General features: G+C 60.2%; 49 protein-coding genes (2 of these 49 cut by a window edge). 21 read left to right on the forward strand and 28 right to left on the reverse strand.

What is annotated here, in order from left to right; all coding sequences use genetic code 11:
• Together CAF63_RS13840 and CAF63_RS13845 are read left to right on the forward strand one after the other, a co-directional pair.
• Window positions 1–581: the final stretch of a PTS fructose-like transporter subunit IIB gene (locus tag CAF63_RS13840; RefSeq protein WP_085685638.1), read on the forward strand. Its footprint begins 1,153 nt before the window's first position; 581 of the gene's 1,734 nt are visible here — the last part of the coding sequence; the start codon falls outside the window, past its left edge; its stop codon occupies window positions 579–581.
• Window positions 582–748: 167 nt separating this feature from the next.
• Window positions 749–2,290 (forward strand): alkaline phosphatase, encoded by a 1,542-nt coding sequence (locus CAF63_RS13845; RefSeq protein WP_085685640.1) that lies wholly within the window; start codon window positions 749–751, stop codon window positions 2,288–2,290.
• Window positions 2,291–2,411: 121 nt separating this feature from the next.
• On the opposite strand, the gene CAF63_RS13850 is transcribed toward CAF63_RS13845, so the two are convergent.
• Entirely contained in the window at window positions 2,412–4,940 is a 2,529-nt protein-coding gene (locus CAF63_RS13850) for a sulfite reductase flavoprotein subunit alpha (RefSeq protein ID WP_085685642.1), read from the reverse strand.
• Between the two features lie 238 nt (window positions 4,941–5,178).
• Window positions 5,179–7,500, reverse strand: a complete 2,322-nt coding sequence (locus CAF63_RS13855) for a TonB-dependent siderophore receptor (RefSeq protein WP_085685644.1) — start codon at window positions 7,498–7,500, stop codon at window positions 5,179–5,181.
• Window positions 7,501–7,707: 207 nt separating this feature from the next.
• Between CAF63_RS13855 and CAF63_RS13860 the strand changes: the two genes are divergently transcribed.
• Window positions 7,708–8,388, forward strand: a complete 681-nt coding sequence (locus tag CAF63_RS13860; protein WP_039769208.1) for a Fe2+-dependent dioxygenase — start codon at window positions 7,708–7,710, stop codon at window positions 8,386–8,388.
• A 57-nt stretch (window positions 8,389–8,445) separates the two neighbouring features.
• On the forward strand, window positions 8,446–9,147 hold the full coding sequence (locus CAF63_RS13865; RefSeq protein WP_085685843.1) for a tetratricopeptide repeat protein: 702 nt from the start codon (window positions 8,446–8,448) through the stop codon (window positions 9,145–9,147).
• Between the two features lie 58 nt (window positions 9,148–9,205).
• Here CAF63_RS13865 and CAF63_RS13870 read toward each other — a convergent pair whose 3' ends face one another.
• The 5 genes from CAF63_RS13870 to CAF63_RS13890 all read right to left on the reverse strand — a co-directional run bounded on the left by CAF63_RS13870 (window position 9,206) and on the right by CAF63_RS13890 (window position 14,374).
• A complete protein-coding gene (locus CAF63_RS13870) occupies window positions 9,206–10,369 on the reverse strand; it encodes a type III PLP-dependent enzyme (protein ID WP_007953693.1) in 1,164 nt (387 codons plus the stop codon).
• A 582-nt stretch (window positions 10,370–10,951) separates the two neighbouring features.
• Window positions 10,952–12,106 (reverse strand): betaine/proline/choline family ABC transporter ATP-binding protein, encoded by a 1,155-nt coding sequence (locus CAF63_RS13875; RefSeq protein ID WP_085685646.1) that lies wholly within the window; start codon window positions 12,104–12,106, stop codon window positions 10,952–10,954.
• Window positions 12,103–12,756, reverse strand: coding sequence for an ABC transporter permease (locus CAF63_RS13880; protein ID WP_007953690.1), 654 nt, complete (start codon window positions 12,754–12,756; stop codon window positions 12,103–12,105). Before CAF63_RS13880 ends, CAF63_RS13875 begins: the two co-directional genes overlap by 4 nt.
• Before the next feature lie 13 nt (window positions 12,757–12,769).
• Window positions 12,770–13,663 (reverse strand): glycine betaine ABC transporter substrate-binding protein, encoded by an 894-nt coding sequence (locus CAF63_RS13885; RefSeq protein ID WP_085685648.1) that lies wholly within the window; start codon window positions 13,661–13,663, stop codon window positions 12,770–12,772.
• Window positions 13,664–13,684: 21 nt separating this feature from the next.
• On the reverse strand, window positions 13,685–14,374 hold the full coding sequence (locus CAF63_RS13890) for an ABC transporter permease (RefSeq protein ID WP_178081289.1): 690 nt from the start codon (window positions 14,372–14,374) through the stop codon (window positions 13,685–13,687).
• A gap of 356 nt (window positions 14,375–14,730) precedes the next feature.
• Between CAF63_RS13890 and CAF63_RS13895 the strand changes: the two genes are divergently transcribed.
• On the forward strand, window positions 14,731–16,314 hold the full coding sequence (locus CAF63_RS13895; RefSeq protein WP_085685653.1) for a peptide chain release factor 3: 1,584 nt from the start codon (window positions 14,731–14,733) through the stop codon (window positions 16,312–16,314).
• 115 nt (window positions 16,315–16,429) lie between these two features.
• Here CAF63_RS13895 and CAF63_RS13900 read toward each other — a convergent pair whose 3' ends face one another.
• Together CAF63_RS13900 and CAF63_RS13905 are read right to left on the reverse strand one after the other, a co-directional pair.
• The gene (locus CAF63_RS13900) at window positions 16,430–17,755 is read right to left on the reverse strand and encodes a type II toxin-antitoxin system HipA family toxin (RefSeq protein WP_085685655.1); all 1,326 of its coding nucleotides are present in this window, start codon (window positions 17,753–17,755) and stop codon (window positions 16,430–16,432) included.
• A gap of 1 nt (window position 17,756) precedes the next feature.
• Window positions 17,757–18,164 (reverse strand): helix-turn-helix transcriptional regulator, encoded by a 408-nt coding sequence (locus CAF63_RS13905; RefSeq protein WP_085685656.1) that lies wholly within the window; start codon window positions 18,162–18,164, stop codon window positions 17,757–17,759.
• A gap of 469 nt (window positions 18,165–18,633) precedes the next feature.
• Between CAF63_RS13905 and CAF63_RS13910 the strand changes: the two genes are divergently transcribed.
• Both CAF63_RS13910 and CAF63_RS13915 read left to right on the forward strand, forming a co-directional pair.
• Complete coding sequence (locus tag CAF63_RS13910) at window positions 18,634–19,842, forward strand: MFS transporter (RefSeq protein WP_085685658.1); 1,209 nt, start codon at window positions 18,634–18,636, stop codon at window positions 19,840–19,842.
• 160 nt (window positions 19,843–20,002) lie between these two features.
• Window positions 20,003–20,263 (forward strand): hypothetical protein, encoded by a 261-nt coding sequence (locus tag CAF63_RS13915; protein WP_085685660.1) that lies wholly within the window; start codon window positions 20,003–20,005, stop codon window positions 20,261–20,263.
• Window positions 20,264–20,479: 216 nt separating this feature from the next.
• Here CAF63_RS13915 and CAF63_RS13920 read toward each other — a convergent pair whose 3' ends face one another.
• The 9 genes from CAF63_RS13920 to CAF63_RS13960 all read right to left on the reverse strand — a co-directional run bounded on the left by CAF63_RS13920 (window position 20,480) and on the right by CAF63_RS13960 (window position 33,114).
• Window positions 20,480–21,460, reverse strand: a complete 981-nt coding sequence (locus CAF63_RS13920) for a peptide ABC transporter ATP-binding protein (protein WP_085685662.1) — start codon at window positions 21,458–21,460, stop codon at window positions 20,480–20,482.
• Window positions 21,460–22,428 (reverse strand): ABC transporter ATP-binding protein, encoded by a 969-nt coding sequence (locus CAF63_RS13925; RefSeq protein ID WP_085685664.1) that lies wholly within the window; start codon window positions 22,426–22,428, stop codon window positions 21,460–21,462. The genes CAF63_RS13920 and CAF63_RS13925 overlap by 1 nt, the downstream gene beginning before the upstream one ends.
• Before the next feature lie 10 nt (window positions 22,429–22,438).
• On the reverse strand, window positions 22,439–23,365 hold the full coding sequence (locus CAF63_RS13930) for an ABC transporter permease subunit (RefSeq protein WP_039769224.1): 927 nt from the start codon (window positions 23,363–23,365) through the stop codon (window positions 22,439–22,441).
• Window positions 23,366–23,376: 11 nt separating this feature from the next.
• Entirely contained in the window at window positions 23,377–24,387 is a 1,011-nt protein-coding gene (locus CAF63_RS13935; RefSeq protein ID WP_085685666.1) for an ABC transporter permease subunit, read from the reverse strand.
• A gap of 74 nt (window positions 24,388–24,461) precedes the next feature.
• The gene (locus CAF63_RS13940; protein ID WP_085685667.1) at window positions 24,462–26,057 is read right to left on the reverse strand and encodes an ABC transporter substrate-binding protein; all 1,596 of its coding nucleotides are present in this window, start codon (window positions 26,055–26,057) and stop codon (window positions 24,462–24,464) included.
• Between the two features lie 78 nt (window positions 26,058–26,135).
• The gene (locus tag CAF63_RS13945; RefSeq protein WP_085685669.1) at window positions 26,136–27,551 is read right to left on the reverse strand and encodes an OprD family porin; all 1,416 of its coding nucleotides are present in this window, start codon (window positions 27,549–27,551) and stop codon (window positions 26,136–26,138) included.
• A 176-nt stretch (window positions 27,552–27,727) separates the two neighbouring features.
• Window positions 27,728–29,326 carry an ABC transporter substrate-binding protein gene (locus CAF63_RS13950; protein ID WP_085685671.1) on the reverse strand — a complete coding sequence of 533 codons (1,599 nt, stop codon included), beginning with the start codon at window positions 29,324–29,326 and terminating at the stop codon, window positions 27,728–27,730.
• Between the two features lie 300 nt (window positions 29,327–29,626).
• Complete coding sequence (locus CAF63_RS13955; protein WP_085685673.1) at window positions 29,627–31,252, reverse strand: ABC transporter substrate-binding protein; 1,626 nt, start codon at window positions 31,250–31,252, stop codon at window positions 29,627–29,629.
• Window positions 31,253–31,512: 260 nt separating this feature from the next.
• A complete protein-coding gene (locus CAF63_RS13960) occupies window positions 31,513–33,114 on the reverse strand; it encodes an ABC transporter substrate-binding protein (RefSeq protein WP_085685675.1) in 1,602 nt (533 codons plus the stop codon).
• A gap of 932 nt (window positions 33,115–34,046) precedes the next feature.
• On the opposite strand from CAF63_RS13960, the gene CAF63_RS13965 reads away from it, so the two are divergent.
• Entirely contained in the window at window positions 34,047–34,406 is a 360-nt protein-coding gene (locus CAF63_RS13965; RefSeq protein WP_085685677.1) for a DUF6124 family protein, read from the forward strand.
• A 73-nt stretch (window positions 34,407–34,479) separates the two neighbouring features.
• On the opposite strand, the gene CAF63_RS13970 is transcribed toward CAF63_RS13965, so the two are convergent.
• A complete protein-coding gene (locus CAF63_RS13970) occupies window positions 34,480–35,196 on the reverse strand; it encodes an SIMPL domain-containing protein (protein ID WP_085608062.1) in 717 nt (238 codons plus the stop codon).
• 316 nt (window positions 35,197–35,512) lie between these two features.
• Between CAF63_RS13970 and CAF63_RS13975 the strand changes: the two genes are divergently transcribed.
• From CAF63_RS13975 to CAF63_RS13990, 4 genes are all read left to right on the forward strand, one after another.
• Complete coding sequence (locus CAF63_RS13975; protein WP_085685679.1) at window positions 35,513–36,775, forward strand: ATP-binding protein; 1,263 nt, start codon at window positions 35,513–35,515, stop codon at window positions 36,773–36,775.
• Window positions 36,768–37,328 (forward strand): response regulator transcription factor, encoded by a 561-nt coding sequence (locus CAF63_RS13980; RefSeq protein ID WP_003221630.1) that lies wholly within the window; start codon window positions 36,768–36,770, stop codon window positions 37,326–37,328. Before CAF63_RS13975 ends, CAF63_RS13980 begins: the two co-directional genes overlap by 8 nt.
• Before the next feature lie 96 nt (window positions 37,329–37,424).
• Window positions 37,425–39,152: an ABC transporter ATP-binding protein/permease gene (locus tag CAF63_RS13985; protein WP_085685681.1), complete on the forward strand. Its 1,728-nt coding sequence runs from the start codon at window positions 37,425–37,427 to the stop codon at window positions 39,150–39,152.
• 106 nt (window positions 39,153–39,258) lie between these two features.
• Entirely contained in the window at window positions 39,259–40,005 is a 747-nt protein-coding gene (locus CAF63_RS13990) for a FadR/GntR family transcriptional regulator (RefSeq protein ID WP_085685683.1), read from the forward strand.
• 4 nt (window positions 40,006–40,009) lie between these two features.
• Here CAF63_RS13990 and CAF63_RS13995 read toward each other — a convergent pair whose 3' ends face one another.
• From CAF63_RS13995 to CAF63_RS14005, 3 genes are all read right to left on the reverse strand, one after another.
• Complete coding sequence (locus CAF63_RS13995) at window positions 40,010–40,384, reverse strand: hypothetical protein (RefSeq protein WP_085685685.1); 375 nt, start codon at window positions 40,382–40,384, stop codon at window positions 40,010–40,012.
• Window positions 40,385–40,486: 102 nt separating this feature from the next.
• Window positions 40,487–40,678: a hypothetical protein gene (locus CAF63_RS14000; protein ID WP_085685687.1), complete on the reverse strand. Its 192-nt coding sequence runs from the start codon at window positions 40,676–40,678 to the stop codon at window positions 40,487–40,489.
• 11 nt (window positions 40,679–40,689) lie between these two features.
• Window positions 40,690–41,988, reverse strand: coding sequence for a phospholipase (locus CAF63_RS14005; protein WP_085685689.1), 1,299 nt, complete (start codon window positions 41,986–41,988; stop codon window positions 40,690–40,692).
• Window positions 41,989–42,222: 234 nt separating this feature from the next.
• On the opposite strand from CAF63_RS14005, the gene kdgD reads away from it, so the two are divergent.
• From kdgD to CAF63_RS14030, 5 genes are all read left to right on the forward strand, one after another.
• On the forward strand, window positions 42,223–43,134 hold the full coding sequence (kdgD, locus tag CAF63_RS14010; protein ID WP_007953624.1) for a 5-dehydro-4-deoxyglucarate dehydratase: 912 nt from the start codon (window positions 42,223–42,225) through the stop codon (window positions 43,132–43,134).
• A 61-nt stretch (window positions 43,135–43,195) separates the two neighbouring features.
• Window positions 43,196–44,635 (forward strand): aldehyde dehydrogenase family protein, encoded by a 1,440-nt coding sequence (locus tag CAF63_RS14015; RefSeq protein ID WP_085685691.1) that lies wholly within the window; start codon window positions 43,196–43,198, stop codon window positions 44,633–44,635.
• A 155-nt stretch (window positions 44,636–44,790) separates the two neighbouring features.
• Window positions 44,791–46,155, forward strand: a complete 1,365-nt coding sequence (locus tag CAF63_RS14020) for an MFS transporter (RefSeq protein WP_085685693.1) — start codon at window positions 44,791–44,793, stop codon at window positions 46,153–46,155.
• A gap of 11 nt (window positions 46,156–46,166) precedes the next feature.
• Complete coding sequence (garD, locus tag CAF63_RS14025) at window positions 46,167–47,720, forward strand: galactarate dehydratase (protein ID WP_085685695.1); 1,554 nt, start codon at window positions 46,167–46,169, stop codon at window positions 47,718–47,720.
• A 185-nt stretch (window positions 47,721–47,905) separates the two neighbouring features.
• Window positions 47,906–48,847: an AEC family transporter gene (locus tag CAF63_RS14030; RefSeq protein WP_085685697.1), complete on the forward strand. Its 942-nt coding sequence runs from the start codon at window positions 47,906–47,908 to the stop codon at window positions 48,845–48,847.
• A gap of 118 nt (window positions 48,848–48,965) precedes the next feature.
• On the opposite strand, the gene CAF63_RS14035 is transcribed toward CAF63_RS14030, so the two are convergent.
• The 6 genes from CAF63_RS14035 to gatC all read right to left on the reverse strand — a co-directional run bounded on the left by CAF63_RS14035 (window position 48,966) and on the right by gatC (window position 54,186).
• A complete protein-coding gene (locus CAF63_RS14035; protein WP_085685699.1) occupies window positions 48,966–49,346 on the reverse strand; it encodes a carboxymuconolactone decarboxylase family protein in 381 nt (126 codons plus the stop codon).
• Window positions 49,343–50,404 (reverse strand): calcium/sodium antiporter, encoded by a 1,062-nt coding sequence (locus CAF63_RS14040; protein WP_085685845.1) that lies wholly within the window; start codon window positions 50,402–50,404, stop codon window positions 49,343–49,345. The genes CAF63_RS14035 and CAF63_RS14040 overlap by 4 nt, the downstream gene beginning before the upstream one ends.
• A gap of 46 nt (window positions 50,405–50,450) precedes the next feature.
• Complete coding sequence (locus tag CAF63_RS14045; protein WP_085685701.1) at window positions 50,451–50,825, reverse strand: septal ring lytic transglycosylase RlpA family protein; 375 nt, start codon at window positions 50,823–50,825, stop codon at window positions 50,451–50,453.
• A 149-nt stretch (window positions 50,826–50,974) separates the two neighbouring features.
• A complete protein-coding gene (gene gatB / locus CAF63_RS14050; protein ID WP_085685703.1) occupies window positions 50,975–52,420 on the reverse strand; it encodes an Asp-tRNA(Asn)/Glu-tRNA(Gln) amidotransferase subunit GatB in 1,446 nt (481 codons plus the stop codon).
• A 10-nt stretch (window positions 52,421–52,430) separates the two neighbouring features.
• Entirely contained in the window at window positions 52,431–53,882 is a 1,452-nt protein-coding gene (gatA, locus tag CAF63_RS14055; RefSeq protein WP_085685705.1) for an Asp-tRNA(Asn)/Glu-tRNA(Gln) amidotransferase subunit GatA, read from the reverse strand.
• A 16-nt stretch (window positions 53,883–53,898) separates the two neighbouring features.
• Window positions 53,899–54,186, reverse strand: coding sequence for an Asp-tRNA(Asn)/Glu-tRNA(Gln) amidotransferase subunit GatC (gene gatC, locus CAF63_RS14060; protein ID WP_007953612.1), 288 nt, complete (start codon window positions 54,184–54,186; stop codon window positions 53,899–53,901).
• A 211-nt stretch (window positions 54,187–54,397) separates the two neighbouring features.
• Here gatC and mreB point away from each other — a divergent pair, with 211 nt between their 5' ends.
• The 4 genes from mreB to CAF63_RS14080 form a co-directional block, all read left to right on the forward strand.
• Window positions 54,398–55,435 carry a rod shape-determining protein MreB gene (gene mreB / locus CAF63_RS14065; RefSeq protein WP_002555108.1) on the forward strand — a complete coding sequence of 346 codons (1,038 nt, stop codon included), beginning with the start codon at window positions 54,398–54,400 and terminating at the stop codon, window positions 55,433–55,435.
• Between the two features lie 140 nt (window positions 55,436–55,575).
• Complete coding sequence (gene mreC, locus CAF63_RS14070; RefSeq protein ID WP_085685707.1) at window positions 55,576–56,700, forward strand: rod shape-determining protein MreC; 1,125 nt, start codon at window positions 55,576–55,578, stop codon at window positions 56,698–56,700.
• A complete protein-coding gene (gene mreD, locus CAF63_RS14075; RefSeq protein WP_064593386.1) occupies window positions 56,700–57,191 on the forward strand; it encodes a rod shape-determining protein MreD in 492 nt (163 codons plus the stop codon). Before mreC ends, mreD begins: the two co-directional genes overlap by 1 nt.
• Window positions 57,192–57,234: 43 nt before the next feature.
• Window positions 57,235–57,671: the 5' portion of a nucleoside triphosphate pyrophosphatase gene (locus tag CAF63_RS14080; RefSeq protein WP_085685709.1), read on the forward strand. Its footprint extends 160 nt past the window's final position; 437 of the gene's 597 nt are visible here — the first part of the coding sequence; its start codon is at window positions 57,235–57,237; its stop codon lies beyond the right edge, outside the window.

Raw genomic sequence — 57,671 nt, forward strand, 5'->3', positions numbered from 1 at the left:
GGATGCTCGCGGCGCTGACGCATTTTCTCGACAGCATGGGCACCACCAACGCGATCCTGCTCGGTGTGCTGCTGGGCGGCATGATGTGCGTCGACCTCGGCGGGCCGATCAACAAGGCTGCCTATGCGTTCTCGGTGGGGCTGCTGGCCTCGCAGAGTTATGCACCGATGGCCGCGACCATGGCCGCCGGCATGGTGCCGCCGATCGGTCTCGGTATCGCCACGTTCATCGCCCGACGCAAGTTCGCCCAGACTGAACGCGAGGCGGGCAAAGCAGCGCTGGTGCTCGGGTTGTGCTTTATCTCCGAAGGGGCGATTCCATTTGCCGCGAAAGACCCGTTGCGGGTGATCCCGGCGAGCATTGCCGGCGGTGCGCTGACCGGTGCGTTGTCGATGTACTTCGGCTGCAAACTGATGGCGCCTCACGGTGGTTTGTTCGTGCTGGCGATTCCGAACGCGATCAACCATGCGCTGCTGTACTTGCTGGCGATTGTCGCGGGCAGCCTGCTGACGGCGGTGGTGTATGCGCTGGTCAAGCGGCCGGAGGCCGTGGAACTGGCAATGGAACCCGCGAAAGCTTGACACCATTCTTTGTGGGAGCGGGCTTGCTCGCGAATGCGGTTTGACCTTCAACAGATGTGTTGACTGATCCGACGCCTTCGCGAGCAAGCCCGCTCCCACAGGAAACAGGTTGTCATCCCCAATTCATGATCCCGTGCTTAAGTTTTCCTTTTTTCAGGGAGAACACCATGAGCGATTTCAAACTCGGTCGCCGTCGGCTTATACAAACCGTCGGCGCCGGGCTGTTGATGCCGGGGCTGGCGCCGGCGGTGATCGCGTCGGTCAAGGATCGACCGCAACTCACTGACGGCGTGCAATCCGGCGACTTGCAGGGTGATCGGGCGATGATCTGGAGCCGCGCCGACCGCCCGGCGCAGATGGTGGTGGAGTGGGACACCCGCAGCCAGTTCCGCCATCCGCGCCGTGTCGTTTCCACGCTGGCCGATGCCCGCAGCGATTTCACCGCCCGCGTCGAACTCACCGGGTTGCCCGCCGATCAGGCGATTTTCTACCGCGTGTATTTCAAGGACGCCCGCACCGGAGTTGCCAGCGAACCATGGCTCGGCCACCTGCGCAGCGCACCGACGGCACGGCGCCATATTCGATTTGTCTGGAGCGGCGACACCGTTGGCCAGGGCTTCGGCATCAACCCCGATATCGGCGGCATGCGCATCTATGAAGCCATGCGCATGCGCCTGCCGGACTTCTTTATCCACAGCGGCGACACCATCTACGCCGACGGCCCGGTGCCGGCGCAACTGACCACTGAAGGTGGCCGGATCTGGCGCAACCTCACCACCGAAGCCAAGAGCAAGGTCGCCCAGACCCTCGACGATTATCGCGGCAATTACCGCTACAACCTGATGGATGAAAACGTCCGTCGCTTCAACGCCGAAGTGCCGCAGATCTGGCAATGGGACGATCATGAAGTGGTCAACAACTGGTCGCCGGGCAAGCAGCTCGACGAGCGCTATCAGGAAAAAAATATCCACACCCTGGTCGGCCGTGCGCGTCAGGCCTGGCTCGAATATTCGCCGATGCGCCGTCAGGCAGCGGATGGTGGCGGGCGGATCTATCGCAAGCTGAGCTACGGACCAATGCTCGATGTGTTCGTGCTCGACATGCGCAGTTATCGCGGCGCCAACGACGACAATCTCGGGGCGGAAAAACCGTTCCTCGGACGCGAGCAACTGAACTGGCTCAAACGCGGATTGAAGGCCTCGAAAGCCCAGTGGAAAGTCATCGCCGCCGACATGCCGATCGGTCTTGGTGTACCTGATGGCGAGGTTAGTCCCGGTGTGCCGCGTTGGGAAGCGGTGGCCAACGGCGATCCCGGTCCGGCGCAGGGACGCGAACTGGAAATCGCCGAGCTGCTGGGCTTTTTGCGTGCACAGCAAGTGCGCAATTTCGTGTTCCTGACGGCGGACGTGCATTACTGCGCGGCGCATCACTATCACCCGGATCGCGCGGCGTTCCAGGATTTCGAACCGTTCTGGGAGTTTGTCGCAGGGCCGCTGAACGCCGGCAGTTTCGGCCCCAATCCGCTGGACAAGACCTTTGGCCCGCAGGTGGTGTTCGAGAAGGCGCCGGCAGTGCAGAACGCCTCGCCGTTTGCCGGGTTTCAGTTTTTCGGAGAGGTGAATATTGACGGGCAGAGCGGGGAGATGAGCGTGGTGTTGCGGGATCTGGAGGGTGTTGCGGTGTTTGAGCAAAAACTGCAACCGACTTGAGTTCACCGCAAACAATTTGTGGGAGCGAGCTTGCTCGCGATAGCGGTGTAACAGACAACGAATGTGTTGAATGTAAAACCGTCATCGCGAGCAAGCTCGCTCCCACATTTGTCATGTGTGGTCAGTAAACGTCGCGGCGATAGCGACCCTGTTCGATCAGGCGCTCGACTTCGGCGGCGCCCAGCACTTCATTGAGCACCTGATCCACGCCCGACGCCATGCCTTGAAGGCTGCCGCAGATGTAGATCACCGCACCGTCCGCCAGCCATTTCTTCAACTCGTCGGCCGATTCGCGCAGGCGATCCTGCACGTAAATTTTCTCGGCCTGATCCCGCGAGAACGCCAGATCGAGGCGTTCCAGATCGCCATTGATCAACCACTCTTCCAGCTCCGCACGACAGAGGAAGTCGTGCTCGCGATTGCGTTCGCCAAACAGCAGCCAGTGGCGTTGTTGATTGTCGGCGATCCGCGCCTTGAGCAAGCTGCGCAGCCCGGCGAGGCCGGTGCCGTTGCCCAGCAGGATCATCGGCACCGGTGCGTTCGGCAGATGGAAACCGCTGTTGCGGCGGACCCGCAGGCTGATGCTGCCGCCGACCGGAGCATGCTCGGTCAGCCAGCCGGAGCCGATGCCGAGGTTGCCGTCGGCATGCTGTTCCTGACGCACGATCAGCTCCAGCACGCCGTCGGCGGCAATCGAGGCAATCGAGTATTCGCGCATGGCCAGCGGCACCATTGCATCGACCAGCGCCTGAGCGTGCAAGCCCACCAGATGGGCGCGGTGCTCGGGCAATTGGCGGCTGGCGAGGGCCATTTCCAGCGGCTCTTCCAGGCCGTTGACCTTGACGCTGGTTTCACCACGGATGCCGAGGCCGTCGAGGAAATGCTCGATCGCCCACGGGCAGTTGCGCGGCAGCACTTCCACCAGGTCACCGGCCAGCCAGCTGCGAGAAGTCGGCGCGGTCAGGCCGAGCAGGAAAACCGGGGCGCCGGCGCTGTCCGGGTTCATCAGCTCGCGGCGCACCAGTGTCCAGTTCTCGTAGCTCGGTGCCTGCCAGGTGTCGACCGGTGCTTGCCCGGTGAGCAGGCCGAGCTGGGTCTGCCAGTGACGCAAGGCGTAAGGATCGCCGCTGTCGACTTCGACCGGGGCGAACAGGGTCTTGCCGCCGTGTTCGCCCAGCCATTGATGCAGGCGTCGGGCGAAACCGCAGAAGTGTTGATACTGACGGTCGCCGAGGCCGAGCACCGCGTAGTTGAGGCTGTCGAGGGTCGAGGCGTTCTTCAACACCTTGCGCTCGAAACCGCGAGCGCTGTCCGGCGCTTCGCCGTCGCCGAAGGTGCTGACCACGAACAGCGCGTTGTTCGATTCGCGCAGATCCTGCTCGCTGACATTGGCCAGCGGCTGCACCTTCACCGGCAACCCGGCCGCCTGCAACTGGCCGGCGGTCTGCCACGCCAGTTGCTCGGCAAAACCGCTCTGGCTGGCAAAGCCGATCAGCCACGCCGGCGTATCGCCGGCCGGTTGGTCGAGGCCTTTGCGGGCATCCTTGATCTGCTTTTTCTTGCGGCGGCGATCCAGATACAGCAACCAGCCGGTGATGAAGAACAGCGGCATCAACACCGCCGCGACGGTGACGATGATCCGCCCGACCAGGCCGAAATAGCTGCCGACATGCAACGCGTAAATGCTGGTCAGTAATTGCGCCTTGAAGCTCTTGTCGGCGTAGCGGTCGACGCGTTTGACGACGCCGGTGGCCGGGTCGAGGGTGATCTGGTTCAGCGCGCGGTCATGGGGCGAGCTGTCGAGCAGATAGAACACGGTCGCCGGTTGGCCGGCCACCGGCGGCATGCGGATGTTGTAGGAAGCGAGGCCCGGGCCTGCGGTGCTGTAGATGCTGAGCCACATCGCGGCGTAATCGGCAGTCGGCGCCGGACCTTCGGGGGCCGGGCCACGACCGCCCCGCACGCGCTCGTTTTGCGGCGCATCGGAAAGCAATTTGGTCAGGCCCTTGTTGTACCACTCGTAGGACCAGGACAGTCCGGTCAGTGCCAGCAGCAGGTAAACCAGCATGCACCAGGTGCCGAGCACCGAGTGCAGATCCCAGTTGAAGCTGCGGCCCTTTTTCTTCCAGTCGAGCGTCAGCCACACACGCCAGCTGTTCCACTGGCGCGGCCAGCGCAGGTATAGGCCCGAGAGGCAGAAGAACAGCAGCATCAGGGTGCAGGCGCCGGTGATGTTGCGACCGGTATCGCCCATGGCGAGGAACCGGTGCAGCTGCAGCATCAGGCCGAAGAAGTCCTGGCCGGTGGCGTCGCCCTTGAACTCGGCGGTGTAGGGATCGAAGTAGCGCATCTCGCCCCGGCGTTCGCCTTTGGGCGGGGTGAACCAGACGCGTCCGGCGCTGCCGCTTTCGGTTTCGACCGAGAGCATCGAGACTTTCTTGCCCGAGGCGGCTTCGATCTGCGCCACCAGATCGGCGGGCGGCAGGACGCCGGCAACCTGTTTCTCGACCTGCAACACCGATGGGTTGAGGGCTTTGAGAATTTCGTCCTGGAACGAATAGGCAGCGCCGGTGATGCCCATCAGGGCCAGCACCAGCCCGGCAGTGATGCCAAAAAACCAGTGCAACTGGAACAGGGTTTTCTTCAACACGTCGCTTGCCTTGTCCGTTCGGTAATTGTGTTCACGGCGTGCATTATGCCGTGGCCTATCGAGAAACGTTCTTTATTACGCACAAAAGCCCCGCTCAAATGAATGAACGGGGCCGAGCCTTGTGGGCGCATACCTTGTGGGAGCGAGCTTGCTCGCGAAGGCGTCGTATCAGTCAGCATCTACGTCACTGACCCACCGCTTTCGCGAGCAAGCTCGCTCCCACAGGTTTCCACATCGATCAGAAGTGGAAGTTGGTGCTCAGCAATGCCGTACGGCCCGCCGCCTGGTTGGCGAAGTGAGTCGAGAAGGCCTTGTCGTAGTAGGTCTCGTTGGTCAGGTTCTGCACGTTCAGTTGCAGGTCGACGTTCTTGCTCAGCTTGTACGCCGCCATTGCGTCGTAGCGAACGTAGGAATCGACCATGGTGGTGTTGGCCACGTTGCCGAATACGTCATCCACGTAGAACGCACCGCCACCGATGGTCAGCTTCGGCGTGACCTGGTAAGTGGTCCACAGGCTGGCGCTGTTTTTCGGCGTGTTAGGCAGCTCGTTACCGTTGTTGGCCTTGTTGGCCGGCAGGTCACCACCGTCAACCTGTTCGCTATCCATGTAGGCGTAACCGGCGAACACTTGCCACTTGTCGGTGATCTTGCCGCTGGCGGACAGCTCGATACCTTGTACACGCGTCTTGCCGGCGTTTTCGTACGAGGTGGTATCCACCTGAACACGCGCGTTTTCTTTCTCGGTGCGGAAGATGTCGGCGGTCAGCGACAGGCGATCGTTCAGCAAATCCCACTTGGTACCGATTTCGTAGTTCTTGGTGGTTTCCGGCTCCATGTCGCTCTTGAGCAGGTTGCCGTTACGATCCGGCGTGCCGCCCAGCGGGTTGCCTTCCTGACCTTCACCCAGGGTGTTGCCCGGCGGTGTGGCGGAGGTGGCGTAGGACGCATAGATGCTGCCGTTCTCGGCCGGTTTGTAGACGATGCCGAACTGACCGGTGACGAACTCGCTGGTGTCCGAACCCTTGGAGGTGGTGCGGCCAGCGTTGTTGTAGGTGTTGTAGCCCGTTTCGAAGTGGTCGTAACGCAGACCCATGTTCACCAGCCATTGCTCGGACAGCTCCAGGGTGTCGAACACATACAGCGCGTAAGTATCGGACTGGGTATCGGTGCCGGCGTAGTTGCGCGAGATCGCGCCGTTCCACGGATCGTTCGGGTTCGGGTTCGACAGCGAGGTGCAGTTGTAGCCGCTGGCAGCGCCGATCAGGCCCGGGTTGCAGTTGGTGGTCACCGCCGAGGTGCGCGGCGTGGTGTCGGTGTTGACGTTGTACGAGGATTTGCTGCTTTCCTCACGGGTGTATTCGACACCGGTGGAGAAGCTGTTCTTGAAGCCGGCAACGTAGAAGTTGCCGAACAGGTCGGTCTGGTTGGTGGTGGTCTCGGTGTTGCTCACACGAGTGTTCGCACGACGCCAGACGCTGCCGTTGTTGACGTTGCCCTTGCTGTCGTCCGGCTGGGTCAGGATGTAATCCTGCATGCTGGTGCCGTGACGCAGGGTGTTCTTGATGGTCAGCGAGTCGCTCAGGTCATGTTCGATGGCGAAGGTCGCGGTGTCGGTGCGGCCTTTGCGGAAATCGCGATCCAGACCGTAGAAGTTGCTGTGATCGCCGCCGGCGTACGGCTTGTCCGGATTGGACTTGGTACGCGCCGCCGAGCCGCCGGCCGGAATGGTGTAGGGAATGCCCGAATCAGGGGTGTCGTTGCTTTCGAGATGGTAGTAATCGAGGTTGACGCGAGTGTCGGTGCCCAGGCCGAAGGCCAGGGACGGCGCGATGCCCCAACGGTCGTAGTCGACCTTGTCGCGCCCGGCGACGTTGCTCTCGTGGCTCATCAGGTTCAGACGGCCAGCTGCGGTGTCGCTGAACTGGTAGTTGCCATCCATCGTGTAACGCTGGGTCTGGTCGGAGCCCCAGGTGAAGCCGCCGTCGAACGAGTTGCCCAGGTGCGCTTTCTTGCTCACCAGGTTGATGCTGCCGCCCGCCGCGCCGCGACCGCCGATGGCGGAGTTCGGGCCCTTGCTGACTTCGATGTTTTCCACGGCGAAGATTTCGCGGCTCTGGGAGCCGGTGTCGCGTACGCCGTCGAGGTAGGTGTCGCCCTGGGCGTCGAAACCACGGATGAACGGACGGTCGCCCTGCGGGTTGCCGCCTTCACCGGCACCGAAAGTGATGCCCGGCACGGTGCGCAGCGCGTCCTGCATGTTCAGGGCGCCGGTGTCTTTCAGCACTTGCTGCGGGATCACGGTGACCGAGCGCGGCGTGTCGACCAGCGGCGCGGTGTACTTGGGCGAGGAGGCTTTCTCGACTTGGTAGGACGTCGAGTCCTGGGCTTCGCCGGTGATGGCGGTGGCGTCCAGGGCGATGGCATTGCCGGTGGCTTTGCTGTCGGTTTTTTCGGCGGCGAACACCATGTGGCCTGCGGAGCCGGCGGTGATTGCCACGCCGATGGCGGAAGCGAGCAGACGTGGTGAACTGACCGGTAATTGTGCGAGTTGACGTGCCATTTTTATTCCCCTCCCCAAGGATTTGAGGCGGCGGAATATAGGGTAAACAGGTATTCGTATCAATTGCGAAACATTACTATTCGCGACAAATTTACATTCTTTACAATTTAACCTTACGGTTTTTGCCAGTTCATTCGTCTAGCGGGTTTTACACAGTCAATAAGAATCAATACCATTGGCATCTTTTTGCCATTTGGTGACGTCGCCATGCTCCTGCACATCCCCGCGCTGTTCGAAAAAGACGAAGTGCAGCGTATTCGCGAGGCTCTGGAACAGGCTGACTGGGCCGATGGCAAGATCACCGCCGGCTATCAATCGGCCAAGGCCAAGCACAATCTGCAACTACCCGAAGGCCATCCGCTGGCCAAGGAAATCGGCGCTGCGATGCTTGAACGCCTGTGGAAAAACCCGCTGTTCATGTCGGCTGCACTGCCGCACAAAGTATTTCCGCCGTTACTCAACTGCTACACGGCGGGCGGCAGTTTCGATTTTCACATCGACAATGCCGTGCGCCAGCCCAAGGGCAGCATCGAACGGGTACGCACTGATCTGTCGGCCACGCTGTTTTTCAGCGAGCCCGAGGACTACGACGGCGGCGAGCTGGAAATCCAGGACACCTTCGGCACCCAACGGGTGAAACTGCCCGCCGGCGACATGGTGCTGTACCCCGGCACCAGCCTGCACAAGGTCAACGCAGTCACTCGCGGCGCGCGTTATGCCTCGTTCTTCTGGACTCAAAGTCTGGTGCGCGAAGACAGCCAGCGCGCGTTGCTGTTCGAGATGGACGGTGCGATCCAGCAACTCACCCAAGACATGCCCGATCACCCTTCGCTGATCCGCCTCACCGGCACCTACCACAACCTGCTGCGTCGTTGGGTCGAGGTGTAAGTGGCGGACTTTCGGTTACGTCGCGAAGAAGTCCTCGACGGCGAACGCCTCACGGCCATGCTCAAAGAAAGCCCGGCCCGCGCCGCTCAGGCAATTCTGCTGGCGGCGGGTGAGGGCGTGCTGGAAGCGCAGGCGCTGCTCGGGCAGATCCTGCTCGATGGTCACGGGATTGTTCAGGACCAACCGTTGGCTCTGCGCTGGTTTGCAATAGCCGCCGGACAAGGTCATTTGATGGCGCGCAACATGCTCGGGCGCTGCCATGAACACGGTTGGGGATGTCCGGTCGATGCCACCAACGCCGTAAAACATTATCGAATTGCCGCCGATGGAGGGCTGGACTGGGCGATGTACAACCTCGCCAATCTGCTGGCGACCGGGCGCGGTGTAGTTGTCGATCATCTACAGGCCATGGCGCTGTATCAGCGTGCAGCCGAGTTCGGGCATGCCAAGTCGATGAACCTGCTCGGGCGATATCTGGAAGAAGGGCAGGTTTGTCCGGCGAACCCGGCAGCGGCCCGAGACTGGTATCGACGCTCGGCCGAAGGCGGGGATTTTCGTGGGCAGTTCAGCTACGCGGCGGTGTTGGCGGCTGAGGGGCGCGTTGATGAGGCGTTGGTCTGGCTGGAGAAAGCGCTGGCCGGCGGTAATCTGAATTTCCTGCGCGTGGCGAGCCAGACGTTGACGAGCGCAACCGATCCGAGAATCCAGGCACTGGCGCAGGCATACGCGCACCGTTGCGCCGAGTTACAGAGCGCCTGAATCGCAGCTACAAAAAAGCCCATGACACGTCATGGGCTTTTGCTTACCGCAGCAATATTTACACGTAGAACGATTTCAGCGGCGGGAAGCCGTTGAACTCTACCGCGCTGTAACTGGTGGTGTACGCACCGGTCGACAGCCAGTACAGGCGATCACCGATCGCCAGGTTCAGCGGCAGGCCGTACTTGTAGTTTTCGTACATGATGTCGGCGCTGTCGCAGGTCGGGCCGGCGATGACGACTTCTTCCATCTCGCCTTTCTTCTCGGTCCAGATCGGGAACTTGATCGCTTCGTCCATGGTTTCGATCAGACCGGAGAACTTGCCCACATCGGTGTAGACCCAACGCTCGACGGCTGTACGGGATTTACGCGCAACCAGCACCACTTCGCTGACCAGGATACCGGCGTTGGCAATCAGCGAACGGCCCGGCTCCAGGATGATTTCCGGCAGGTCATCACCGAAGTCTTCCTTCAGGAAGCGGATGATTTCTTCGGCGTAGGTTTCCAGGCTGTTGGTGCGGGTGATGTAGTTGGCCGGGAAGCCACCGCCCATGTTGATCAGCTTCAGGTGGATGCCGTCTTCTTCCTTCAGGCGTTCGAAGATCACTTTGACCTTGGCGATCGCCGCGTCCCAGACGCTGATGTCACGCTGTTGCGAACCGACGTGGAACGAGATGCCGTACGGCACCAGACCCAGGTCGCGGGCGAGGATCAGCAGGTCCATGGCCATGTCGGTCTGGCAGCCGAATTTGCGCGACAGTGGCCAGTCGGCCGTGGTCGAGCCTTCGGTCAGGATGCGCACATAGACTTTGGCGCCCGGTGCGGCTTTGGCGATGTTGCGCAGGTCGGCTTCCGAGTCGGTGGCGAACAGGCGCACGCCCTTCTCATAGAAGTAGCGAATGTCCTTGGATTTCTTGATGGTGTTGCCGTAGCTGATCTGGTCCGCGCTGACGCCACGGCTCAGTACTTTGTCCAGCTCATAGATCGAGGCGATGTCGAAGCTCGAACCTTTCTCTTTGAGCAGGTCGATGATCTCGACGGCCGGGTTGGCCTTGACCGCGTAGTAGACCTTGGCGAATTCGAAACCGGCGCGCAGGTCATCGTAGGCCTGGGCGATCATCGCGGTGTCGATCACCACGAACGGGGTTTCCTGTTTGTCGGCGAACGCCTTCATTTTCTGAAAGGTTTCGCGCGCGAAATAGTCTTCGACCTGGATCGACATACTTGGGAGCTCCTATGGGCAAACTCGTGAAATCAATGGGTGCAAATGAACGCCCTCCGTATCCCCACTTTGGTTCGCCTACTTCCCAAGGCATGTCGCCGAAAGCAAAAAGGCCATGGGTCGCTGCCCTTGGCCTTGCTGTCTCGTCGTCAGTACTTGAGCCGGATGGATCGTTTCCAGCATGGACGTTCGGCGCGAACTTTAGGGCGTGAGGGGCCTGAGATCAACTAAAAATGTCGCGTTTTTGCACGCTTCTGACGTGCGTCGCGGATATCACTCTTTGTAGCCGACCGATATGACGGTCAGATGTTCCGCCATAATTTTCAGGTGTTAAAAATACCTGCACGTTCGCAGCTGATGCGCGCCAAGTCATGGATAAGTACGATCACTTCAACATCGGCGACGTTGGCGGCGAGAAGGGGGGATGAGGGGGGAATTGCCGGTTAAGGCTGACGTTCGCGGATGGGATCAGCCTTCTTGCCTGTTGATATTTCTTGCCGGCTCATCATTGGCACAAAAATCACGGCTTTCAGGTTCCGGCGGTCGAAAAAAAGGGCTGTCGAACAGCCCTTTTGCTTTTGATCAGGCCACCGCCTCGGCCGGCGACACGATATTGGTCTTCATCCCCCGCGATCGACCCGAGCTGAGGTACGCCGCAATCGACTCTTGCGTAACCTCGCCAAGGAACACTCGCTCGGCATCCATCACCGGCAACCATGCGCGATTGAACTCGTACATCCGCGACAACAGGATGCGCAAATGCTCGTCGTATGCAGCCGTGGCGTTGAACTCGCGGAGGAATTGCGCACAGGTGCCGGTCTGACGGTGCAGGTCGCGCCGTCGCACGTAACCCAATGCCTTGTTCTCGGCACAGGTGACCACCACATAACGACGGTCATGTTCATCCATCAGCTCCAGCGCATCCGCCACCGGGGTTTCCGGGCTCACCGACGGCGCGTTGTCCGCCGCGTCTTCGGCTTTCACCAGCAGCAGACGCTTGAGGGTGCTGTCCTGGCCGACGAAGTTGCTGACAAAGTCGTCCGCCGGATGGGCGAGCAAGGTATCCGGATGGTCGATTTGCAACAGTTTGCCGGCGCGGAAGATCGCGATCTTGTCCCCGAGCTTGATCGCTTCGTCGATGTCGTGGCTGACCATGATCACGGTCTTGTTCAGCGCGCGCTGCATCTCGAAAAATTCGTTCTGGATCATCTCGCGGTTGATCGGGTCGACCGCACCGAACGGTTCGTCCATCAGCAACAACGGTGCATCCGCCGCCAGCGCGCGGATCACGCCGATCCGTTGCTGCTGGCCGCCGGACAGTTCGCGCGGGTAACGATGCAGATACTGCTTGGGCTCAAGCTTGATCATGCTCATCAGTTCGCGGGCGCGGTCGTGGCATTTCTGTTTGTCCCAGCCGAGCAATTTCGGCACCACGACGATGTTCTCTTCGATGGTCATGTTCGGGAACAGACCGATCTGCTGGATCACGTAGCCGATGTTGCGGCGCAGGGTCACTTCGTCGAGGTCGGTGGTGTCTTCGCCGTTGATCAGGATCTTGCCCGAGGTCGGCTTGATCAGGCGGTTGATCATTTTCAGCGTGGTGCTTTTGCCGCAACCCGATGGCCCGAGGAACACACAGATTTCGCCTTCATTGACGGTCAGGCTTACCGAGTCCACGGCTTTCACATCTTTGCCGTTACTTTGGAAGGTCTTGCTGAGGTTTTGAAGTTCGATCATTTGAGGAGTCCTTTTGGAGTCAGCGAACGTTGCAGCCACTGCAAAATGAGGTCGGCGAAGATCGCCAGAAGACTGACCAGCAGCGCGCCGACGATGAGCATCGACATGTCGCTGCGGCTGATGGAGGCGAGGATCAGTACGCCGAGGCCGCCGGCGCCGATGGTCGCGGCGATGGTCATCACGCCGATGTTCATCACCACGGCGGTACGCACACCGGCGAGGATTACCGGCACGGCAATCGGCAACTCGACCATGCGCAGGCGCTGGCCGAAGGTCATGCCGATGCCGCGTGCGGCTTCGCGGATGCCCGGTTCGACGCCGGTCAGGGCGAGGTAGGTGTTGCGCATGATCGGCAGCAGTGAATAAAGGAACACGGCGGTGATCGCTGGCATCGGGCCGAGGCCCTGGCCGAATTTCGAGTAGAACGGCAGCAGCAGGCCGAACAGGGCAATCGACGGCACGGTCAGCAGCACCGTGGCACTGGCTTGTAGCGGGCCAGCGAGACTCGGGAAGCGCGTCATCAAAATGCCCAGCGGCACGCCGATGAGAATCGCCAGGCTGACGGCGATGCCGACCAGGGTGATGTGCTGCCAGGTCAGGTGCATCACCTGCTGCCAGTCGAGGTGGGAAAAGGCGTTCAAAAATTCCATGACTTTTCCTCCTTTAGTTCAGTGGATGCTGGCGCAGGAAATCGGCAGCGACTTTCGACGGGCTCTCGTGATCGACATCGACCCGCGCGTTGAGCTGGCGCATGGTTTCGTCGTCGAACAGCTCGGCCAGCGGCTTGAGTTGCTCCGCCAGTTGCGGGTGGGCGTCGAGGTAGGCCTGACGCACGACTGGCGCGGCGGTGTAGTCCGGGAAGTAATGCTTGTCGTCTTCCAGTAGCTTCAGCCCGAACGCGTTGAGACGACCGTCGGTGGTGTAGACCAGACCGGCAAACACCTGACCGTTGCGCAGTGCGGTGTAGACCAGCCCTGCATCCATCTGTCGGATGTTCTTGCGAGTCAGGTTCATGTCGTAGAGCTTGACCATGCCGTCCAGACCGTCGGAGCGGTTAGCGAACTCGGTGTCCAGCGCGACCAGGTGATTGGTCTTGGCTTCAGCCTTCAGCACGTCGTTCAACTGGCTGATATTGCTGATCTGCGGATATTCCTCGGCCACCTTTTTCGGCAGGGCGAGGGCGTAGGTGTTACTGAATTTCGACGGCGTGAGCCAGACCAGGCCTTTTTTCGCGTCGAGTTCTTTCACTCGGGCGTAGGACTGTTCGCTGTCGAGTTTTTCGGTGACATGGTTGTAGGCCACCAGCGACACGCCGGTGTATTCCCAGAGCATGTCCAGCTGCCCGCTTTTGTGGGCGCTGCGGGCCAGGTTGCTGCCCAGACCACCGGTGATCTGTGCGTCGTAGCCTTTGCTGCGCAGGTATTGGGCGGTGATTTCCGCGAGCAGGGTCTGCTCGGTGAATACCCGGGCGCCAAGGCGAATCACCGGTTTTTCGGCGGCTTGCGCCAATCCTGCGAACAGCAGAACGCAGCCTAAGATCAAGCTAAGTCGTTTCATGTTCATTCCTTCGCAAAAGCCTTAAGACGGGCGCAAACCGCGTTCCAGCCAGAGACGGCTGGCGAGGGTGACCACGCCATCGAGCAGCAGGGCCAGCAGCGCGGTGCACGCGGCGCCGAGCAACAGTTGCGGCTGATTGTTCAGGGCAATGCCGGGGAAGATCAGGCTGCCGAGGCTGTTGGCGCCGATCAGGAAAGCCAGCGGCGCCGTACCGACGTTGATCGCCAGCGCTACCCGCACACCGCCGACGATGATCGGCACGGCGTTGGGCAACTCGACTTGCCACAGCACCTGGCGCGGCGTCATGCCGATGCCGACGGCGGCTTCTTTCAGCGAACCCTGGACGTTTTTCAGGCCTTCATAGGTGTTGCGCACAATCGGCAAAAGCGAGGCGAGGAACAAAGCGAAGATCGCCGGGCCGCTGCCGATGCCGAGAATCCCCAGGGCAATCGCCAGCACGGCCAGCGGTGGCACGGTGTTGCCGATGTTGAAGATCTGCATGAAGCGTTCGGCGCGGCCGACCATGGTCGGGCGGCTCAGGAAGATACCGGCGGGAATGCCCACGACCAGGGCGGCCAGCATTGAAGCGAGGACGAGAATCAGATGAGCTTGCAGGTAAAACAACAAATCGTCGCGGTAGTGTTTGATCGTGTTGATGCCGATCCAGTGGACCAGCAGGGCCAGGAGCGCGATCACCACCGCACCTCCCATCAGCCCTTTGCCATAGCGGATAGCCACAGGCGGACTCCTTTTTTATAGTCGGCGAACGCAGTTCCGCGTGGCAGGCCATGCCTGGCTGCCGGAGTCAGCGTTCGCGAGAAGCAGCTTTTTTTCAGCCCGGCAAAAGCGGTCTGAAAGCGAGCCATGAGCGCAGCCTCGTCAGGCTAACTTGCTGATTTTTCAGCCCCTGACGAAAATTCGTAACAGGGGATGGACGTCTCCGTGCTTTAAAAGGTTCCCATCTGAGGCAGCATTTGGCCACCCTTAATGTGCTCAACGGTTCGGTTATTGAACCGAGTTGGGCTATAATCGCCGCCCTTTTTTGAATCACCGCCAGGCGATTTCCCATGACCAGACAGGCCGCCGAAGTCGCGAAACGCCGCACTTTCGCCATTATTTCCCACCCCGATGCCGGTAAAACCACCATCACCGAAAAGCTCTTGCTGATGGGCAAGGCGATTGCTGTGGCCGGTACGGTGAAATCCCGTAAATCCGACCGCCACGCGACATCCGACTGGATGGAGATGGAAAAGCAGCGGGGCATCTCGATCACCACGTCGGTCATGCAGTTCCCGTATCGCGAACACATGATCAACCTGCTCGACACCCCGGGCCACGAAGACTTCTCCGAAGATACCTACCGCACCCTGACCGCAGTGGACTCGGCTCTGATGGTCCTCGACGGCGGTAAAGGTGTAGAGCCACGTACCATTGCGCTGATGGACGTCTGCCGTCTGCGTGACACGCCGATCGTCAGCTTCATCAACAAACTCGACCGTGACATCCGCGACCCGATCGAACTGCTCGACGAGATCGAAGCCGTCCTGAAGATCAAGGCTGCGCCGATCACTTGGCCGATCGGTTGCTACCGCGACTTCAAGGGTGTGTACCACCTGGCTGACGACTACATCATTGTCTACACCCCCGGCCACGGTCACGAACGCACCGAAACCAGGATCATCGAGAAGCTCGATTCCGATGAAGCCCGCGCGCATCTGGGAGACGAGTACGATCGTTTCCTCGAGCAACTGGAGCTGGTGCAGGGCGCCTGCCACGAGTTCAACCAGCAGGAGTTCCTCGACGGTCAGCTGACCCCGGTGTTCTTCGGTACGGCACTGGGCAACTTCGGTGTCGATCACGTACTCGACGCCGTGGTCGACTGGGCCCCGCGTCCGCTGCCACGTGTGGCCAACGAGCGTACCGTGGAGCCGGTGGAGGAGAAGTTCTCGGGCTTCATCTTCAAGATCCAGGCGAACATGGACCCGAAACACCGCGACCGCATCGCTTTCATGCGTATCTGCTCCGGCAAGTACGAGAAAGGCATGAAGATGCGTCACGTGCGTACCGGCAAGGACGTGCGCATCGGCGACGCCCTGACGTTCTTCTCTTCCGAGCGTGAACAGCTGGAAGAGGCGTACGCCGGCGACATCATCGGTCTGCACAACCACGGCACGATCCAGATCGGCGACACCTTCAGCGAAGGCGAAACTTTGGGCTTCACCGGTATCCCGCACTTCGCCCCGGAACTGTTCCGCCGCGTACGTCTGCGCGATCCGCTGAAATCCAAGCAACTGCGCCAGGGCCTGCAACAGCTGGCCGAAGAAGGCGCGACCCAGGTGTTCTTCCCGGAGCGCACCAACGACATCATCCTCGGCGCCGTCGGTGTGCTGCAGTTCGATGTGGTCGCCAGCCGCCTGAAAGAGGAATACAAGGTCGAGTGCTCCTACGAGCCGATCACCGTGTACTCCGCGCGCTGGATCGAATGCAGCGACAAGAAGAAGTTGGAGGAATTCTCCAACAAGGCCGTGGAAAACCTGGCACTGGACGGCGGCGGTCACCTGACCTACCTCGCGCCGACCCGCGTCAACCTGGCCCTGATGGAAGAGCGCTGGCCGGACGTGAAATTCCGTGCGACCCGTGAGCATCACTAAGCGCTGATCTACCGTGCTCAATCCCTGCAGCGCAAGCTGCGGGGGCTGTTGAAACTTATTATTCAGACCGAATAGCCCTGCAGGTTTACGCCTTCAGGGCTTTTTTGTTTTTGTTTTACAGGTCGTCCGCAAGATACAACCGGTGGCTGTGTTCAATTTCTTCGATCAATTTTTCATTTTCAATGCCAGCGATACCTGCGAATTCGCGCCATCGACGAACCGAATCGGCAACTTCCTTAATGATTTTGCGCCCGTTCAACCTGGGGATCTGTTTAGCCAGTGCGAGCAGGTCTTCGACCGTAAAGCCATCCCTTTTCCCATTGATAGTCATCTGGTGAGTGGATACCCATGGCGAGTCGACGCGATAAGCCCAGCACATGTCATATGCCGGAGTCAGGCGCCAAACCCCGTCCCTCCAAACCTGGAAAGCAATATTTCGAGTATGGTCGTCCTGATTTCGCGCAATCACATTGAACACGGCGCGTCGAAACAGCTCTATGTGATCCTCTCTGGGAAGACTCAGATCCCTCGCTACGAGCAGCGCTTGTTCGTAGGAGTACGCGCCTGGTTTGGTGTAGTCGGCAATGTCCATGGCACACAATGTTTGCACGTGAATCTTGTCACCATCGTCCATCCGGTCGAAACGGCGAGTCATGAAGTGAGCACGAGGACCATCAATGTGCAGACGGCACTCGGTCATGGTAATCCCCGAGGCGGCAGTCATCAGATGGTAGGCGTATTCCACCCGGCCAAAGCCGGCAGGGTCACCCAGTGAGTTTGCCCCTTTGGGCACGTCGAACTTGAACAGCCAATAGCTGTACCCCTCCGGTGCCGTGATTTGTCCCGAGCAAAGTTCACCGGTCTTTTCATTGATGGCAATGATTGCCTTCGGTCGTTGGCCGCCAGCCGATGAACCCACCTGAAACATATGCTTGAGCGCTTGCTCATCCTGCTTGTCTTCATGACCCAGTTGCAGCCCGGCAAACTGCTGTTGACGCTGCTCGAGGATCTGTCCGGCAAGCTCCACCAAAGAGTCGAGCTCCAGCTTTTCGATCCTTGTCCTGGCTCTGTCCACGGCAGGGCGGAACTCCAGTGCCCCCATGCCTCGGGAGCCGATGTAAAGCAATCGTTCAACGGGAGTGAAGCTTTTGGGGTCGCGTCCTTCCTTGGCCAGCCAGGCGTCGATCACTGCGTTACCGAAGTCATCGGGAAGCGAATCTGAAAGACATGGCGGGAGAGATTTGAAAGCCTGAACGTTCAGCGATGGGAAGGCGTACACCTCGCCTGCCACTGCTCGCATGGTCAGTGGTGCAATCTCCAGTCCGATTTCGGTAAACGCTGGATCGAATTCAAATGTTGCTGTTGCGGGGGACTGGCTTTCATCCCAAAGCACAGCGCCAACCTTGATATCCCACATCCACACTTCTGCGGTTATCGCCACGTCATTTCTTCCTTGGTATCAGCAAAGGTTTCGCTTTGCCCTGCTCTTTGTTTTTTGGTGATGCCTGCGGTTGAGTGCTTTGGTAGGCATGTATTCGGCCGTCACTGGTACGAAGGGCCCCCAGCGCGCGGACACGGCCTGTCTTGCCTGTCTGAGCCGCAGCCATCGGGCTCGCACGTGGAGGCTCGATCAGGCCGGAGAGCAGGTCCAGAGAATCAAACTCTCGTAGCACTGCGATCAGTAGCTGTAGGGTGCCTTTGCCTTTTTCCAGCTTTTGAATCGTGGGAGTACTGACACCGACACTTTCTGCAAGCTGGTCTTGTGTGATGTCCTTGCGCAGGCGGCGCGCGCGCAGGGCCTCGCCCAGTTGGGCAGAAATTGCGTCATCACTTTTACGCTGTATTCGCATAAAGCAAATATTCCTTTGTTTTATTGCCATTTTTTTGGCTTAAGGGAAATATTTTTTTATATTGTGCAGAATTTTAGATCTGGTGGTTCGAGCTGGTAAAGAAAGTTTTATTTGCTTTAGGCGATGTAAAGCATGCATGTGCAAATATTTCTTTGTGTTATAGCTCAGCTGAGATCTTGTGACGGTTTTTGCGATCCTCAGGGCGCTTTTTCGGACCAGCGGATTCAGAATTCGCCGTTCCGGGGACGCTCTGCATACAGCTCTCGGCTCCAGGTTGGTTGTCTGGAGATACTTCCAATTCAATGCGAATGCTACGTGCGATGTGAAAGAGTGCACAGGGTCTTCATGTAGGCTTTTTCCTGTCCATAGGTGAGCGGATTCTTGATTTGTTATTTCACTGATTGTCCCAGCGACAACGCGCATCCAAGCGACTAGTTTCGAAGATCACGCACCTTCAAGGATCAATGGAATGAGAGGGCGGTTCACTCACGTGCTACGACTGGACGGCTATTTCAGCACCATGGCCTGGGTGCTGGCGGCGCTGCTGTTCATCAATCGCCTGAGCAGCATGGTCAAGCTGTTCATGGCGTTGTACTTGCGGCAGGAGCTGGGGCTTGCGATCGAAACCGTCGGCTGGCTGCTGGCGGCATATGGCGGTGGTCTGCTGATCGGCTCGATGCTCGGCGGGTGGCTCAGTGATCACGTGCGCACGGCGCGGCTGACGGCGGCGCTGTTCTTCATCTCTGCGTGGGTTCTGGTGTTGCTGGGACTGGTCACTCAAGTACCGTTACTGGCCGGGTTGCTGTTGCTCAGCGGCACTCTCGATGGGGCGATCCGTACGCTGCATCAGCGACTGATCATGGAGTATTGCGAGGTTGCACAGCGCCCACGGGCGCAAGCGTTGAGTCGCATCGCCCGGAACCTCGGGATGGCCGCTGCCGGTGTAGCGGGTGGTGTTCTGGCGCAGGTGGATTTTCGCTGGGTGTTTTTCATCAGCGCCGGGCTCACGCTGCTGGCGTTGCTCTGGTTTGTCCACACAACCTGGCGCCGGCCGGTGCTGATCGCTGACGAGGCGCCGCAGGCGCAATCGGGTTCGGGTCTGCCCTATCGCGACAAGCCTTTTCTCTGGTTACTGGCGGCGACCGTCCTTCTTGGCATGGCGTTCGACACGGTCTACAGCACCTTGGGCAACTACCTTCGCGACTATTACCGCTTGAGTACCGAGGCCATCGGCTGGCAGTTCGCGATCAATGCGATTCTGGTGGTGGCGCTGCAGATTCCCATGTCGCACTGGGGGGAACGCTGGGGCGCGCGTCGGCCGTTGATCGCCGGTTGTGTGCTGCTGGCGGTCGGGCTCGGCATGTTGCCGCTGGGTTCCGGTTTGTTTTATGCCTGCCTTTCGACCGTGATCTGGACGCTGGGGGAGGCGTTGTTCATGCCGCCGTTGAACGTGCTGGTGATGCAGCATGCGCAAACCGGAAAGAGCGGTCGCTACTTCGGACTGTTCTTCATGGCCTGGAGTGCGAGTTCGCTGTTGTCGCCGGTGCTGGGTGGGCAGCTCTATGGGCAGTTCGGTGGCCACAGTGTCTGGCTGGCGAGTGCGGTGCTGGCCTTGATGTCAGTGCCGCTGATTTATCAGGCCACCCGCATGCGAGCCACACAAGGCGCAGACGCTTAGCCGATCCGGTTATGGGGGTTATTCGAAAGCGGTCTGTCCACGCATGGCATTACCAGGCCTTGGTTGGCGTCCTATCTGGTGAACCCGGCGGATCGGAACTAGATTTCAATCAGCGTCAGGTCAGCATGAATTTCTAACCTGGAACAGGATGGACTCGGCTATGAAAAACAGGTTGCTACGCGTTTTGCTGCTGTTGAAAGTGATGGTGATGCTGTCCCTCGGCACCGCGACGGCCTTGGCCGAGTGCGAGGATCACGATACTCAGGCATCGAGCGGGCAGGTGGGGCACAGCGCGCTGATGCTGGCCAAGTCCGAGTCCGAGCCGGGTGATCAGGGCCAGGGCGGCAGCGCCGACGATGACGACTCGACCACCGATGAGCCGGACACCGACGATCCGGACGAGGGCGACAGCCAGACGTAGATTCCAGCCAAAAGAAAACCCCTTCTACCTCGACTGATGCGCAATCGAGGCAGAAGGGGTTTGGTCAACACTTCAACTCAGAGAACAACCCAACTCTTGTGGGCGCGAGCCTGCTCACGATTGCGGTGTGTCAGTTGATAGGCATGTCGACTGATCCAGTGCCTTCGCGAGCAAGCTCGCTCCCACAGTATTTTGTGTCGATCTCCAAATCTGCTTTTAGGCCGCGCCGTCGAGGAATTGCTCGGCGTAGTGGCACGCAACCTGACGCGTGTCGAGCTGGCGCAGGGCCGGCTCCTCGCTGCTGCAACGCGCGGTGGCGTATGGGCAGCGTTTGTGGAACGCGCAGCCAGGCGGCGGGTTCAGCGGGTTGGGCAGCTCGCCGACGATCTTGATTTTCGGCTTGTCCGGATCCGGGTGGATGGTCGGCGTCGCCGACAACAGCGCCTGGGTGTACGGGTGCAGAGGACGGGCGTAGATGTCGTGCTTCGGACCGATTTCCACCGGGCGACCGAGGTACATCACCATCACGTCATCGGCCACGTGCTGCACCACCGCCAGGTTGTGCGAGATGAACACGTAACCGGTGTTGAACTCCTGCTGCATGTCCATGAACAGGTTCAGCACCTGCGCCTGGATCGACACGTCCAGTGCCGAGGTCGGTTCGTCTGCCACCAGCACTTTCGGTTGGAGCATCATGGCGCGAGCCAGCGCGATACGCTGACGCTGACCGCCGGAGAACATGTGCGGATAACGCTGGTAATGCTCGGGACGCAAGCCGACCTGCTTCATCATCGCCTGGACTTTCTCGCGACGCTCGGCGGCCGACAGGTTGGTGTTGATCAGCAGCGGTTCGGCCAGTTGATCACCGACTTTCTGCCGTGGGTTCAACGACGCGTAAGGGCTCTGGAACACCATCTGCACGTCTTTGCGCAGTTGTTTGCGCTGGGCCTTGTCGGCGCCGGCCACTTCTTGCCCGGCGATTTTCAGGGAACCGGACGACGGTTCCTCAATCAGGGTCAGGGCGCGGGCGAGGGTGGATTTGCCGCAGCCCGATTCACCGACGACGGCGAGGGTCTTGCCGGCTTCCAGCTCGAACGACACGCCGTTGAGGGCGCGCACGGTGGCGTGGCCCTTGAACAGGCCACGGGAGACTTCGTAGTGACGGGTCAGGTTGCGGGCGGTAAGTACGACGGCCATTACGCCACCTCCTGGTTCAACGGGTAGAAGCAGCGGGCGAGGCTGTTGCTTTTCGGGTCAAGGGTCGGACGCTGCGCGCGGCAGCTGTCCTGCACGTACGGGCAGCGCGGCGACAACAGGCAACCTTGCGGGCGGTCGTAACGGCCGGGAACGATGCCCGGCAGAGTCGCCAGACGCTCGGCACCCTGGCTGTGTTCCGGAATCGCCTTGAGCAGTGCTTCGCTGTACGGGTGGGCCGGGATGTCGAACAGCTGCGGCACCTGACCGACTTCAACGGCTTGACCGGCGTACATCACGCACACGCGCTGGGCGGTTTCGGCCACCACGGCGAGGTCGTGGGTGATCAGCACCAGGCCCATGTTCTGCTCTTTCTGCAACGCCAGCAGCAGGTCCATGATCTGCGCCTGAATCGTCACGTCGAGTGCGGTGGTCGGCTCGTCGGCGATCAGCAGTTTCGGCTCGCCGGCAATTGCCATGGCAATCGCCACACGCTGGCTCATACCGCCGGAGAGTTGGTGCGGGTAGGCGTCCATGCGGCTTGCAGCGCCCGGGATTTCGACTTTTTCCAGCAATTCGATGGCACGCTTGCGGGCGGCCTTGCCGGACATTTTCAGGTGCAGGCGTAGCACTTCTTCGATCTGGAAACCGACGGTGTAGCTTGGGTTCAGCGCGGTCATCGGATCCTGGAAAACCATGGACAGGTCTTTACCGACGATCTGCCGACGCTGGCGATTGCTCAGTTTGAGCATGTCTTTGCCGTCAAAGCTCAGCGAGTCGGCGGTGACGATCCCCGGGTGCTCGATCAGGCCCATCAGCGCCATCATGGTCACGGACTTGCCGGAACCCGACTCGCCCACGATCGCCAGGACTTCGCCCTTGTCGACTTTCAGGTCGAGGCCGTCGACGACCGGGGTGGCGTTCTTGTCGCCGAAGCGAACGTTGAGATTCTTGATTTCTAACAGTGACATGGGAATCTCCTCAGGCGGCGTTCTTGAGTTTCGGGTCCAGCGCATCGCGCAGGCCGTCGCCCATCAAGTTGATTGCCAGCACGCTGAGCAAAATGGTCAAACCAGGCAGACTCACCACCCACCAGGCGCGTTCGATGTAGTCGCGGGCCGAGGCCAGCATGGTGCCCCACTCAGGGGTTGGCGGCTGGACGCCGAGGCCGAGGAAGCCCAGGGCGGCGGCATCGAGGATCGCCGAGGAGAAGCTCAGGGTCGCCTGAACGATCAGCGGTGCCATGCAGTTCGGCAGCACGGTGATGAACATCAGGCGCGGCAGGCCGGCACCGGCCAGGCGCGCAGCGGTCACGTAGTCGCGGTTCAGCTCACCCATCACGGCGGCACGGGTCAGACGCACGTAGGACGGCAGCGAAACCACGGCAATCGCGATCACGGTGTTGATCAGGCCAGGGCCGAGGATGGCGACGATCGCCACGGCCAGCAGCAGCGACGGCAGGGCCAGCATGATGTCCATCAGGCGCATGATGGTCGGGCCGACCACCTTCGGGAAGAAACCGGCGAACAGACCCAGCAGGATCCCCGGAATCAGCGACATCACCACCGACGACAGACCAATCAGCAGCGACAGGCGCGAACCCTGGATCAGACGCGACAGCAGGTCGCGGCCCAGTTCGTCGGTGCCGAGCAGGAATTGCATCTGGCCGCCTTCAAGCCACGCCGGCGGCGTCAGCAGGAAGTCACGGTATTGCTCGCTCGGGTTATGCGGGGCGACCCACGGCGCGAAGATCGCGCAGAAAATCACCAGCAGCATGAACAGCAGGCCGGCGACGGCGCCCTTGTTCTTGGCGAAGGCCTGCCAGAACTCTTTGTACGGTGACGGGTACAGCAGACTTTGATCCACGGCGGTGGCGGCGGTGACTACTGAGGAAGTTGGAGTGCTCATGGGTATTGACCTCAGCGCTGATGACGGATGCGTGGGTTGGCAAAGCCGTAGAGGATGTCCACCACGAAGTTGACCAGAATCACCAGGCAGGCGATTAACAGGATGCCGTTTTGCACAACCGGGTAGTCCCGGGCGCCGATGGCTTCGATCAGCCATTTACCGATGCCGGGCCAGGAGAAAATGGTTTCGGTCAGAACCGCACCGGCCAGCAGGGTGCCGACTTGCAGGCCGACCACGGTCAGTACCGGAATCAGTGCGTTGCGCAGGCCGTGGACGAACACCACGCGCGACGGCGACAGGCCTTTGGCCCGGGCAGTACGAATGTAGTCTTCACGCAACACTTCGAGCATCGACGAACGGGTCATCCGCGCGATCACCGCCAGCGGAATGGTGCCCAGCACGATGGCCGGCAGGATCAGGTGATGCAAGGCATCGAGAAACGCGCCGGTGTCATCAGCCAGCAGCGTGTCGATCAGCATGAAGCCGGTGCGCGGCTCGATGTCGTAAAGCAGGTCGATCCGCCCGGACACCGGGGTCCAGCCCAGGCTCACCGAGAAGAACATGATAAGGATCAGGCCCCACCAGAAAATCGGCATCGAGTAACCCGCGAGGGAGATGCCCATCACCCCGTGGTCGAACAGGGATCCTCGCTTGAGGGCCGCGATCACCCCGGCCAGGAGGCCCAGGATGCCGGCGAACAGCAGGGCGGCCATGGACAGTTCCAGGGTCGCCGGGAAGAGGGAGGTGAACTCGGTCCACACGCTTTCACGGGTGCGCAGGGATTCGCCGAGGTCGCCGTGGGCCAGTTTGCCGATGTAGTCCAGGTACTGGGCGTACAACGGTTTGTTCAGACCGAGGCGTTCCATTGCCTGAGCGTGCATTTCGGGGTCGACCCGACGTTCGCCCATCATCACTTCCACGGGGTCGCCGGGAATCATGCGAATCAACGCGAAGGTCAGCAAGGTGATGCCGAAAAACGTGGGGATCAATAACCCCAGTCGGCGGGCAATAAAACTAAACATCTTGTGTGCTACCTCATCAGCCGGTTAGGCGTGCCCGGCGACCCTGGGGTCAGGGAGGCCGGGAGTTTTCTTATCTACTTCACCTGGGTGGTGGCGAAGTTATTGGTTGTCAGAGGGCTGATGTGATAACCCTCTACGTTGTTGCGCATTGCGGTGAACATCCGGGTGTGAGCCATGCTGATCCACGGCTGGTCCTGATTGAAGATGACTTGCGCCTCTTCATACAGCTTGGCGCGTTCGGCCGGATCTACTTTAGCCCGTGCTTCGTCGAGCAGGGTCTGGAATTTCTCGTTGCACCAGCGAGCGTAGTTTTCGCCGTTCTTGGCCGCTTCGCAACTGAGCATAGGCGTCAGGAAGTTATCCGGGTCGCCGTTGTCGCCCGCCCATCCGGCCGAAACCATGTCGTGCTCGCCGGCCTTGGCGCGTTTGAGCATCTCGCCCCACTCCATCACGCGGATGTCGATCTTGATCCCGACTTTGGCCAGGTCAGCCTGCATCATCTGCGCGCCCAGCATCGGATTCGGGTTGGTCGGGCCGCCGCCGTTACGGGTGAACAGGGTGAACGTGGTGCCTTCCGGTACACCGGCTTCCTTGAGCAGGGCGCGGGCCTTGTCGAGGTCACGAGGCGGGTTTTTTAGCTCGTGGTTGTAGCCCAGCAGGGTCGGCGGGTACGGGTTGACCGCGACCGACGCGTTGCCTTTGCCGAACAGGGCGTTGACGTAGGCTTCCTTGTCGAAGGCGATGTCGATCGCTTTACGCACCCGCACGTCGCTGATGTATTTGTGTTGAGTGTTCATGGCGATGTACGAGACGGTCATCGCGTCCATTTCATCGACTTTCAGGTTGCTGTCTTTCTTGATGCTCGGGATGTCATCCGGTTTCGGATACAGCGCGATCTGGCACTCATTGGCCTTGAGCTTTTGCAGACGCACGTTGTTGTCGGTGGCAATCGCCAGGATCAGCGCGTCAGCCGGGGCCTTGCCACGGAAGTAGTCCGGGTTGGCCTTGAAGCGAACCTGGGCGTCTTTCGCGTAACGCTGGAAGATGAACGGACCGGTGCCGACCGGTTTGTTGTTCAGGTCGCCGGTCTTGTTGGCCTTGAGCAACTGGTCGGCGTATTCGGCCGAATAGATCGAGGAGAACGCCATGGCGATGTCGGCCAGGAACGGCGCTTCGCGACGCGTCAGGGTGAATTTGACGGTGCTGTCGTCGATTTTCTCGACGCTTTTCAGCAGTTCCTTGAAGCCCATGCTTTCAAAGTACGGGAAGCCCACGCTCGACAGCTTGTGCCACGGGTGATTCGGGTCCAGCTGACGCTGGAAACTCCAGACCACGTCGTCGGCGTTCAGGTCGCGGGTCGGCTTGAAATATTCGGTGGTGTGAAACTTGACGCCTTTGCGCAGGTGGAACGTGTAGGTCAGGCCGTCTTCGCTGATGTCCCAGGATTCGGCCAGCGCCGGAATCACTTCGGTAGTGCCGGGCTTGAAGTCCGCCAGGCGGTTGAAGATGGTTTCGGCCACCGCGTCGGCAGTGACTGCAGTCGTGTACTGGACCATATCGAAGCCTTCCGGACTGGCTTCGGTGCAGACCACCAAGGGTTTGGCCGAGACGCCGACAGCGACACTCAGCAACGCAGCCGCGATGGCCGCACGTAGGGGAAGCATTTTCATCAAGAACCCTCTGCAATCGGTTGAAGACAAAAAGCCGAACGGCCGACTCGTCACTGAGTCAGCCGTCGGCTGGCGTTTTTACAGGATGTTGAATGGAACGGTGGTCACCAGACGGAACTCGTTGATGCTGCCGTCAGCCTGGTTCTCGCTCGCGCGGTGCGCGGTGTAGGTCGCGCGAACGGTGGTAGCTTTCAGAGGACCGCTCTGTACGGCATAAGCGGCACCGATGCCGTATTCATAGTGGTGCTCGCCGTCCATCGACTGCACGCCGTCGTAGCCGCCACCTTTGTAGTGAGTGCCGTCGATGCCCCAGCCGCGCGCCTGGTAGATGTTGAACTTCAGGCCTGGCACGCCGTATTCGGCCATGTTCAGACCGTAAGCGACCTGGAAGGATTTCTCGTTCGGGCCGTTGAAGTCCGACAGCAGGGAGTTGGCCAGGTAGATGCCGTTGGTTTCGTGCAGGTAGTCGAAGTACTCGTTACCGTTCACTTCCTGGTAGGAGAAGGTCAGGGTATGCGCCTGGTGAGTCAGACCGAACGACAGGGAGTAGGTGTCGTTGTCGATTTCGCCCAGTTTTTTCTTACCTTCGTCCACGGTCTTGTAGTAGTTCAGACCGGTGGTCAGAGCCAGCACCGAGCTGTCACCCAGCACGTGGGTGGCGCCGAAGTAGTACTGGTTCCACAGGTCTTCGGCCTGGGTGCCCCACAGGCTGGTGGTCAGGCTGGCGAACGGCTGGTACGAGATGCCGCCGGTGTGAACGTGGTCGGCTTCGGCATCGATCGCGCCGTATTCGGAGCGGAACTTGCTCAGGCTTTCTTCAGTACGCGGCGAAACGCGGTCGAACGAGGCCAGGTCGAAGGACAGGTTGTTCAGCTCTTCGCTGTGGATCGCAATACCTTCAAAGCTCGATGGCAGCGGACGGTTGCCGATCACGTCGACCTGCGGGCTGCTGAAGTTCATGCGGCCGGCGGTCAGGGTGGTGTTGGAGATACGCGCCTTGACGTTGGCCAGGCCGACTTTGCTCCACTGACCCTGGGCTTCGCCGCCTTCACGGGTCAGGGTACGGTTGTTGCCCGCGCCCGGACGGGTGCCCGGTGCGCCGCCGTTGTTGGACGCCAGGTTCTCGCGGTCACGCTCCAGCGCGATGGCGTTGTAGGCCGCCACTTCGGTGCTGAAACCCACAGTACCTTCGGTAAAGCCCGAGTTGTACTTGACGATGGTGCCTTGTACCCAGTTGATACGGCGGTCGGTCGGAGTGGCCACGCCATCCTTGCGATAGGTGAACTTGCCGCCGCGCTTCAGTTGTTCGTTGGCGTACCAGTTACGGGTCGTGCCGCTGACAGTGCTGCCTTCGAGGAACCCGGTAGCTTCAGACTGGGCGCTTTTTTCGTTGACGGTCACCGGAGTGAACGCCTGGCTTTGGGTTTCCGCGTAAGCCGTGGCGGTGATGCTGCTGATGGCCAAGGCCAATATCGCGGTGTTGCTCAGTTTCATGGGTGAAGCTCCTTTACTTTCTTTTTATGCCGGCTTTTTTTGTTGGCCGGTTATTGGTTTAGAACTCATTCACACATCGCAAACGTTTGCAAAAGGCCTGATTGGCGAATTTCGGCAAAGCGCTTGCGTGAGGGGGTAGACGGCCCCCTCAGCATTGCGGCTAATCGGTTTGGTGTTTAATCGATGCTGACACCCGAAAACACGTTGCGACCGAACGGGCTCACCTTGAACCCTTCGACTTTGGCGCTCAGCGGCTGGTTGACCGTCGAGTGGGCGACAGGCGTGATCGGCACTTGCTGCTTGAGCAGTTGCTGGGCCTGTTTGTAAAGCACGGTGCGCTGGTCGCGGTCGGTGACGACCTTGGCCTGCTTGATCAGCTTGTCGTAAGCCGGATCGCACCACATGGAGTAGTTGTTGCCGCCGATGGCATCGCAGCTGTAGAGCGTGCCGAGCCAGTTGTCCGGATCCCCGTTGTCACCGGTCCAGCCGATCAGGCTCACGTCGTGCTCGCCATTCTTGGTGCGTTTGATGTACTCGCCCCATTCGTAGCTGACGATCTTCACTTTCAGACCGATCTTGGCCCAGTCGGCCTGGAGCATTTCGGCCATCAGTTTGGCGTTCGGGTTGTACGGACGTTGTACCGGCATCGCCCACAGGGTGATCTCGGTGCCTTCCTTGACGCCGGCAGCCTTGAGCAGCTCTTTGGCTTTTTCCGGGTTGTAGGCGGCGTCCTTGATCGTGTCGTCGTAGGACCATTGGGTCGGCGGCATGGCGTTGACGGCCAGTTGGCCGGCGCCTTGATAAACAGCGTTGAGAATTCCCTGTTTATTCACCGCCATGTCCAGCGCCTGACGCACTTCGAGCTGGTCGAATGGCTTGTGTCGGGTGTTGTAAGCGATGTAACCGAGGTTGAAGCCGGGCTTTTCGATCAGTTGCAGTTTCGGATCGTTTTTCAGCGCCGGCACGTCAGCCGGACGCGGATTGACGGTGACTTGGCATTCGTTGGCTTTGACTTTCTGTACGCGAACAGAGGCGTCGGTGTTGATCGCAAAAATCAGGTTCTTCAGCTTCACCCGGCTCGGATCCCAATAATGCGGGTTGCCGGAGTAGCGGATGTTGGAGTCTTTCTGATAGCTCTTGAACACGAACGGGCCAGTGCCGATCGGCTTCTGGTTGATGTCGCTCGGCTTGCCTTCGGCCAGTAGCTTGTCAGCGTATTCGGCAGACAGGATGGCGGCGAAGCTCATGGCGATGTTCTGGATGAACGCGGCGTCGACGCTGTTGAGCGTCATGACCACGGTCAGCGGCCCGGTCTTCTCGACCTTGGCAATGTTCTTGTTCAGGCTCATCCCGTTGAAATACGGGAACTCGGTCGGATAAGCCTTACGGAATGGCTGTTGCGGATCGAGCATGCGGTTAAACGTGAACAGCACGTCGTCGGCGTTAAAGTCGCGCGTCGGCTTGAAGTACGGCGTTGTATGAAACTTCACACCTTCACGCAGGTGAAAGGTGTACTTGAGTCCATCCTCGGAAATATCCCAGCTGGTGGCGAGGCCCGGTACTACACCGGTCGCGCCTTTTTCGAACTCGGCCAGACGGTTGTACAACGGCTCGGCGGCGTCGTTATCGGTCGACGTCGTGTACTGCGCAGTGTCGAAACCGGCCGGGCTGCCTTCGGAGCAGAACACCAGACTGTTGCCGGCGGCGTAACTGGCGGACGTGGCGGCCAACAGGCCGGCGCCCAGCAATGCGGAAAAAACCAAGGTATGGCGCATGACGCTCCCTCTTTTTTAGTGTTTTTCAATGCGCCGCGATCCCGTCCAGGGATGTTGTGGCGGCATTGAGCTCAAACCAGTACGGCAGCAAAACCGATAACCCACGCAGTCACTGGTCAGAACCCGACGGTAGGGGCCGTGGGTCTGGCAGTAAATGCGCTTCGTCCTAAAGACTCGTAGGAAAAGGCAACGCGTCCTAAACCATCCCGGTAAGACGGGGTGGAAAGGGATGTAGGCAGATTCCTAACGTATCGGCAGAAAAAAGCAGCGGCGACGCTGGATCTGTCGCCGCTGCTGCTCTTATTTGCTGACGCTGACGCCGTAGAAGGAGTTCAAGCCGAACGGGCTGATCTTGAAATCCTGCACGTTGGCGCGCATGGGTTGATACACCGTCGAGTGAGCGATAGGTGTCATAGGGACTGCATCTTTGAGGACGTGCTGCGCCTCTTTGTAGAGTTCGGTGCGCTTGGCCTGGTCAGTGGTGCGCTTGGCTTCTTTCACGAGGCCGTCGAATTTCTTGTCGCACCATTTGGAGAAGTTGTTGCCACTCAGGGAGTCGCAACCAAACAACACGTTGAGCCAGTTGTCCGGATCACCATTGTCACCGCTCCAGCCGATGATCATCGCCTGGTTCTCGCCGCCTTTGGAGCGCTTGATGTACTCGCCCCACTCGTAGCTCTGAATCTTCACGTTCAGACCGATTTTCTTCCAGTCGGACTGGAGCATTTCGGCCATCAGCTTGGCGTTCGGGTTGTACGGACGCTGAACCGGCATCGCCCACAGGACGATCTCGGTACCTTCCTTGACGCCGGCTTCCTTGAGCAGCTGCTTGGCTTTCTCAGGATCGTACTTGGCGTCCTTGATGGTGGTGTCGTAGGACCACTGGGTCGGCGGCATGGCGTTGACGGCCAGTTGGCCGGCGCCCTGGTAAACCGAGTCGATGATCTGAGGCTTGTTGACCGACATGTCCAGTGCCTGGCGAACGCGCAGGTCGGCCAGCGGGTTAGGCTCGTTGCTGCCCTTGACCTTGTCCATCACGTTGTAGGCGATGTAGCCCAGGTTGAAACCGGCCTGGTCAGGCATCTTCAGCGCAGGGTCGGCTTTCAGTGCCGCGAGGTCGGCCGGACGCGGGAACAGGGTGACCTGGCACTCGTTCTTTTTCAGCTTCTGGATACGTACCGATGGATCGGTGGTGATGGCGAAGATCAGGTTGTCGATCTTCACGTCTTCAGGCTTCCAGTAATCCTTGTTGCCGGTGTAACGGATGTTGGAGTCTTTCTGGTAGCTCTTGAACACGAATGGACCAGTGCCGATCGGCTTCTGGTTGATGTCGGCAGCCTTGCCTTCCTTCAGCAGCTGGGCTGCGTACTCGGCGGACTGGATCGACGCGAAGCTCATGGCCATGTTCTGGATGAACGCGGCGTCGACTTCTTTCAGGGTGAACTTGACGGTGTGGTCGTCGACTTTATCGATCTTGGTGATGTTGGTGTCCATCCCCATGTCGGTGAAGTACGGGAATTCGGTAGGGTATGCCTTACGGAACGGGTCATCCTTGTTAATCATGCGATTGAAGGTGAACAGTACGTCGTCGGCGTTGAACTCACGAGTCGGCTTGAAATACGGGGTGGTGTGGAACTTGACGCCTTCACGCAGGTGGAAGGTGTAAGTCAGGCCGTCATCCGAGATGTCCCACTTGGTCGCCAGACCAGGAGTCACGGCGGTGCCGCCACGCTCGAACTGGGTCAGACGGTTGAACATGGTTTCGGCTGAGGCGTCGAAGTCGGTTCCGGTGGTGTATTGGCCTGGGTCGAAACCGGCCGGGCTGCCTTCGGAGCAGAACACCAGGTTAGTCGCAGCGGAAGCGAAAGGTGCGGAGGCTAACAAGCCTGCGCCGACTAAAAACGGAATGACCGCGTGTTTAAGCATGTTGGCCTCATGATTTGTTGTCATTTTTTAGTAGTGAGGTACGACCTCGTGAGTCGTGCCTGCGGATACTTATGCAGGGCCCATACCCAATGCAAGATCCAGAGCGCTCGGCGGCGTCAAAGCGTGGCACGAACGTACCTTAATGTCGCATCCGTATAACTTCTGACGCATTTGACCGTTTGCGGCCGGTTTTTACGGTGCAAACGCAGCCCCAAAACGGTGCGTTGGTCACGTTGTGCGCGCCGGATTGGGGCCGGGTGTTACTTATTTATACCCACCCCATAGAAGGGGGTTAGACCGAACGGGCTGATCTTGAAATCTGTGACTTCCTTGCGCAGCGGCTGGAACACCGTGGAGTTGGCGATCGGCGTGATCGGCACCTGCTGTTTAAGGATGAGTTGCGCCTGTTGATACAGTTTTACCCGCTGCGATTTGTCGGTGGATACCTTGGCCTGCTGGACCAGCTTGTCATAGGCCGGATCGCACCACTTGGCGTAGTTGCTGCCTTTCACCGCCGCGCAGCTGTAAAGCACCCCCAGCCAGTTGTCCGGGTCGCCGTTGTCACCGGTCCAGCCGTAGATCATCGCGTCGTGCTCGCCGTTCTTGGCGCGCTTGATGTACTCGCCCCATTCGTAACTGACGATGTTGGCCTTGATACCGATCTTCTCCCAATCCTGCTGGATCATCTGTGCCGACATCCGCGCATTCGGGTTCGAGGCGCGCTGCACGGTCATGGCCCAGAGGTTGATGGTTGTACCGGGTGCAACCCCGGCTTCCTTGAGTAGCGCCCTGGCTTTGGCAGGGTCGTGCGGCGCGTCTTTTATGTTCGGATCGAACGACCATTGCGCTGGCGGCAAGGCGTTTTGCGCCAGCTGCCCGGCACTCTGGTAAACCGCTTTGATGATCGCTGGTTTGTCGATGGCCATATCGAGTGCCTGGCGCACTTTGAGCTGATCCAGCGGCGGATGGGTGGTGTTGTAGGCGAGGAAGCCGAGGTTGAAGCCGGCCTGTTTCAACACCCGCAGATTCGGGTCTTTTTCCATCACTTCTATGTCGGCCGGGCGCGGGTAGCCGCTGACCTGGCATTCGCCGGTCTTGAGCTTTTGCAGGCGGACGGCGGCGTCCGGGGTGATCGAGAACACCAGGTTGTCGAGCTTCACGTCTTCGGGTTTCCAGTAGTCCTTGTTCGCTGTGTAGCGGATCTGCGCGTCCTTCTGGTAGCGCTTGAACACGAACGGGCCGGTGCCGACCGGTTTCTGGTTGAGGTCAGCGGCGTGGCCTTCCTTCAACAGTTGGGCGGCGTATTCGGCCGATTGCACCGAGGCGAAGCTCATGGCGAGGTTTTGCACGAACGCGGCGTCGACGTTGTGCAGGTTGAAGCGCACGGTGTTTTCGTCGAGTTTTTCCACGGATTTGATCGTGGTGTTCAGGCCCATGTCGGTGAAGTAGGGGGATTCGGCGGGGTAGGCCTTGCGGAAGGTGTTGTCCGGGTCGAGCAGGCGCTGGAAGGTGAAGAGGACGTCGTCGGCATTGAAGGTTCGGGTCGGGGTGAAGTAGTCGGTGGTGTGGAATTTTACGTTTTGGCGCAGGTGGAAGGTGTATTGGAGGCCGTCCGGGGTTACGTCCCAATTCGTCGCCAGGCCGGGTTCGATTTCGGTGCCGCCACGTTTGAATTGGGTGAGGCGGTTGAAGACGGTTTCGGCGGAGGCGTCGAAGTCGGTGCCGCTGGTGTATTGGCTGGGGTCGAAGCCGGCGGGGCTGGCTTCGGAGCAGTACACCAGGGTTGTTGCTGCGTTTGCGATTGGGGTTATGGCGGTCAGGGCCAGGGTTATTAGAAGTGGTTTTAGGGTGAATCTATGCATGTCTGGCCCGTGGGTTTTGAGGTGGTTGTTGTTTGAGGTTAGCGGGGATTTGAGGGGGTTCGGAAATATCGTTTTTTGAGGGGGTGCGTCTATCTCGGTATATCTGGGGTGATTGTGTACATATCCGTTGCTGCGGTAACGGCCTCTTATGGTTCCGCCCTTACGGCGGGTCACTTTGGCAAACGCCCCAAAGTAACCAAAGGTCTTGGGCCCCGGCGTTCGGCCCCTCGCTGGGGCTCGGGGTTCCTTCGTTCCGGGATTTATCCGGGGGCATCGCCTACGGTTTGCTTCGCTGCACCTCCTCTCGATGCATGCGGCTTCGCCGCACGGTCGCTGCGCTCCCACCCCCGGATAAATCCCTCCACTCAGCCTGCCGAAGGGGCCAAAAGATCAAGAGCTTTACTCGAGCTAACGCTCATCGTGTTGAGTGGTGGAAAGCGGAAAGCGGAAAGCGGAAAGCGGAAAGCGGAAAGCGGAAAGCGGAAAGCGGAAAGCGGAAAGCGGAAAGCGGAAAGCGGAAAGCGGAAAGCAACTGCGGACTGCTTGATCGTTCCCACGCTCCGCGTGGGAATGCAGCCCGGGACGCTCCGCGTTCCATTTTCGAATGTTTAAAGATGTGTGTGATTCACCGAACCTTCCCACAAGGTTTTCAGGTTGTCCGTCGGAAGCACGCTCTCTAGTCTTTGGTTGTCGCAGAAAACTCTGTGATTGGGTGTGAGAACCCAGGCAAGCGAGTGTCATTCGAACGCCAGTCCGACCATAATTGCCGCCAGCATTTCTGCTGCCTGTAATTGATTTATGGCGGCCGTGTGCGGGCAGACTTCGGTCTGGCCGGAATCTCCTTGCCCGGTTTCTCACCCCGCACATAGCTGCCACCTCTTCGCCGCGTGAGAACGGCATTGGGTGGCTTCAAGTCAGCAAGGAGTTAATCAATGAACAAGGTTGTCCCCGATCCACCCCTCGAATCACCCACGCCCCTCGAAGAAGCCATGCGCGCCGAAGACCTCGCCCGCAACCGCGAAGCCATCAAACGCGCCCTCGACTATTACCTGTGCCCCAATCCTTCCAAACCGCGCCCGAGCACGATGTATATGGTCACGCCCAACATCGACACCGAAAGCCTGCTGGCCAACGCCTGCGAGTCACTGGCGTCGGCCAGTACCATCGCGAGCAATTTCGCCAACGAACTCAGCGGCCCGCAGCGCAGTACGGCGCTGGGTATCCAGCAGATCATCATGCTGGCCGAGCTTGCAGTGAACCGCGCGCTGGATCGGGTTGATCCGCAAACCTGACGACACAAATCCCAGGCATAAAAAAACCGGCGATCATCACTGATCGCCGGTTTTTCATTCAGCCGTCACTCAATCACTGCATCAACACTTCAATCGAGCCATCGGCCGTCAAGCTGACCTGGCTGGTGCCGGCTTCGACTTCAGGCGTGACCGGTGCTGCGTCCATGCCGGCGGCTTTCATCATCATCGGGGCGCGCATGTACGGTTGTGGGAAACCGTTGCTGTTGAGGTTCAGGTTGACGATTTTGTAGCCCTTGCCGCCGAGGGCGTCGGTGGCCAGTTGGGCGCGGGCCTTGAAGGCGGTGACGGCTTCTTTCAGCAGTTTGTCTTCGCTCGCCTTGCGGGTCGGGTCGGCGATGGCGAAGTCCATGCCGCCCATTTTCAGGTCGGTCAGCAACTCGCCGGTGAGTTTGGACAGGGCGGCGAAGTCGGCGCTTTCAAGGCGCAGTTCGGCGCGTTCGCGCCAGCCGGTGATTTTCTGGCCTTTGGTGTCGTAGATCGGGTAGCTGTTGCGGCTGCCCTGGCGCAGGGTGATGTCTTTGACTTGCTTGGCCTGGGCGAGGGCCTTGTTCATGGTGGTGCTGACGTCGGCGGCGAGTTTGGCCGGGTCAGTGTTCTGTTCTTCGGTGTAGAGGGTCACGATCATCAGGTCGCGGGCCACTTCCTGGCTGACTTCGGCGCGCAGGGAAATCTGGTTGTAGTGCAGCTCATCGGCGGCCAGGGCCGGAAGGCTGGCGATGCTGCCGACGGTCAGGGCGAGAAGGGCGGCGCTGCGGCGAAATGTGTGCATGAAAGCTCCTTGATGAGGGCGCAGGTGATGGTTCGGGGGCCTGCGTGAAACCATCAGACTCTAGCTTTTATGATCCGGTTCGCCCAGTTACAACTTCTATACAGATGGCCGGCAGCCGCTGCGCAGCCAATCGCGAGCAAGCTCGCTCCCACATTTGGGACGCGTTCCCCTGTGGGAGCGAGCTTGCTCGCGAAGGGGCCCTTATAGCCGCAGAAAATCTTTGCGCCATGTGGTCGTTTGCCGCACTTTCGCCTCTCAAGCCCGCGGCTTGGTTATACTCCGTGCGATCCGCCTGGAGCGCTCATCAGGAGAGCTCATGCTCGCCCCCGTACAACTGACTTCCGCCACTCGCCAGAACCTCTGGCGGCTGACTTTCATCCGCACCCTGGTGCTCGCCGCGCAGGCCGGTTCCGTGGGCCTGGCCTACTGGCTGGATCTGTTGCCGTTGCCGTGGGTGCAACTGGTGATGACCCTCGGCTGTTCGATTCTGCTGTGTGTGTTCACCGCCGTGCGTCTGCGCACTTCGTGGCCGGTCACCGAGCTTGAATACGCGCTGCAACTGGCCTGCGATCTGGTTATCCACAGTGCCTTGCTGTATTTCTCCGGTGGTTCGACCAACCCGTTCGTTTCGTATTATCTGGTGCCGCTGACCATCGCTGCGGTGACGCTGCCCTGGCGTTATTCGGTGGTGCTATCGGGCATTGCGCTGGCCTTGTACACGCTGATGCTGATGCATTTCTATCCGCTGGAAACTCTGCCGGTGGCCCGGGAGAACCTGCAGATCTACGGCATGTGGCTGAGTTTTGCCCTTGCGGCGGCGGTGATTACCTTCTTCGCCGCGCGGATGGCTGAAGAGCTGCGCCGGCAGGAAGAGTTGCGCGCGATCCGCCGGGAGGAAGGCCTGCGCGATCAGCAATTGTTGGCCGTCGCGACTCAGGCCGCCGGTGCCGCCCATGAACTGGGCACACCGCTGGCGACCATGAGCGTGTTGCTCAACGAAATGCAGCAGGATCATCACGATCCGTTGCTTCAGGAAGACCTGAAGGTGCTGAAGGATCAGGTGAAACTCTGCAAGGAGACCCTGCAACAACTGGTGCGCGCCGCCGAAGCCAATCGCCGGATGGCCGTGGAGATGCAGGACGTCACCGAGTGGCTCGACGAAGCGCTCAATCGCTGGCACCTGATGCGCCCGGAAGCCAGTTATCGCTTCCAGCGTCTGGGCCAGGGCCCGCTGCCGCGGGTGGCGCCGCCGCCGGATCTAACCCAGGCCTTGTTGAATCTGTTGAACAACGCCGCCGACGCCTGCCCGGAAAACCTTCAGGTGACCCTGGACTGGACCGCCGAAGACCTGACCATCAGCATTCGCGATCATGGCGCCGGTGTGCCGCTGGCCATCGCCGAGCAGATCGGCAAACCGTTTTTTACCACCAAGGGCAAAGGTTTCGGCCTGGGCCTGTTTTTGAGCAAGGCCAGCGTGACACGCGCCGGCGGCTCAGTGAAACTCTATAGTCATGAGGAAGGCGGCACGCTCACCGAGCTGCGCCTGCCCCACGGCGCCCGAGGAGAGCAACATGAGTGACGAAATCCAAGTCGAAGGCGAAGAACTGCCGCATTTGCTGCTGGTCGATGACGACGCGACCTTCACCCGGGTGATGGCCCGCGCCATGGCCCGCCGTGGTTTCCGCGTCAGCACCGCCGGTTCTGCCGAGGAGGGCCTGACCATCGCCCAGGCCGATCTGCCGGACTACGCCGCGCTGGACCTGAAAATGGACGGCGACTCCGGTCTGGTCTTGCTGCCGAAACTGTTGGAGCTGGACCCGGAAATGCGCGTGGTGATCCTCACCGGTTATTCGAGCATTGCCACCGCGGTCGAAGCGATCAAGCGCGGCGCCTGCAATTACCTGTGCAAACCGGCCGACGCCGACGACGTGCTGGCAGCGCTGCTGTCCGAACACGCCGACCTCGACAGCCTGGTGCCGGAAAACCCGATGTCGGTGGATCGCCTGCAGTGGGAACACATCCAGCGCGTGCTGACCGAGCACGAAGGCAACATCTCTGCCACTGCCCGCGCCCTGGGCATGCACCGCCGCACCCTGCAGCGCAAACTGCAGAAGCGCCCGGTTCGTCGCTGAACCTGCGCTGAACGACCATCGCCAGCCCTCGCGATAAAGCGCACCGATCATCTATGATCGGTGCGTGTCTGTTCTTTTCTTTATCGAGCCTTTTCCATGAATCAGAACGCTGAATATTCCGCGGTCAACGATACTGTGCGCGGGCAGTTTTTTCGCAAGGTGTGGGCCATGACCACGCCTTACTGGCGCAGCGAAGAGAAGGGCAAGGCCTGGACGTTGCTGATCGCCGTGATTGCGCTGACGTTGTTCAGCGTGGCGATCTCGGTGTGGATCAACAGTTGGTACAAGGATTTCTATAACGCTCTGCAAAAGAAAGACGAAGCGGCGTTCTGGCAGTTGATCCTGTATTTCTGCGGCATTGCGGCGGTGGCGATCCTCGGCGCGGTGTATCGCCTGTACCTGACGCAGATGCTGACCATCCGTTGGCGGGCATGGCTCACCGAGAACCATTTCAAGCGCTGGCTCGGGCATAAAAACTATTACCAGCTGGAGCAGGGCGGCTACACCGACAACCCTGACCAGCGGATTTCCGAAGATCTCAACACCTTCACCAGCAACACCTTGAGTCTCGCGTTGGGCCTGATCCGCACGGTGGTCAGCCTGGTGTCGTTCTCGATCATTCTGTGGGGCGTGTCCGGCAGCATCGAAGTGTTCGGCATCGAGATTCCGGGCTACATGTTCTGGTGTGCGCTGCTGTATGCAGCGGTTGGCAGCTGGCTGACACACCTGATCGGTCGGCGCCTGATCGGCCTGAACAACCAACAACAACGCTTCGAAGCGGACCTGCGTTTTTCCATGGTGCGGGTACGTGAGAATGCGGAGAGCATTGCGCTGTACAACGGCGAGCCGAACGAGAATCGTCGTCTGAGCAACCGCTTCGGTCTGGTCTGGCACAACTTCTGGGACATCATGCGGGTGTCCAAGCGCCTGACGTTCTTTACCTCGGGTTACGGCCAGATCGCAATCATCTTCCCGTTCATCGTCGCGGCCCCGCGTTACCTGACCGGCAAGATCGAGCTGGGTGAGCTGATGCAGATCAACTCGGCATTCGGCAACGTGCAGGAGAACTTCAGCTGGTTCATCAACGCTTACGCGGATCTCGCCGCGTGGCGCGCCACGTGTGATCGTCTGCTGAGTTTCCGCCAGGCCATGACCGACAACGAAGAACGTGCGCCGGCCATTGACGTGCAGAATCAGGGCGATGAGCTGAAGGTTCATAACCTCGGCCTCGATCTTGCCGATGGTCGTCATCTGCTGACCAGTGCCGACATGACCGTGGAGCAGGGCGACCGGGTTATGCTCAGTGGTCGTTCCGGCAGCGGTAAATCCACGCTGCTGCGGGCGATGGGCCATTTGTGGCCGGCCGGGCACGGCAGCATCCGCCTGCCGGCTTCGCGTTATCTGTTCCTGCCACAAAAACCGTATCTGCCGATCGGCACCCTGCGCGACGCCTTGAGTTATCCACAACCGGGCGACACCTACGCGCCTGAGCGTTATGCACAAGTGCTGGAGACTTGCCGCTTGCCGCATCTGGTGGCTCGACTGGACGAGGCCAATCACTGGCAGCGCATGCTCTCGCCGGGTGAACAGCAACGTCTGGCCTTCGCCCGCGCGCTGCTCTATGCACCGCAATGGCTGTACATGGACGAAGCGACGTCGGCGATGGATGAAGAAGACGAGGCCACGCTGTATCAGGCGCTGATCGATCAGTTGCCGGGGCTGAGCATTGTCAGCGTTGGTCACCGCAGCAGCCTCAAGCGCTTTCATCCGCGGCATGTGCGAATCGACGGCGGGCATCTTGTCGAGCAGACCGTGACGGCCTGATGTGCACCGTCCTCTGTGGGAGCTTGCTCCCACAGAGGACGGTGATCGTACAACCCGCTTGCGCTATCATGCTTCCCAAGCCGATTTTTCGAGACAAACCCACACCATGGAAAACCCGATCGACACCCCGCGTCTCCCTCGCAAGCGCCGTAGCCTGGCACAGGAACTGGTGACTGTGCTGACCGAGCAAATTCGCGACGGCCTGCTCAAGCGCGGTGACAAGTTGCCCACCGAGTCGGCGATCATGGAAGCCCATGGCGTCAGCCGCACGGTCGTGCGCGAGGCGATTTCCCGGTTGCAGGCGGCAGGGCAGGTGGAAACCCGTCACGGCATCGGCACTTTCGTCCTCGACACGCCGAGCCCGAGCGGTTTTCGTATCGACCCGGCCACTGTGGTGACACTGCGTGATGTATTGGCGGTTCTCGAGCTGCGGATCAGTCTGGAAGTCGAGTCCGCCGGTCTCTCGGCGCAACGCCGCACTCCGGAGCAACTGGCCGCCATGCGTGCTGCCCTCGATGCACTGAATGAAAGTGTCGCCCATGCCAGCGATGCAGTGGCCTCGGACTTCCAGTTCCACCTGCAAATCGCGCTGTCCACCGGCAACCGCTACTTCACCGACATCATGACTCATCTGGGCACCAGCATCATTCCGCGCACGCGGCTGAATTCGGCACGCCTGGCCCATGATGATCAACAGCACTACATGAATCGACTGAGCCGCGAGCACGAGGAAATCTACGACGCCATCGCCCGCCAGGATTCCGATGCCGCCCGCGCGGCCATGCGCCTGCACCTGACCAACAGCCGTGAACGGCTGCGTCAGGCCCATGAAGAGGCGCAGGCGCAGGGTTGAGAAATCAGGCTTCGATGTAGAGTTTCAGTGGTTCCGAACAGGGTTCCATACTGGACTCGTCTGCGAACTTGTAGCGCAGCTCAACAGTGCTGTTCAGGTACTTTTCCAGCTCGAATCTGGGGATGCTCAGTTCTATCCCGGTCAGGCCGACCATGTCATCCAGCGCGTCATCCCAGACGCCGGTCGGTTCCGACAGGCCCTGCCATTCAGGCTCTTCTGGATCATCACCGAGGATCGGATACACATCCCAGTTCGGCGGTGTGTCCTGCCCATCGGGCACCTGAACGATCAAGTCGTCATCCAGCGTCGACAGCCGCAGGATAATCGAGTCGCTGGCGTGGTCGGGAAATTGTGGAAGGTGTGCAGCGGCAAACGTCATGCTTCGTTCTCCTTGAAAGATCTGCCGCGATCCTTCGCGGCAGTCGTCGCACTTTACCCGGCGAATCGGTGAGGCGCGCCGGGGCAATCTTGTCCGGGCATTTCAGCTTCGGGGCAGAATTGAACGATCCACCCTGACCGCCAGTTTGCCCGGGCCGGGCCTGACGTCGAACGTCGCCTGGCCCAGAGAATCCACCGACGCCCGGGCGATAGCCACGCCGTCGCGCAGCAATTGCAGCGGCGCACCTTTCAATGATTGGCCCGAGGCCAGTTCCAGTTTCAATTTAATCGTCATCGAATCGCTCCTTAATTCGTGTTGCCGCTTGGGTGATAGTCCTTTAGCAGCAGGTAAGTGCTCCAGCCCCACCAGTCGTCGACGGTGGCGGTGTCGTTGAGGTTGTTGACGTCCTTGCGCCGCAGCACTTTGTTGCCCTGAAGGCGGAACAGTGGCGAGAAGTTGTTGGCCGGATTCATCACGAAAGCCAGATCCGGTAACCGTTGCAGCGCGTTGAAAGTGGTCGGCACATTGCCGCTGGAATACGCGGTATACACCTCGTCCGCCGAATCCTGTACGGCCTGATTCACCTGATTGCGGTTGTCGGCGTCCGCGGCATCGAAGAAGCGCTTGTCACCGAATGCCCGCCATTGCTCACCATGTCCGTTACGTACCTTGAGACCGAACTTGCTGTCTTCGTCGTGCATAAAGCGAGTGATCAGCGAACCCAGGTCGCTCGGCGTGACTGCTGCGGCCATGGCCTTGCGCGGCACCCGCAAATGCCCGGAGGAGAACAGGTCGGTGAGGTAGTGGTCGGCGAATGCGTTCATCGCGTAGGCCCGTTCCAGTTGCAGTTCGTCTTGACTGGCGTGGGCGGCAGCGGCGGTTTGCAGGGCGGCGGTGTGCCCGGCGATGTAGGCCTGTCGGGCCCATTCGCCGAAGTGGTCGGCGTTGTTCGCTGCCAGTTTCAGGTAGCGACCGAGGGGGAACAGAGCCGAGACGAAACTGCCGCCGCCGGTGATTTTGTTCCACTCTTCCGACAACGTATCTCCTAAAGCGTCATAAGCCTCATGGGGTTGCTTGCCGTCCTTGATCGCCTGTTTAACGGCGTCGATCTCCTTTTGCATGATCGCGAGAATCTGTGTCGCTTCGGCCTTCGAGGCCGGCAGTACGGCGAGGGTGTCGAATGCTGCGGTGAAGCGTTGCAAGCGATCAGCCGGGGTCGCGCCTTCATTGATCGGCCGGTCGACGATTCCGTAGAAATCACCGCCCAGCGCCAGCACCTGGCCGTACGTCAGCACCAACCCGTTCGGCAGATGCAGCGGCACATTTTGCGCAAGTACCGGCTCGGCATTTTCAACGAAGCGCAGCAGGGTGTTATCGCCGATAGCCGTGTGTTCCGCGCCCTCGAAGCGTAATTGCGGTTTGCCTTTCAAGGCTTGAGCGGGCAGGGCGGTCGCAGGTTCGACATCGCTGTGCGAGTCGGCGATATGCAGCAACAGATGCGGATTTTCGGTACTGAAAGCGATGCCGTCGGAGGTGAAAAGATCATCGAACCGGGCGATGACCGGTGTGGTTTTTTCCAGGCATTTTGTTTGTAGACCGGACATTTCTTTCTCCTTGATATGTCATCGGTGAGTTTTTATTTAACTGTATATATATACAGTTAAATCCACTCTAGACGAGAAATTTCCTACGTCAAAAAGAAATCCTGTCTGACAAAAATGCCTGCCAGCGATGAAATGCAGTTGACGGTTATTTTTTAAGTTGTACGATGACCTACAACTTCAGCGAAGGCTGAACGGTCCACTCACAAAAAACGTTGCTACCAGGGTGTTCGAATAATGAATCCACAAGAACTGAAGTCCATCCTCTCCGCCGGCCTGCTGTCGTTCCCGGTGACCGATTTCAATGCTCAGGGCGATTTCAACCGCGCTGGCTACATCAAACGCCTGGAATGGCTGGCCCCGTACGGTGCTTCAGCCCTGTTCGCCGCCGGTGGCACCGGTGAATTCTTCTCTCTGGCTGCCAGCGAATATTCGGAAATCATCAAAACTGCCGTCGACACCTGCGCCAGCAGCGTGCCGATCCTCGCCGGTGTCGGTGGTTCGACCCGCCAGGCCATCGAATACGCTCAGGAAGCCGAGCGTCTGGGCGCCAAAGGTCTGTTGCTGCTGCCGCACTACCTGACCGAAGCCAGCCAGGACGGCGTTGCCGCCCACGTTGAAGCCGTGTGCAAATCGGTCAACATCGGCGTGGTGGTCTACAACCGTAACGTCTGCCGCCTGACCGCGCCGCTGCTGGAACGTCTGGCCGAGCGCTGCCCGAACCTGATCGGTTACAAGGACGGTCTGGGTGATATCGAACTGATGGTGTCGATCCGTCGTCGCCTCGGTGATCGCTTCAGCTACCTCGGTGGTCTGCCGACCGCCGAAGTCTACGCCGCGGCCTACAAGGCCCTGGGCGTGCCGGTCTACTCGTCGGCGGTGTTCAACTTCATCCCGAAAACCGCGATGGATTTCTACCACGCGATTGCCCGCGAAGATCACGCCACCGTCGGCAAGATCATCGACGACTTCTTCCTGCCGTACCTGGACATCCGCAACCGCAAGGCCGGTTACGCCGTGAGCATCGTCAAGGCGGGCGCGAAGATCGCCGGCTATGACGCAGGTCCGGTGCGGGCGCCGCTGACCGACCTGACCCGCGAAGAGTACGAAATGCTCGCCGCGCTGATCGACAAGCAAGGTGCGCAGTAACACAACTCTATAAACAAGGCCGCTGAGCAATCAGCGGCCTTTTGCGTCAGGAGAATGATTCGTGACCAAGCGCTATGACAATTACATCAACGGTGAATGGGTCGCCGGCAACGATTACTCGGTCAACATCAACCCGTCCGAGCTGAGCGACACCATCGGCGACTACGCCAAGGCTGACCTGACTCAGGTCAACGCTGCCATCGACGCCGCACGCGCTGCGTTCCCGGCGTGGTCGACTTCGGGTATTCAGGCCCGTCACGACTCGCTGGACAAAGTCGGTACTGAAATCCTCGCCCGCCGCGAAGAACTCGGCACCCTGCTGGCCCGGGAAGAGGGCAAGACCCTGCCGGAAGCCATCGGTGAAGTGACCCGCGCCGGCAACATCTTCAAGTTCTTCGCGGGTGAATGCCTGCGTCTTTCCGGCGACTACGTGCCGTCGGTGCGCCCGGGCGTCAATGTTGAAGTCACCCGCGAAGCCCTCGGTGTGGTCGGCCTGATCACCCCGTGGAACTTCCCGATCGCCATCCCTTCGTGGAAAATTGCCCCGGCCCTGGCCTACGGCAACTGCGTGGTGTTGAAACCGGCTGATCTGGTGCCGGGTTGCGCCTGGGCGCTGGCCGAAATCATCTCTCGCGCAGGCTTCCCGGCCGGCGTGTTCAACCTGGTGATGGGCAGCGGTCGCGTAGTCGGTGAAGCGCTGGTCAACAGCCCGAAAGTCGACGGCATCAGCTTCACCGGCTCCGTCGGTGTGGGCCGTCAGATCGCCGTCAACTGCGTGTCGCGCCAAGCCAAGGTTCAGTTGGAGATGGGCGGCAAGAACCCGCAGATCATTCTCGACGACGCCGACCTCAAGCAGGCGGTCGAGCTGTCGGTGCAGAGCGCGTTCTACTCCACCGGCCAGCGTTGCACGGCATCGAGCCGAATGATCGTCACCGCCGGGATTCACGACAAGTTCGTCGAAGCCATGGCCGAACGCATGAAGTCGATCAAGGTCGGCCACGCGCTGAAGGCTGGCACCGACATTGGTCCGGTGGTTTCGCAAGCACAGCTTGAACAGGACCTGAAATACATCGACATCGGTCAGTCCGAAGGTGCGCGCGTTGTCAGCGGCGGTGGTCTGGTTACCTGCGACACCGAAGGCTACTTCCTCGCGCCGACCCTGTTTGCCGATAGCGAAGCGTCGATGCGCATCAGCCGCGAAGAGATCTTCGGCCCGGTGGCCAACATCGTCCGCGTGGCGGATTACGAGGCTGCACTGGCCATGGCCAACGACACCGAATTCGGTCTGTCGGCGGGTATCGCCACCACGTCGCTGAAGTACGCCAACCACTTCAAGCGTCATTCCCAGGCCGGGATGGTGATGGTCAACCTGCCGACCGCCGGTGTGGATTACCACGTTCCGTTCGGTGGCCGTAAGGGTTCATCCTATGGCTCACGTGAGCAAGGCCGCTATGCGCAAGAGTTCTACACGGTCGTGAAGACCAGCTACATCGGTTCCTGATCCACGCAATACCTGTGGGAGCTGGCCTGCCAGCGATGGCATCACTGCGGTGTAACTGAAACACCGAGGTGGTTGCATCGCCGGCAGGCCAGCTCCCACAAAAAACCAAAGAAGATTCACCCGCGCATAAAAATAATCAGTGGGAGTACATCTACATGCAATCGTCCAAGCCGACTCACGTCCGCTATTTGATCCTGCTCATGCTGTTTCTGGTGACCACGATCAACTACGCCGACCGCGCCACCATCGCGATCGCCGGCTCCAGTCTGCAAAAAGACCTCGGCATCGACGCGGTCACCCTCGGCTACATCTTCTCTGCATTCGGTTGGGCCTACGTGGCCGGGCAAATTCCCGGTGGCTGGCTGCTCGATCGCTTCGGCTCGAAAAAAGTCTATGCCCTGAGCATCTTCACCTGGTCGCTGTTCACCGTGCTGCAAGGCTTCGTCGGTGAGTTCGGCATGTCCACGGCCGTTGTGGCGCTGTTCATGTTGCGCTTCCTCGTGGGGCTGGCCGAGGCACCTTCGTTCCCAGGCAACGCGCGCATTGTGGCGGCCTGGTTCCCGACCGCGGAACGCGGCACCGCTTCGGCAATCTTCAACTCGGCGCAGTACTTTGCGACGGTGTTGTTCGCGCCGCTGATGGGCTGGATCGTGTTCACCTTCGGCTGGGAGCACGTGTTCATCGTCATGGGCCTGCTCGGCATCGTGTTCTCGCTGGTCTGGCTGAAGGTCATCCACAGCCCGCGCCAACACCCGATGGCCAACGAAGCGGAAGTGAAGTTCATCGCCGACAACGGCGGCATGGTCGACATGGACCAGAAACAAGGCAAAAAGGCTGATGGCCCGAAATGGGATTACATCCGTCAGTTGCTGACCAACCGCATGATGCTGGGCGTGTATCTGGGCCAGTACTGCATCAACGGCATCACCTACTTCTTCCTGACCTGGTTCCCGGTGTATCTGGTGCAGGAACGCGGCATGACCATCCTCAAGGCCGGTTTCATCGCCTCGTTGCCGGCAATCTGCGGCTTTATCGGCGGCGTCCTCGGCGGGGTGATTTCCGATTACCTGCTGCGCAAAGGCCACTCGCTGACCTTCGCCCGCAAGGCGCCGATCATTGCCGGTCTGCTGGTTTCGAGCAGCATCGTGGCGTGCAACTATGTCGACGTTGAATGGATGGTGGTCGGTTTCATGGCCCTGGCGTTCTTCGGCAAAGGCGTGGGTGCGCTGGGCTGGGCGGTGGTGTCCGACACCTCGCCGAAACAGATCGCCGGTCTGAGCGGTGGCCTGTTCAACACCTTCGGCAACATCGCGTCGATCACCACCCCGATCGTCATCGGCTACATCATCAGCTCCACCGGTTCGTTCAAATGGGCGCTGGTGTTTGTCGGTGCCAACGCACTGGTCGCGGTGTTCAGCTACCTGGTGATCGTCGGCCCGATCAAGCGTGTGGTTCTGAAGGAGCCGCCAACCAACGGTGGTTCCGAAGCGGCTGGCAAATTGTCTCAAGCGCATTCCTGAGGAGCGGCGTCATGCAGTTGATTGAACATTCCGACTCGCCGCGCTACATCCGTCTGCACGAGCGGGACAACGTAGTGGTAGTGGTCAACGACCAGGGCGTGCCTGCGGGCACTGAATTCGCCGATGGCCTGGTGACGGTGGACTTTGTCCCGCAGAGCCACAAGGTCACCCTCGAGGACATTCCCGAGGGCGGCACGGTGATTCGTTACGGCCAGATCATTGGCTATGCGCTGCAGCCGATTCCCCGTGGCAGTTGGGTCAAGGAAGATCAACTGCGCATGCCGACTGCGCCGCCGCTAGACAGCTTGCCGCTGTCCACCGAAGTGCCGGATGCTCAAGCGCCGCTGGAAGGGTTCACGTTCGAGGGTTATCGCAACGCCGACGGCACCGTCGGCACGCGCAACATCCTCGGGATCACCACCACCGTGCAATGCGTCACCGGGGTGCTGGATCACGCGGTGAAGCGGATCAAGGATGAGATGTTGCCGAAGTACCCGCACGTCGATGACGTGGTGGCGCTGACCCACAGTTATGGTTGCGGCGTGGCCATTACGGCCACCGACGCCTACATCCCGATCCGCACCGTGCGCAATCTGGCGCGCAACCCGAACCTCGGTGGCGAGGCATTGGTGATCGGTCTGGGCTGCGAGAAATTGCAGGCCGCACAGGTGATGCACGAGGACGACGCGTCGGTGGATCTGAGCGAGCCATGGCTGTATCGCTTGCAGGATTCCAGTCACGGTTTCACCGAGATGATCGAGCAGATCATGGAGCTGGCCGAAGTCCGCCTGAAGAAACTCGACCAGCGCCGCCGGGAAACCGTGCCGGCGTCCGAGCTGATCCTCGGCATGCAGTGCGGCGGCAGCGATGCGTTTTCCGGAATCACCGCCAACCCGGCGCTCGGTTATGCCTCGGACTTGCTGCTGCGGGCGGGGGCGACGGTGATGTTTTCCGAAGTCACCGAAGTGCGTGACGCCATTTATCTGCTGACTTCACGGGCCCAGAGCAAAACCGTTGCCGAGGAACTGGTGCGCGAGATGGACTGGTACGACCGTTACCTGGCCAAGGGTGAGGCGGATCGCAGTGCCAACACCACGCCGGGCAACAAGAAGGGCGGGTTGTCGAACATTGTCGAGAAGTCGTTGGGCTCGATCGTCAAATCCGGCAGCAGCGCGATCAGCGGTGTGCTCGGCCCTGGAGAGCGCTTCAAGCAGAAGGGTTTGATTTTCTGTGCGACGCCAGCGAGTGATTTTGTCTGCGGTACGTTGCAACTGGCGGCGGGGATGAACCTGCACGTTTTCACTACCGGACGTGGCACGCCGTATGGTCTGGCGATGGCGCCGGTGGTGAAGGTTTCGACCCGTACCGAGCTGGCGCAGCGCTGGCCGGATCTGATCGACATCGATGCCGGGCGGATTGCTACCGGGCGCGCGACCATCGAAGAACTGGGCTGGGAGCTGTTCCACTATTATCTGGATGTGGCGAGCGGCAAGCAGCAGACGTGGGCGGAGAAGCACAAGCTGCATAACGACATTACGTTGTTCAATCCGGCGCCGATTACCTGAGACCGAGTCGCCTGCATCGCGAGCAAGCTCGCTCCCACACTGATCTACATTGATGCACAAATTGTCTAATCACTGTAGATCTGTGTGGGAGCTGGCTTGCCAGCGATAGCGTTCTACCAGACGCCGGAGTTCTCAGTGGCTTATCATTGGCCCCCTGACGACGCTCATCTCCAAGGCTCCCCGGCATGCTGGCAATTTTCCTCGAAACCCTGAACATCACCGCGCCGGTGTTTGCCATGCTGTTTCTGGGTGTGCTGCTCAAGCGCATCGACTGGATCAACGACAATTTCATCCACACGGCTTCGTCGCTGGTGTTCAACGTCACCATGCCGGCGCTGCTGTTTCTCGGCATCCTGCACGCCGACCTTCACGCTGCGTTGCAGCCGGCATTGCTGATCTATTTCGCCCTCGCCACGCTGATCAGTTTTGCGGTGGCCTGGGGCTGGGCGATTTTCCGCTGTCCGCGTGAAGATCGCGGCATTTACACGCAAGGTGCGTTTCGCGGCAACAACGGGGTGATCGGCCTGGCGCTGGCCGCGAGCATGTATGGAGACTACGGGATTTCCCTCGGGGCGATCCTCGCGGCGCTGGTGATCCTGTTCTACAACACCCTGTCGACCATCGTGCTGGCGGTGTACAGCCCGGTGATCAAGTCCGATCCGTGGAGCATCTGCAAAAGCGTAGTCAGCAATCCGCTGATCATCAGCGTGATCGCAGCGGCACCGTTCGCTTATTTCAAGATTGGTCTGCCGGGCTGGCTGGAAACCTCCGGCCAGTACCTGGCGCAAACCACGTTGCCGCTGGCGCTGATCTGCATTGGCGGCACGCTGTCGCTGGCGGCGCTGCGCAAGAGCGGCAACATGGCGCTCAGTTCGAGCCTGGTGAAGATGGTCGGCCTGCCGGTGATTGCCACGCTGGGCGCATGGCTGTGGGGCTTTCGCGGGGCGGAGCTGGGGATTCTGTTCCTGTACTTCGGCAGCCCGACCGCCGCCGCCAGTTTTGTCATGGCCCGTGCGGCGCAGGGCAACCATGAGCTGGCGGCGGCGATCATCGTGCTGACCACGTTGATGGCGGCGATCACCACCAACATCGGGATCTTCTTCTTGCAGTGGGGCGGGTGGATCTAGCCTGAGAACTGGTTTGATCTTTCGGGCCTCTTCGCGAGCAAGCCCGCTCCCACATTGGATCTGTGGTGATCACAAAGCCTGTGTGGGAGCGGGCTTGCTCGTGAAGGGGGCAGAGCTGTCACTCAGGCTTCTGGTAACTGTCGATCACTTCCTGCGCCGCGCGAAACGCATCGATCGCCGCCGGCACGCCGGCGTACACCGCGCAATGCAGCAGCGCTTCACGGATCTCATCGACCGTGCAGCCGTTGTTCAATGCGCCGCGCACATGGCCTTTCAACTCCTGCGGGCACTTCAACGCGGTCAGCGCGGCGAGGGTGATCAGGCTGCGGGTCTTCAGCGGCAAACCTTCGCGATTCCACACGCCGCCCCAGGCGTGTTCGTTGACGAAATCCTGCAACGGTTGGGTGAACTCGGTGGCATTGCCCAGCGCGCGGTCGACAAACGCGTCGCCCATTACCTGACGGCGGATTTCAACCCCGGATTTCTTCGATTCGGTCATGGCACATCCCTCTTGTGGTGTTGGCGGCGCCAGGCGCGTACGGACGTGAAAAACAGAAACGCCAGCAGCGTCGGCAGCACATAAAACAGCATCAATCGCTCAAGTTTGCCGGCCAGTGGCATGCCGGTGGTGAACGACACCACGTGCAGTCCATAAGCCAGATACAAACCAAGCAGCAACAGACCTTCAGCGCGGGTTACGCGGTAACCGGAATAGAACACCGGCAGGCACAGCGCGGCGACGCCGAGCATCACCGGCAGGTCGAAATCCAATGCGTTCGGCGAGACCGACAGCGGCGTCGGCGCGATCAGTGCGGTGAGGCCCAGCACCCCGAGCAGGTTGAACAGGTTGGCGCCAATCACGTTGCCCACGGCAATGTCTCGTTGGCCGCGCAGCGCGGCGATCAGCGAGGTGGCGAGCTCAGGCAGCGAGGTGCCAACCGCGACCACGGTCAGGCCGATCACCCGTTCGGAGAATCCCAGATCAGTAGCGACGACCACGGCTGCACCCAGCAGCAAGTGCCCGGCAAACACCAGCATGCCCAGACCACCGACAATCATCAGCAGGCTGGTGAGCCACGGTGCCTGCGGATCGTGGGGCTGGTCGGAATGCGGGCGGGTCGAGTGCCGCGACTGGCGCAGCAGTAATCCGAGATATAGGGCGAGGGCGCCGAGTAACAGAATGCCGTCGAAGCGCCCGAGTTCTTCATTCCACGCCAGTACGAACACCAGCAGGCTGGCGCCGATCATCAACGGGATGTCGAGGCGCACCAATTGCCGCGATACCCGCAGCGGAATGATCAGTGCCGACAGGCCGAGGGTGACGAGAATGTTGAAAATACTGCTGCCGATCACGCTGCTGACGGCGATGTCCGGCGTGTGTGCCTGCACGGCTTGCAGGCTGACGGCCATTTGGGGGGCGCTGCTGCCGAGGGCGACGATGGTCAGGCCGATGATCAGCGGTCGTACATGCAGGCGCGCGGCCAGGCGCACGGCGGCGCGCACCATCAGCTCGGCGCCGGCGATCAGCAGGAACAGCCCGCTGAGCAATTCGATCACGCTGATCAAGGGTAAGTCGGTCAGTCCGAAAATGGTGGACGCTCCATCAGTCGTCGAGGGCCTGGATCCGGACCCGGGCGGTTCCACTGCGCAGCATACCGAGCTGTTCGGCCGCCGCACGTGAAACATCGATCAGGCGGCCACGGGTGTGCGGGCCACGGTCGTTGATGCGAACCACGACGGATTCATCGTTTTTCAGGTTGGTAACCTTCACCCGGGTGCCGAATGGCAACTGGCGGTGGGCGGCGGTCAGGGAATTCTGGTTGAACGCTTCGCCGCTGGCGGTGCGTTTACCGTGGTGCTTGGCACCGTAATAGGAGGCGACGCCGGTCTGGTCGTAACCGTGCGGGTCGATGGTGTCGGTGCTGGCGCAACCGGCCAGCAAAGAGAGCAGGGCGCAGGCGCCGAGCAGACGTTTCATTCGAAAGCTCCCAAATAACAATGTGGGAGCGGGCTTGCTCGCGAAGGGGGACTCACATTCAACATATCTGCTGAATGTTACGCCGCTTTCGCGAGCAAGCCCGCTCCCACAGGGATTGGAGCCAGGCTTTGGATCTGGCTCCATTGTGGTCAGCCTTCGAGCTTGCTTTTCAGCAGTTCGTTCACTTGCTGCGGGTTGGCCTTGCCTTTGGAGGCTTTCATGGCCTGACCGACGAAGAAACCGAACATCTTGCCGCGCTTGGCTTCGTCTGCCGCACGGTATTGCTCGACTTGCTCGGCGTTGGCCGCGAGCATTTCGTCCAGTACCGCCGAGATTGCGCCGGTGTCGGTCACTTGCTTCAGGCCGCGTTTTTCGATGATCTCGTCTGCGCTGCCTTCGCCGTTGGCCATCGCTTCGAACACCACTTTGGCGATCTTGCCGGAGATGGTGTTGTCCTTGATGCGCTGCAGCATGCCGCCAAGTTGCTCGGCCGAAACCGGCGAATCCTCGATGTCCAGGTTCTGCTTGTTGAGCAGGCTGCCCAACTCGACCATCACCCAGTTCGCCGCCAGTTTGGCGTCGCCGCCGATGCTGGCGACCTTCTCGAAGTAGTCCGCCTGCTCACGGCTGGTGGCCAGCACGTTGGCGTCGTAGGCCGACAGGCCGAACGCACTCTGGAAGCGCTCGCGCTTCTGCGGTGGCAGTTCCGGCAGGGTGGCGCGCACGTCATTGAGGAAGGAATCCTCGATGACTACCGGCAGCAGGTCCGGATCGGGGAAGTAACGGTAGTCGTTGGCTTCCTCCTTGCTGCGCATCGGACGGGTCTCGTCCTTGTTCGGATCGTACAGACGGGTCTGCTGGATCACTTTGCCGCCGTCTTCGATCACGTCGATCTGACGCTGGATCTCGGAGTTGATCGCCTTCTCGATGAAGCGGAACGAGTTGACGTTCTTGATCTCGCAGCGGGTGCCGAATTCAACCTGGCCTTTCGGACGGATCGACACGTTGCAGTCGCAACGCAGCGAGCCTTCGGCCATGTTGCCGTCGCAAATCCCGAGGTAACGCACCAGCGCGTGGATCGCCTTGACGTAGGCCACGGCTTCCTTGGCGCTGCGCATGTCAGGCTCGGACACGATTTCCAGCAGCGGCGTGCCGGCACGGTTCAGGTCGATGCCGGTGGCACCGCTGAATTCTTCGTGCAGGCTCTTGCCGGCGTCTTCTTCCAGGTGCGCGCGGGTGATGCCGACGCGTTTGACCGTGCCGTCTTCCAAGGCGATGTCCAGGTGGCCCTTGCCGACGATCGGCAATTCCATCTGGCTGATCTGGTAGCCCTTCGGCAGGTCCGGATAGAAATAGTTTTTACGGGCGAACACGTTGTGCTGACCGATCTCGGCGTCAATCGCCAGACCGAACATCACCGCCATGCGCACCGCTTCCTGGTTCAGTACCGGCAGCACGCCGGGCATGCCCAGGTCGATCAGGCTGGCCTGGGTATTCGGCTCGGAGCCGAACGTGGTGGAACTACCGGAAAAGATTTTCGACCGGGTGGTGAGCTGGGTGTGAATCTCCAGCCCGATCACGACTTCCCATTGCATGTGTGTCTCCTCAGAAGCCGGTTGGGGTGCGGGTGTGCCAGTCAGTGTGTAACTGATACTGGTGGGCAACGTTCAACAGGCGACCTTCCTGGAAATACGGCGCGAGCAGCTGTACGCCAACCGGCAGACCGTCGACGAAACCGGCCGGCATCGACAGGCCCGGCAGGCCCGCGAGGTTGGCGGTGATGGTGTAGACGTCTTCCAGGTAGGCAGCGACCGGGTCGCTGTTCTTGGCGCCGAGTTTCCAGGCCGGGTTTGGCGTGGTCGGGCCGAGGATGATGTCGACTTCATTAAATGCCGTCATGAAGTCGTTCTTCACCAAGCGACGGATCTTCTGCGCTTTCAGGTAGTAGGCGTCGTAGTAACCGGCGGACAGCGCGTAGGCACCGACCATGATCCGGCGCTGCACTTCAGGCCCGAAGCCTTCGCCACGGGAGCGCTTGTACAGGTCTTCCAGGTTCTTCGGATCTTCGCAGCGGTGGCCGAAGCGCACGCCGTCGAAACGCGACAGGTTGGAGGATGCTTCTGCCGGGGCGATCACGTAGTACGCAGGAATCGCGTGCTGCATGTTCGGCAGGCTGATTTCCTTGATCACGGCACCGAGCTTCTGCAGCTCCTTGATGCTGTTCTGGATCAGCTCGGCGATGCGCGGGTCGAGACCGGCGCCGAAGTATTCCTTCGGCACGCCGATGCGCAGGCCTTGCAGCGAACCATTCAGACCGGCGGCGTAGTCCGGCACCGGCTCATCGATGCTGGTGGAGTCGTTCGGATCGAAGCCGGCCATACCTTGCAGCAAAATCGCGCAGTCTTCGGCAGTGCGAGCCAAAGGGCCGCCCTGATCGAGGCTGGAGGCGTAAGCGATCATGCCCCAGCGCGACACGCGACCGTAGGTCGGTTTCAGGCCGGTGAGGTTGGTGAATGCAGCCGGCTGACGAATCGAACCGCCGGTGTCGGTGGCCGTTGCGGCGGGTAACAGACGAGCGGCAACCGCCGCCGCCGAGCCACCGGACGAACCGCCTGGTACGTGTTCCAGGTTCCACGGGTTTTTCACCGCGCCGTACCAGCTCGACTCGTTGGCCGAACCCATGGCGAATTCGTCCATGTTGGTCTTGCCCAGAGTCACGGTGCCGGCGGCGGCCAGCTTCGACACCACGGTGGCGTCGTACGGGGCTTTGAAGTTGTCGAGCATCTTCGAGCCGCAGCTGGTGCGGATGCCCTGGGTGCAGAACAGGTCTTTGTGAGCGATCGGCGCGCCCAGCAGCGCGCCGCTCTCGCCATTGGCCCGGCGCACGTCGGCGGCTTTCGCCTGCTCGAGGGCCAGCTCTTCGGTGAGGCTGATGAAACTGTTGAGCTGCGGATCGAGCTGGGTGATACGCGCCAGCAGGACTTTGGTCAGCTCTTCGGAAGAAAACTTTTTATCGGCGAGACCGCGGGCGATCTCGGCCAGAGTCAATTGATGCATTGCAGGCTCTTTCCCTTTAGTCGATGACTTTCGGAACCAGGTACAGGCCGTTTTCGACCGCTGGTGCGATGGACTGATAAGCCTCGCGGTTATTGCTTTCGGTCACGACGTCGGCGCGCAGGCGCTGACTGGCTTCCAGCGGGTGGGCCAGCGGCTCGATACCGTCGGTATTGACCGCCTGCATTTCGTCGACCAGCCCGAGAATGCTGTTGAGGGCCGAAGTGATGTGTGGAAGATCGGCGTCATTCAGACCAAGGCTGGCCAGATGAGCGATTTTTTCCACGTCGGAGCGTTCTAGCGCCATCGGGTTTCTCCAGTGGAAAACAGGACGGACGGCGTCCGTGTGTTAGATTGTCGGAACACTACCGCACTTCTACGGTCATAAGGCCGCGATTGTGGGGCTTGGTGCACAGAAAAGCGGCCAATTTAACATATTGGCGCCTTGCCCAAAATCCCTGTCGTTGTTAGAGTTTGCCGCACTTTTTTACCCACGCGTTGCCTAGGGTCCCTTTCCCATGTTCAAGAAACTGCGTGGCATGTTTTCCAGCGATCTTTCCATTGACCTGGGCACTGCCAACACCCTTATTTACGTGCGCGAGCGCGGTATCGTCCTGAATGAACCATCGGTTGTGGCCATTCGGACACACGGTAACCAGAAAAGTGTCGTTGCTGTCGGCACCGAGGCCAAGCGCATGCTCGGCCGTACGCCGGGCAACATTGCTGCCATTCGTCCGATGAAAGACGGCGTGATCGCCGACTTCAGCGTCTGCGAAAAGATGCTGCAATACTTTATCAACAAGGTTCACGAAAACAGCTTCCTGCAGCCTAGCCCTCGTGTGCTGATCTGCGTTCCATGCAAGTCCACCCAGGTTGAGCGTCGTGCCATCCGTGAATCGGCCCTTGGCGCCGGTGCCCGTGAAGTGTTCCTGATCGAAGAGCCGATGGCCGCTGCGATCGGTGCCGGCCTGCCGGTTGAAGAAGCCCGCGGTTCGATGGTCGTGGATATCGGTGGTGGTACTACCGAAATCGCGCTGATCTCCCTGAACGGTGTGGTCTATGCCGAATCCGTACGCGTTGGCGGCGACCGCTTCGACGAAGCGATCATCACCTACGTGCGCCGCAACTACGGCAGCCTGATCGGCGAATCCACCGCCGAGCGCATCAAGCAGGAAATCGGCACGGCCTACCCGGGCGGCGAAGTTCGCGAAGTCGACGTTCGCGGTCGCAACCTGGCCGAAGGCGTTCCACGCGCATTCACCCTGAACTCCAACGAAGTGCTGGAAGCTCTGCAAGAGTCTCTGGCAACCATCGTTCAGGCCGTGAAAAGTGCTCTTGAGCAATCGCCGCCGGAACTGGCTTCCGACATCGCCGAGCGTGGCCTGGTGCTGACCGGTGGTGGCGCGCTGCTGCGTGACCTCGACAAGCTGCTGGCCCAGGAAACCGGTCTGCCGGTGATCGTTGCCGAAGATCCGCTGACCTGCGTCGCTCGCGGCGGTGGCCGTGCATTGGAAATGATGGACAAGCACACCATGGACCTGCTCTCCAGCGAATAATCGCCGGGTGCAATACGTGGGTGAGCGCGCAGGCAGCACTTTGCAGTGCTGCCTGTTGGCGTTTATCTTCAGTCAGTCTTCATCCAGGCCGGTTTGATGCCGTATGAATAAACAGAACATTTGCCTGGGAGGAGCGGCTTATTAAACCGCTTTTCGCCAAGGGCCCCTCACTGGGCGTGCGCTTGTTGGTGCTGGCCGTACTGTCGGTCGCGCTGATGGTCGTTGACGCGCGTTTCAGCCTGCTTAAACCCGTACGCAGCCAGGCCTCGCTGGTGCTGATGGACGCCTACTGGATTACTGACCTGCCCGGACGGTTGTGGGAAGGTATCGCCAGCCAGTTTGGCAGTCGCACCGAGCTCGTCGCCGAAAACGAAAAACTCAAGTCGGAGAACCTGCTGTTGCAGGGGCGCATGCAGAAGCTTGCCGCTCTCACCGAGCAGAACGTCCGTCTGCGCGAGTTGCTCAATTCCTCCGCACTGGTCAACGAGAAGGTCGAAGTGGCCGAGCTGATCGGCATGGACCCCAACCCTTTCACCCATCGCATCATCATCAATAAAGGTGAGCGTGATGGCGTGGTGCTCGGTCAGCCGGTGCTCGATGCTCGCGGTCTGATGGGGCAGGTGGTCGAGCTGATGCCTTACACCTCCCGCGTATTGTTGCTGACCGACTCGACTCACAGCATTCCCGTGCAGGTGAACCGTAATGGTCTGCGGGCGATCGCCAGTGGGACGGGCAACCCGGAGCGCCTTGAGTTGCGCCATGTTGCCGATACTGCCGATATCAAGGAAGGGGATCTGTTGGTCAGCTCCGGCCTGGGTCAGCGTTTTCCGGCCGGTTATCCGGTGGCAACGGTCAAGGAAGTCATCCACGACTCCGGCCAGCCTTTCGCCATTGTTCGCGCCGTGCCGACCGCCGCACTCAATCGCAGCCGTTACCTGCTGCTGGTATTCAGTGACAACCGCACTGCCGAAGAACGTGCCAACGATGCTGCGCAGGCCCAGGAAAACCTCGATGCCTTTGGTGGCGGTCCGGTGATTCCGTCCACGGTGCCGAAAATCGTCACCCCGCCTGCCGCAGCAGCAACTCCTGCCACGGCGACGTCGCCTGCTGCACCTGCTGCCAGCACTACACCGGCCAAACCCGCTGCAAGCAAACCGCCTGCAGCCACACCAGCGGCCAGCAAGCCACCGGCGAATCAGCCGGCGGCTCGACCAGCGGCCAAACCGCCAGTCACTGCGCCGGCGACCACCGGGAGGCAAGAATAATGGTCGGGGCTACCGCATCGCGTAATGGCTGGATTGTCTGGCTGACGTTTATTGTCGGCATTCTGCTCAGCGTGTCGCCATTGCCCATTTTCATGGAAATTCTGCGCCCGCTGTGGCTGGCCTTGCTCCTGACCTTCTGGGCTTTGTATTTGCCGCACACCGTCGGCATGGTCACGGCGTTCTGCCTGGGACTGGCCGAAGATGTGCTGCAAGGCGATCTGCTCGGTCAGAACGCCTTGATCCTGACCTTGATCACGTTTCTGGTGCTGTCATTGCAGCAACGCCTGAGAATGTTCCCGATGTGGCAGCAGAGTCTGGTGATCCTGGTGATTTTCGGCCTCGCCCAGCTCGTACAACTCTGGCTCAGTGCCTTGACCGGCAACCGTCAGCCGACCCTCGCGCTGGTCCTGCCGGCACTGGTCAGTGCCTTGCTCTGGCCATGGGTCAGCTTCGCTTTGCGTGGACTGCGCCGGCGCTACAAAATCAACTGATTCGGTCAGGCATTTGCCCGCACCTCGACAGGGAGATGTCTTGATGAAAAAGCTTTACCTCGCCTCAGGATCGCCGCGTCGGCGTGAATTGCTCACGCAGATCGGCATCCCGTTCACCGCCATCAGCGCGGATATCGATGAAACCCCTCTCGCCAATGAATCCCCATCGGCCTACGTCGAGCGCCTGGCGCGCGGCAAGGCCGAGGCCGGGCGGCGCACCGTCGTTTGCGACGTAGCGTTTTGCGTGCTGGGCGCCGACACCGCCGTGGTGCTGGACGGCAAAATTCTTGGCAAACCGGTGGACGAAGCCGACGCATGCGCCATGCTGATGATGTTGTCCGGCAAAGAGCATGAAGTGCTGACGGCGATTGCCGTGCTCGACGGCGAGCGCTGCGAGTCGCGGGTGGTGCGCAGTCTGGTGCGGTTCCGGTCGATCAGCCGCGAAGAAGCCGCCGCCTATTGGGCCAGCGGCGAGCCCCG

It is taken from the genome of Pseudomonas sp. B20(2017) (genome assembly GCF_002113125.1).
GTDB lineage: Bacteria > Pseudomonadota > Gammaproteobacteria > Pseudomonadales > Pseudomonadaceae > Aquipseudomonas.

Coding starts and splice junctions, on each gene's coding strand:
- CAF63_RS13975 (WP_085685679.1), top strand. CDS start 35,513: ATGCTCGCCCCCGTACAACTGACTTCCGCCACTCGCCAGAACCTCTGG.
- kdgD (WP_007953624.1), top strand. CDS start 42,223: ATGAATCCACAAGAACTGAAGTCCATCCTCTCCGCCGGCCTGCTGTCG.
- CAF63_RS13970 (WP_085608062.1), bottom strand. CDS start 35,196: ATGCACACATTTCGCCGCAGCGCCGCCCTTCTCGCCCTGACCGTCGGC.
- CAF63_RS14030 (WP_085685697.1), top strand. CDS start 47,906: ATGCTGGCAATTTTCCTCGAAACCCTGAACATCACCGCGCCGGTGTTT.
- mreB (WP_002555108.1), top strand. CDS start 54,398: ATGTTCAAGAAACTGCGTGGCATGTTTTCCAGCGATCTTTCCATTGAC.
- mreD (WP_064593386.1), top strand. CDS start 56,700: ATGGTCGGGGCTACCGCATCGCGTAATGGCTGGATTGTCTGGCTGACG.
- CAF63_RS13990 (WP_085685683.1), top strand. CDS start 39,259: ATGGAAAACCCGATCGACACCCCGCGTCTCCCTCGCAAGCGCCGTAGC.
- CAF63_RS13885 (WP_085685648.1), bottom strand. CDS start 13,663: ATGAAACGACTTAGCTTGATCTTAGGCTGCGTTCTGCTGTTCGCAGGA.
- CAF63_RS14005 (WP_085685689.1), bottom strand. CDS start 41,988: ATGTCCGGTCTACAAACAAAATGCCTGGAAAAAACCACACCGGTCATC.
- CAF63_RS13995 (WP_085685685.1), bottom strand. CDS start 40,384: ATGACGTTTGCCGCTGCACACCTTCCACAATTTCCCGACCACGCCAGC.
- CAF63_RS14000 (WP_085685687.1), bottom strand. CDS start 40,678: ATGACGATTAAATTGAAACTGGAACTGGCCTCGGGCCAATCATTGAAA.
- CAF63_RS14045 (WP_085685701.1), bottom strand. CDS start 50,825: ATGAAACGTCTGCTCGGCGCCTGCGCCCTGCTCTCTTTGCTGGCCGGT.
- CAF63_RS13965 (WP_085685677.1), top strand. CDS start 34,047: ATGAACAAGGTTGTCCCCGATCCACCCCTCGAATCACCCACGCCCCTC.
- CAF63_RS13955 (WP_085685673.1), bottom strand. CDS start 31,252: ATGCTTAAACACGCGGTCATTCCGTTTTTAGTCGGCGCAGGCTTGTTA.
- CAF63_RS13865 (WP_085685843.1), top strand. CDS start 8,446: ATGCTCAAAGAAAGCCCGGCCCGCGCCGCTCAGGCAATTCTGCTGGCG.
- CAF63_RS13940 (WP_085685667.1), bottom strand. CDS start 26,057: ATGAAAATGCTTCCCCTACGTGCGGCCATCGCGGCTGCGTTGCTGAGT.
- CAF63_RS13880 (WP_007953690.1), bottom strand. CDS start 12,756: ATGGAATTTTTGAACGCCTTTTCCCACCTCGACTGGCAGCAGGTGATG.
- CAF63_RS13915 (WP_085685660.1), top strand. CDS start 20,003: ATGAAAAACAGGTTGCTACGCGTTTTGCTGCTGTTGAAAGTGATGGTG.
- CAF63_RS14035 (WP_085685699.1), bottom strand. CDS start 49,346: ATGACCGAATCGAAGAAATCCGGGGTTGAAATCCGCCGTCAGGTAATG.
- CAF63_RS13935 (WP_085685666.1), bottom strand. CDS start 24,387: ATGTTTAGTTTTATTGCCCGCCGACTGGGGTTATTGATCCCCACGTTT.
- CAF63_RS13920 (WP_085685662.1), bottom strand. CDS start 21,460: ATGGCCGTCGTACTTACCGCCCGCAACCTGACCCGTCACTACGAAGTC.
- gatC (WP_007953612.1), bottom strand. CDS start 54,186: ATGGCGCTAGAACGCTCCGACGTGGAAAAAATCGCTCATCTGGCCAGC.
- CAF63_RS13985 (WP_085685681.1), top strand. CDS start 37,425: ATGAATCAGAACGCTGAATATTCCGCGGTCAACGATACTGTGCGCGGG.
- CAF63_RS13890 (WP_178081289.1), bottom strand. CDS start 14,374: ATGGGAGGTGCGGTGGTGATCGCGCTCCTGGCCCTGCTGGTCCACTGG.
- gatB (WP_085685703.1), bottom strand. CDS start 52,420: ATGCAATGGGAAGTCGTGATCGGGCTGGAGATTCACACCCAGCTCACC.
- gatA (WP_085685705.1), bottom strand. CDS start 53,882: ATGCATCAATTGACTCTGGCCGAGATCGCCCGCGGTCTCGCCGATAAA.
- CAF63_RS14020 (WP_085685693.1), top strand. CDS start 44,791: ATGCAATCGTCCAAGCCGACTCACGTCCGCTATTTGATCCTGCTCATG.
- CAF63_RS13950 (WP_085685671.1), bottom strand. CDS start 29,326: ATGCGCCATACCTTGGTTTTTTCCGCATTGCTGGGCGCCGGCCTGTTG.
- CAF63_RS13845 (WP_085685640.1), top strand. CDS start 749: ATGAGCGATTTCAAACTCGGTCGCCGTCGGCTTATACAAACCGTCGGC.
- CAF63_RS13875 (WP_085685646.1), bottom strand. CDS start 12,106: ATGATCGAACTTCAAAACCTCAGCAAGACCTTCCAAAGTAACGGCAAA.
- CAF63_RS13925 (WP_085685664.1), bottom strand. CDS start 22,428: ATGTCACTGTTAGAAATCAAGAATCTCAACGTTCGCTTCGGCGACAAG.
- CAF63_RS13895 (WP_085685653.1), top strand. CDS start 14,731: ATGACCAGACAGGCCGCCGAAGTCGCGAAACGCCGCACTTTCGCCATT.
- CAF63_RS13930 (WP_039769224.1), bottom strand. CDS start 23,365: ATGAGCACTCCAACTTCCTCAGTAGTCACCGCCGCCACCGCCGTGGAT.
- CAF63_RS13855 (WP_085685644.1), bottom strand. CDS start 7,500: ATGGCACGTCAACTCGCACAATTACCGGTCAGTTCACCACGTCTGCTC.
- CAF63_RS13945 (WP_085685669.1), bottom strand. CDS start 27,551: ATGAAACTGAGCAACACCGCGATATTGGCCTTGGCCATCAGCAGCATC.
- garD (WP_085685695.1), top strand. CDS start 46,167: ATGCAGTTGATTGAACATTCCGACTCGCCGCGCTACATCCGTCTGCAC.
- CAF63_RS13960 (WP_085685675.1), bottom strand. CDS start 33,114: ATGCATAGATTCACCCTAAAACCACTTCTAATAACCCTGGCCCTGACC.
- CAF63_RS13870 (WP_007953693.1), bottom strand. CDS start 10,369: ATGTCGATCCAGGTCGAAGACTATTTCGCGCGCGAAACCTTTCAGAAA.
- CAF63_RS13910 (WP_085685658.1), top strand. CDS start 18,634: ATGAGAGGGCGGTTCACTCACGTGCTACGACTGGACGGCTATTTCAGC.
- CAF63_RS13905 (WP_085685656.1), bottom strand. CDS start 18,164: ATGCGAATACAGCGTAAAAGTGATGACGCAATTTCTGCCCAACTGGGC.
- CAF63_RS13860 (WP_039769208.1), top strand. CDS start 7,708: ATGCTCCTGCACATCCCCGCGCTGTTCGAAAAAGACGAAGTGCAGCGT.
- CAF63_RS13980 (WP_003221630.1), top strand. CDS start 36,768: ATGAGTGACGAAATCCAAGTCGAAGGCGAAGAACTGCCGCATTTGCTG.